Below are 44337 nucleotides of genomic sequence, written 5' to 3'. Positions count from 1 at the left end.
GAGAGCCGCGATGGGCCAGGGATGGCCCTTCGCGGCGGGCCCCTGAAACTGCGCTTCAACGAGGGAATTTTTCGCCTAAGCGAAAAACCGGATGATTGGGGCAAGACCTTTGCCTACTTTGGGGCGTTTGCCAAAGTAGGTCGCCCGAGGGGGCGAAACAAGGAGCCCCCGCGCACGCCGAAGCGGCGCAGGACACCCAATCACGAAGCAGGCATCGCTTGCCCACGCACAACCACCCTGCGACACAGCACCGCACCCCACCTCCCGTCAAACCCAACCCCCCACCGCAAAATTCCCCGCCAACCGGCCTGCGGCGGGAAATTCCAGGGCGCTCCGCCCGTCCCACGGCAGGAACTGATCATTTTATGAACGGCTCTGAACGAGCAGGCACCGCATGCGTATAATGCGCGCCTTCTTCACCACCACCGCGTCCCGGCGTCCCTCGGACAACCTCCGCACCGGGCTGGAGCTGTAATGAACGAAAGTTTCGAAGACTGGATGATGTACGGCCTGGTCACCGGCCTGATCCTGTTCATGGCCTTCATCGTCTGGGACCTCGCCAAGAAGTCCAAGGCCGGCCGCATGGGCACCATGGTGCTGTTCTTCGCACTGGGCCTGGGCGTGCTCGGCTTCCTGATCAAGTCCGTGGTCGTCGCCGGGCTCGAAGGCGGCTTCTGACGCCTCGCCCAAGCCTCAGAGCTCGGGGCTGACTTCCCGCCACTGCCCTGGCTGCAGCCCATCCAGCTGCCACGGCCCGATGCGTACGCGCACCAGGCGCAGCGTGGGCAGGCCGACGGCTGCCGTCATCCGCCGGACCTGGCGGTTGCGTCCTTCGCGGATCACCAGTTCCAGCCAGGCCGTGGGCACCGACTTGCGGAAGCGTACCGGCGGGTCGCGCTCCCACAACTGCGGCTCATCCAGACGCCGCGCCTCGGCCGGCAGGGTCGGGCCGTCATTGAGCTGCACGCCCTTGCGCAACTGCTCGAGCTGCTCGTCGCTCGGCTCACCTTCCACCTGCACCCAGTACGTCTTCGGCAACTTGTGCTTCGGATCGGCGATGCGCGCCTGCAGGCGGCCGTCGTTGGTCAGCAACAGCAAGCCTTCGCTGTCCCTGTCCAGGCGGCCGGCCGGGTAGACGCCCGGCACCTCGACGAAGTCCTTCAGCGTCGCGCGGCCGTCGCTGTCGTTGAACTGCGTCAGCACGTCGAACGGCTTGTTCAGCAGGATCAGCTTCGGCTGCGCCGGCGGCGCCTTGGCCACTCGGCGAGGGGCGGGACGGGCAGCGGGACGACGATTGGCGGGGCGCGGCGGACGGGGCATGGCGAAAAGACTGGTTACCGAGGATGGGGGTGAAGCGAATGCCCGGCATGCTAGGTTGTGCCGAGTCCTCACTGCAATAGCAGGCACGAGCATGCCCATGAGCCACCCCACCTGGCTGATCACCCTGCAGAACCTCAGCGGCCGCCTCGGCGCGCGATATCGCGGCCCGCAGAGCGCGCATTTCGACGGCACGCGCTTCCATAACCTCGACCGCCAGCCACACAACGGCCTGCGCGCCTTCCTCAAGTGGCAGCGCGAGCGTGGCCGCCAGCAGGAGTGGATTGCCCAGCCCGGCCGCGAATCCCGCGCGGAGACTCCAGCCCGCGTTGACGGCGACGAACTGCGCGTCACCTACATCAACCACGCCACCCTGCTGATCCAGCACCGCGGCCTGAACATCCTCACCGACCCGCTGTGGTGCGAGCGCACCAGCCCGTTCAGCTTCGTCGGTCCCCAGCGCATGCACCCGCCAGGTCTGGCGCTGGACGAGCTGCCGCCGATCAACCTGATCCTGGTCAGCCACAACCACTACGACCACCTGGATATCCACAGCCTGCGCGAACTGGCCGCGCGCTTCCCCGCTGCGAAAGTGGTGACCGGGCTGGGCAACGGCGAACTGATCCGCGCCTGCGGCTTCGACGACGTGGTCGAGCTGGACTGGTGGCAGAGCCTGCCGATGCCCGAGGGCATGCTGCTCACCGGTGTGCCGGCACAGCACTGGTCGGCGCGCTCACGGCGCGATACCAACCGCACGCTGTGGATGGGCTTCGTGCTGGAGTCGCCGGACGGCCCGCTGCTGTTCCCCGGCGATACCGGGCTGGGCGAAGAATTCGGCCTGATGCACCAGCGCTTCGGCCCCATGCGCTTCGCCGCCCTGCCGATTGGCGCCTACGAGCCGCGCTGGTTCATGCGCCACCACCACATGAACCCGGATGACGCCGTGCAGGCGCATCAGCATCTGGACTCGCAGTGCAGCATGGCGATCCACTTCGGCACCTTCCGCCTGAGCGACGAAGGGCAGTTCACCCCGGTCAGCGACCTGGCAGCGGCGCTGCAGCAGCGCGGCGTCGCCACGGAGCGCTTCCGCGCGCCGAAGCCGGGCGAGCAGTGGCTGGTGCCGCCGATGCCGGATGCTTCCCTGTAGGGGTCGATCGCGGACAGAGTCCGCTCCTACGGTCGGTTTGGCGTAGGAGCGGACTCTGTCCGCGCTTGGTCCGACTCAGGTATTACTCGATTGGCCGCCTGGGCTTCACGAGCAAGCGTGCGCCCTCAAGAAACGACCCTCAGTTTTCCCGCACCCGCTTGCTGCAGCAGTTGCGATAGCGCTTGCCGCTCTTGCAGGGGCACGGTTTGTCACCCCGTCCGCCCAGCTCCAGCCAGCTTTCCAGGCGCTGGCGCATGGATTCGCACACTTCCCGGCGCTCGTCGTCCATCAGCGGCTTGCCCAGCTCACGGCTGAGCCAGAGGTAATCCTCCAGCAGCTCGTCGCGCTCCAGCGCGTGCAGTTGCTCGGCCAGCGGCACGCCTTCGTAGCGGCGCGTCGGGTCGGGCAGGAAGGCGATAGCCTCGCCGCCCGGCAGCACGTTCCACAGACGCCCCTGTGCATCTCGCCAGCAGGCGCTGAAGCGGGCGCGCAGGGCCAGGCCCGGCCACTCTTCCAGGCACCAGCCATCCACCCGTTCACCGCCCAGCCCTTCCACCGCCTTGCCCACGGAGAACCAGGGTTCGCCGGCGATGCTGTCGGGCAGCGGCAACGGTACAGCCACTTCGGGTGTGCCGTTTTCCACCAGTCGACGGGCGAAGCGGCGCAGCGGGTTGGTCAGGTTCGTGGGAGCGCGGAACGGCATGGAATCACCAGCGAGAAAGGTCGGCGAAGGTCCGACCGGAGGGACGCACCACGGTTCCCCGTGGCGCGAAAGGCGAGCATTCTAGGCCCGCCCCGAACAGCGTCAACGTCCCGCGCAGGGCGGATAACCTGCAGCAGGTTATCCGCCGGGATTGCCAAGGCCTGGGGACGATCAATAGTCCCGTGTGGAGACCGGCGTCGCCGCACCGCTGAGCTCGCGCAGCAGGTCGTCGAGCAGTGAGGACGCACCGAAGCGCAGGTGCTCCGGCTTGATCCAGCCCGCGCCGAAGCGCTCTTCCGCCAGCTTCAGGTAGACCTGTGCATCGGCCAGCGTGCGCAGCCCGCCGGAGACTTTCAGGCCGACCTTGCCGCCCTCTTCCTCGATGGTCTGCAGCATCAACCGCACGGCTTCGGGCGTGGCGTTCACGGATGCCTTGCCGGTGCTGGTCTTGAGGAAATCGGCACCGCCGGCGATGGCTTCGCGGCAGGCTGTGCGAATCAGTTCCGGGTCGGCCAGCTCGCCGGTTTCCAGGATGACCTTGAGCCAATGGTAGGGTCCGCAAAGCGTCTTGCAGGTACGGATCAGCTCCACCGCACCAGTCTCCTGGCCGGCCTTGAGCTTGCGCCAGGGGTAGACCAGGTCGATCTCGTCGGCGCCCTCGGCGAGGGTCTTGCGCACCTCTTCCACCACCTCGGCCAACGGCGCATCGCCAGCGGGGAAATTGCACACGCTGGCCACGCGCACACCGCGCCCACCCAGGGTGTTGAGCGTGCGCCTGGCCACATGCACCAGCTTCGGCCAGACGCACACCGCCGCCACTTCGCCGTATGGCGTCAGGGCGCGGCGGCACAGATCGACAGTGCTTTGCAGGTCATCGCCAGGATTCAGCGAAGTCAGGTCCAGCAGAGCGAGCACGCGGCCCGCCGGGGTCTTGCGAGGATCGGTCATCGGCAACACTCTCCATCGGCGTTTTTCAGCAGCGTAGGGCGCATAACCTGGAACAGGTTATGCGCCACAACTTCCACGGCGGATAACGCTGGCGCGTTATGCACCCTACGCGGCTTTCGTGATCTGGCTGAGACGCCCACCATCTCCCTGGCAGCCGCCCCGTGCCCTGTCGCAGATCAGCGGAACGGCGGCTCGTCGAAACTGCGCAGCTTGCGCGAGTGCAGCGAGTTGAGCTGGGTGCGCAGCAGGTCGACGGCAGCCACACCGATGGACAGGTGCTGGCTTACGGCGCGTTGGTAGAAGGCCGTGGCGGCGCCGGGCAGCTTGATCTCGCTGTGCAGCGGTTTGTCCGACACGCACAGCAGCGTGCCGTACGGCACCCGCAGGCGGTAACCCTGGGCGGCGATGGTGCCGCTCTCCATGTCCACCGCGATCGCCCGAGCCAGGTTGATCAACGGGCGCTCCTGGGCCCAGTGCAGCTCCCAGTTGCGGTCGTCGTAGGTGAGCACGGTGCCAGTACGCAGGCGACGCTTGAGCTGGTCGCCACGCTCGCCGGTGACCAGCGCCGCGGCTTCCTGCAGCGCCAGCTGCACCTCGGCCAGCGCCGGGATCGGGATGTGCGGCGGCAACACGCGGTCGAGGATGCCGTCGCGGCGCATGTAGGCGTGGGCCAGCACGTAGTCGCCGATGGTCTGCGACTGACGCAGGCCGCCGCAGTGGCCGACCATCAACCAACAGTGCGGACGCAGCACGGCGAGGTGGTCGGTGATGTTCTTCGCGTTGGACGGACCAACGCCGATGTTCACCAGGGTCACACCGTCGCCATCTTCGGCTTGCAGGTGATAGGCCGGCATCTGGAAGCGGTGCCACTCGACGCTGGCGACGATGGCATTGGCCTCGCCCTCGTCGGTGCCGCGCTCGATGATCACGTTGCCCGGCAGGACCATGCGCACGAAGCGCGGGTCATCGCGCAGGCGCTCCAGGCCCAGGTGGATGAACTGGTCGACGTAGCGGTGGTAGTTGGTCAGCAGAATCCACGGCTGCACATGCCGCCAGTCGCTGCCGGTGTAGTGCACCATGCGGCGCAGGGAAAAGTCGGTGCGCGCGGCGTCGAACAGCGCCAGCGGCATCGGGTCGGCGTTCTCCCATTCGTACAGGCCATCGGCCACGCCATCGGAGGTGGCCGACAGATCGGTGCTGGGGAACACCCGCGCGAGCTCGGCGGCGGTCACGCCGGAACCGCCCAGCTCATCGCCGCCTTCAACCACGTAAGGGTACGGAATATTCTGCGCACTGACGCCGACTTCCACGCGCACGGTGAAGTCTTCCATCAACGGGCGCAGCTGCTCCAGCAGGTATTTGCGGAAGGCCTTGGGCTGGGTGATGGTCACAGCGTAGGTACCGGGCACCTGGACCTTGGCGTAGGCGCGGGTGGTCGAGGGTACTTCGCCCTGGCACAGGTAGGTCACCCGCAGCAGCGGGTAGCGGAATTGTTCGCGCTGCTGCGCGTCGGGGACTTCGCGGTCCTTCAGGTACTGCTTGAGCGCCTGCCTTAGAGCGCCGGTGGCGCGCTCGTGGAGCACAGCCAGTTGATCGACGGCCTCTTCGGCAGTCTGGCAGACGAAGAACTCGTCGCCGGTCGGTTGCGTCATGGTGGGCATCCTGTCTGAACGATCAGCTCCATCTTGCCTGCTTCCGTCACAGAAAGGGATGACAGATTCCGAACTGGCAGGACGAGCGGAAGGGAGCCGACCGCGCTCCTGGCCCACACGGCACATCCCGGCCATCCCGGCCCTGCGTACCGGCACGCAGCCGCTGGACTGACCGGATGACAGTGAGTGGATCTTCTGTGCTTGGAGCGAGTTGCGTGAACAACGGGAGCTGACTAGGCTAACTCAACCAACCAGGCTGGTTGAGTTGGTTCACGAAAGCGAAGGTATAAGCCCAATGAGCAGCACCCTTGAGATCGTCAATATCCATGACGCCAAGACCAACCTGTCCAAGCTGGTCGATCAGGCAAGCCGCGGCTCCGCATTCATCATCGCCAGAGCGGGTAAACCCCTGGTAAAGGTCGTCGCCCTCACCGATGAACCCGCCCAACGCATCGGTATGCTCGAAGGGCAAATTGTCGTCCCCGACGATATCGACTCGCCGTTTGCCAGCGACATCGAAACGATGTTCTACGGCGAGAACGACTGATGCAGCTGCTTCTCGATACGCACATTCTCTTGTGGGCGACCGCGAACTCCGCCTCGCTTCCAGCGGTTGCTCGCGACATGATCAATCATCCTGCGAATCAGCTGTTTTTCAGCGCCGCCAGTATCTGGGAAGTCTCCATCAAGAACGCTCAGGGCAAATCCAGCTTTCAGGTAGATCCCAGCCTTCTCACCGCGGCACTGTTGAATGCGGGATACCAGGAGCTGCCGATCAGCAGCCAGCACACCATCGGGACAGGGTCTCTACCGCAGATTCACCACGACCCGTTCGATCGCCTGCTGGTCGCGCAAGCCATTGCTGAGGGGATACTCCTGCTGACGCACGACGCCAATGTTGCGAAGTATCCCGGCCCTATCAAGCTCGTGTAGAGCTGACCAAGGGTTTCTCCCGGTGAACGGAAGAAACCTGGCCAGATCGATCACTCAAGAACAGCACTGCCTTCGATACAGGCTCGCATCGTCCAGGTGCGGGTCACCTCACACCCGATGCGGCGTCGCCCGCGCCACCAGCGCCTCGACATTCACCCCGCGCGGCAGGGTGCCGTAGACGCGGCCGCCGTCGTCCAGGCGGCTGGCGATGAAGGCGTCGGAGACCACCGAGTTGCCCGCTTCCAGCAGCAGCTTGGCCTGCAGGGCGATGGCGACGTTTTCGGTGAGCTGGCGGGCGCGGTACTGGATGTCCTGGGTGTCGGCGAAGGACGCCTTGAGGTTGCCGATGAACGAGGCCAGTCGCGCATCGCCGTGGCCGTCGCCCAGTTCGCTGAACAGCGCGTCGAGCACTCCCGGCTCCTTCGACAGGGCGCGCAGTACGTCCAGGCACTGCACGTTGCCCGAGCCCTCCCAGGTGGAGTTGACCGGCGCCTCGCGGTACAGGCGCGGGAGGATGGTGTCCTCGACGTAGCCGGCGCCGCCCAGGCATTCGGCGGCTTCGTTGATCATCGCGGGGGCGCGTTTGCAGATCCAGTACTTGCCCACGGCGGTGACCAGGCGGGCGAACTTGTCTTCCTGTTCGTCATGCAGGTTGTCCAGGGCGCGGCCCATGCGCATGGTCAGGGCCAGCGCGGCTTCGCTTTCCAGGGCGAGGTCGGCCAGCACGTTCTGCATCAGCGGCTGCTCGGCCAGCACGCGGCCGCCGACCTGGCGGTAGGCGCAGTGGTGCGCGGCCTGGGTCAGCGCCTGGCGCATCAGCGAGCTGGAACCGACCATGCAGTCGAAGCGGGTCATGGCGACCATCTCGATGATGGTCGGCACGCCGCGGCCTTCCTCGCCAACCATCCAGGCCAGCGCGCCGCGGTATTCCACTTCGCTGGAGGCGTTGGACCAGTTGCCCAGCTTGTTCTTCAGGCGCTGAATGTAGAACTCGTTGCGGCTGCCGTCAGGGCGGTGGCGCGGCAGCAGGAAGCAGGTCAGGCCCTTGTCGGTGTAGGCCAGAGTGAGGAAGGCGTCGCACATGGGTGCCGAGCAGAACCACTTGTGGCCGACCAGTTCGTAGGCCTGACCGGGGCCGGGAATGCCGACCGGATAGGCGCGTGTGGTGTTGGCGCGCACGTCGGTGCCGCCCTGCTTCTCGGTCATGGCCATGCCGATGGTGGCGCCGGTCTTCTGCTCGATGGGCAGGTTGCGCGGGTCGTATTGGGTGGAGAGGATTTTCGGCAGCCATTTCTCGGCGAGGTCCGGCTGCAGACGCAGGGCGGGTACGCTGGCGAAGGTCATGGTCAGCGGGCAGCCGGTGCCGGCTTCGGCCTGGCTGTGCAGGTAGCTCAGGCCGGCGCGGGCGACGTGGGCGCCGGCGCGCGGATCGGTCCAGGGCATGGACGGGATGCCGGCCTGGATCGAGGCGCGCATCAGCTCGTGGTAGGCGGGGTGGAATTCGATCAGGTCGACGCGGTGGCCATAGCGGTCATGGGACTTGAACACCGGCTTGTTCTCGTTGGCCAGGAAGCCCGCCGCCATCAGCGGCCCGCCGGCCAGTGCGCCATAGGCGTCGAGCTTCTGCTCGGCCCAGCCGCCGCCATAGCGGCGCACCCACTCCTGCAGCGGCACGTCGACACGGTAGAGGTTGGCGCCATCCAGCGGCGGCACCTGGTTGGTCACTTCGTGGGTTTCGGCGTACTCGTGCGGGATCATGGCTGGTCCTCCGTAACAGGCGTGGGCTTGGCTGGCTTGGGCAAGGCAGGCGTGGACGCGCCGACGGCGCGCAGGCAGAAGCTGGCGAGGGCGTCACTGACGTCCTCCAGGGAAACGCTGGATTGCCCGGCATCCCGCGCGGCGCGGGCGGGCGGCGAGAGCGGGCCGATCAGCGCCTCGGCAATGGCGCCGACCAGGCAGGCGGCGGTGAGCTGCACCGGCTGCGGCTGGAATTCACCGGCGGCGATGCCCTGCTCCAGCAGGGTGACGAACAGCGCGGCGTAGGCCTCGCGGTAGATCAGGCGCTGCTCGTCGACTTCCGGGTCGACCGGTTCGGCGATCAGCGCAAAGGCCAGGCGGCGGCTGCCCCAGGCGCGGGCGGCAAACTGGTGCAGGCCACGGTTCAGGCGTTCGGCGGCGCTGCCGGGCGCTTTCAGCAGTGCACCCAGGGCGTCGACCTCGCGCTGGCTGGCGCGGGCGAAAACCTCCGCGGCCAGTTCGCCCTTGCCGCTGAAATGCCGGTAGAGGCTACCGGTGGCAATACCGGCGTCTTCCGCCAGGCTCTGCATGGTCAGGGCGGCGAAACCGCCGTCGGCCACTCGCGCCAGCGCCAGCTTGAGAATGCGCTCGCGCAGCTCGCCGTCCTTTTGCTGCCGCGCGGGGGAGTGTCGGTAGGCCATGATCTGAATCCGGATTCACTACATCGACTAGCAGTGAATCACGGTTCAGACCTTGGCTTAAAGGGGCATTCCGGCCACGAACGGAGCGATTCTGGCCATGCAGCCACCCTCCACTCCCAAGTTCACCAGAGCGGCATCTGGTAGCTGACGATCACCCGCGTCTCGTCGATATCGTTGCCGAAGTCGCTGCGGAATGCCCCGTTGCGCACCTTGAAGCCGAGATTCTTCAGCGGACCGTTCTGCACCACGTAGCCGATGTCGGTGTCGCGTTCCCACTCCTTGCCGCGCCCCTGGCCGTTCAGCAGGTCGATATGGTCACCCTGCAGGTAGCGCGTCATGAAGGTCAGGCCGGGCAAGCCGAGGCCGGCGAAGTCGTAGTCGTAGCGCGCCTGCCAGGAGCGTTCGTCCTTGTTGGCGAAGTCGCCGATCTGCACGAAGTTGGTCAGGTACGGATCGGTGCCGGACAGGTAGGCGAAGCCGGTGTCGCCGGACATGCGCTGGTAGCCGACGCCGAAACCGCTGCCGCCGATGCGGTAGGTGAACAGCGCGTTGAGCGCCCGGTTGTCGACGTTGCTGCCGCCATCATCGGTGGAGCGCGCCCAGCGGATATCCGATTTGAGCGACTGGCCCTCGGTGATCGGCAGGGTGTGCACCAGGCTCAGGTAGTGCTGGCGGTAGAAGTTCTCCAGGCCGCCGTAGTGGTAGCTGGTGCTGAGGTTGTCGGTCCAGCGGTAAGTGCCGCCGGCGAGGTTGAAGCGGTCGCTGCTGGTGTGGCTGCCGAGGACGATGTTGCGCTTGTTGCCACGGGTCATCGACAGGTCTTCGTCGTTGGTCGAGTCGCGCTGCTTAACCTGGCGCAACTGGCCGAGTTGCGCAGTGAGGCCGTCGATCTCGTTGACCTCGGCGAGACCGCCGGTGAAGGTCTGCGGGGCCAGACGGGTGTCGTTGTACTGCACCACCGGCAGCTTGGGCAGCAGGGTGCCGACCTTCAGCGTGCTCTTCGAGGCGCGCAGCTTGGCGGTCACGCCGAGGGAGCTGTAGTCGTCGGCGGCGCGCTTGTCGCTGGCCGAGTACGGCAGCAGGCCGGAGCCGGTGCGGTCGGGGCTGGAGTCGAGCTTGAGGCCGAGCAGGCCCAGCGCATCGACACCCACACCCACCGTGCCCTCGGTGTAGCCCGACTCGAAGCGCAGCAGGAAACCCTGCGCCCACTCCTCGGACTTCGACTGCGCGGCGCCGCTCTGGCGGTAGTCGCGGTTGAAGTAGAAATTGCGCAGTTCCAGGTTGGCCTTGCTGTCCGCGATGAAGTCCGCGTGGGCGAACAGGGGCAGGCAGGCGAAGCTCGAAACGAGCGCCCGTACGGGAAGATTTTTCATTGTTGTTGTCTCTTCGTCAGGTGAGGTGAAGGCGGCGCCGCTGCTTTCCTGGATGGTTCTGCGCTGGGCGTTGCCCTCTCCCCCACCCTCTCCCTGAAGGGAGAGGGAGCTGTCCGTGCCGGCTGATGCAGTGGTTTCAGCCTTCACCGAACGGTCCCCTCTCCCTTCAGGGAGAGGGTTAGGGAGAGGGATCCCCCGGTACAGTCCACCAGAAGTTCGCGGTTGCTCCCACGCCGCCACAGTGGATTCACTGGGTGAGCAGCCCCTCCAGTCGCTGGCGGATCAGACCCTGCGCCTGCTCGACGATGCTGCGCAGCAGTTCTTCGCAGCTGGGTTCGTCATCGATCAGGCCCTGGACCATGCCCGCCGACCAGATGCCCAGGTCGGTGTCGCCCTGCTCGTAGACCGTGCGCCCACGCAGGCCGCTGACCAGTGTGGCGATGTCGGCGTAGGTGGCGTTGCCGCGCGCCTCGATGGCCAGCACTTCCTGGCTGATGGCGTTGCGCGCGACCCGTGCGCTGTTGCGCAGCGAACGCATGATCACATCGGTGGAGCGCTCGTCCGCGGCACGGATGGCCGCCTTGACCTGCGGGTGGATCGGGCACTCGCGGGTGCTGAGGAAGCGCGTGCCCATGTTGATCGCATCCGCCCCCAGCGCCAGCGCCGCCACCAGTCCGCGGCCATCGGCAAAACCACCCGAAGCGATGATCGGCACGCTCAGCCGATTGGCCGCCGCCGGCAGCAGGACCAGGCCGGGAATGTCGTCCTCCCCCGGATGCCCGGCGCACTCGAAGCCGTCGATGGACACCGCGTCCACCCCCAGTTGCTCGGCCTTCAGCGCATGGCGCACGGCGGTGCATTTGTGGATGACCTTGATGCCGTGCTGGCGGAACTCGGCGATGTGCTCGCCGGGATTGTTGCCGGCGGTCTCGACCACGCGGATACCGCCCTCGATGATCGCTGCGCGGTACTCGGCGTAGGGGATCGGCTTCTGCGTCGGCAGCAGCGTGAGGTTGACGCCGAAGGGCTTGTCGGTGAGTTCGCGGCAACGCGCGATCTCATCCGCCAGCGCGTGCGGAGTCGGCTGGGTCAGCGCCGAGAGCGTCGCCAGCCCACCGGCGTTGGCCACCGCCGCGGCCATCTCGGCGCGGCCCACCCACTGCATGCCGCCCTGCATGATCGGGTGCTGCACGCCGAAGGTTTCGGTGAATCGGGTCTTGAACATGCGCCTGCCCTCCGGCGGTTCAGAGCGGGTCCCAGGAGAACACGTCCGGGCTGCGCGCCAGGTCCATGAAGCTGCCGCGCAATGCCGGCATGCCGTGCTCGGCGATGCTCTGCGGCGTCCAGCCGTTGTCGCTGTGCACGCTGCGCAGCGGGCGGCTCTGGCTCATCAGGAACAGCTCGTGGTTGCGCGTGGCGAAGACCTGGCCGTTGACCGCACTGGCAGCGTCGGAGGCGAGGTACACGGCCAGCGGCGCGTTCTTGTCCGGGGTCATGCGCTGCAGGTTTTCCACCCGCGCTTTCTGCTCCGGGGTCTCGGCCGGGATGGAGTCGGTCATGCGGCTCCAGGCGAAGGGCGCGATGCAGTTGGAGCGCACGTTGTAGCGCTGCATGTCGAGGGCGATGGACTTGCTCAGCGCGACGATGCCGAGCTTGGCTGCCGAGTAGTTGGCCTGGCCGAAGTTGCCGATCAGCCCCGAGGTGCTGGTCATGTGCACGAAGGCGCCGCTGTTCTGCGCGCGGAAGTGTTCGGCGGCGGCGCGGCTGACGAAGAAGCTGCCGTTCAGATGCACGTTGATCACCGACAGCCAGTCTTCGGCGCTCATCTTGTGGAAGATGGTGTCGCGCAGGATGCCGGCGTTGTTCACCACGATGTCGACGCGGCCGAAGGCATCGATGGCGCTGGAAACGATGCGCCGGGCGCTGTCCCAGTCCGACACGCTGTCGGTATTGATCGCGCCGTCGCCGCCGCGCTGGCGGATCAGCCCAAGGGTTTCCTCGGCCGGCGAGGCCGAGCCGCCCTCGCCCTGCAGGGACACGCCGATATCGTTGATCAGTACCCGCGCGCCGCTGTCGGCCAGGGCCAGGGCGATCTCGCGGCCGATGCCGCCACCGGCGCCGGTGACGATCGCTACCTTGCCTTCGTTGAGTCGTTGGGTCATCGCTGATTCCTTACTGTTCGTTCAATCGGGGAGTTCGTTGCGCGCACGATCAGCTCGGCAAGCCGAGCACGGCCTTGGCCAGGATGTTGCGCTGGATTTCGTTGGTGCCGCCGTAGATGGTGGTGGGCCGCGACTGGATGAAGATGCCCGCCGGGTGCAGCTCGGCATCGTCGCTGAAGGGCTGCAGCAGCGCCGAATCGGGGCCGGCGATCTCCAGGCCCAGCTCGCTGATGCGCTGGTACAGCTCGGACTGGTGGATCTTCAGCAGGGAAACATCCGGGCCCAGCTCCTCGCCGCGCCGCAGGCGTTCGGCGAAGCGCTCGTAGAGCGCCTTGTGGCAGTCCAGGTCCATGCTCAGCGCGGCGAAGCGTTGGGCGAACACCGGGTCGTCCCACAGGCCCTGGTGACGGGCCAGGCGCACCAGGCGTTCGAGGGCGAAGGTGGCCTGCTTGGGGGAACCCAGGAAGATGCGCTCGAAGCCCAGCAGCGCCTTGGCCATGCCCCAGCCGTGGTTGACCGCGCCGACCAGGTTCTCCTGCGGCACGCGCACGTCGTTGAAGAACACCTCGCAGAATTCGCCCTGCAGTTCCAGGTTGAGGATCGGCCGCACCTCGACGCCGGGGCTGTCCATCGGCACCAGCAGGAAGCTGATGCCCTGCTGCGCCTTGGCGCTGCGCTCGGTGCGCGCCAGCACGAAGATCCAGTTGGCCTCGGTGCCCATGGTGGTCCAGGTCTTCTGGCCGTTGATCACCCACTCGCCGTCCTGCAGCACCGCCTCGGTGCGCAGACTGGCAAGGTCGGAGCCGGCGTTGGGTTCGCTGTAGCCCTGGCACCAGATGTCTTCACCGCTCAAGATGCGCGGCAGGAAGCGCTCGCGCTGGGCGTCAGTGCCGTAGCGGATCAGCAGCGGGCCGAGCATGGTGATGCCGCTGTCGGGCAGGCGCGCGCAGCCGTAGTTTTCCATTTCCTCGATCATGATCAGCTGCTTGCCGGCGGCCAGGCCCATGCCGCCGAACTGGACCGGCCAGCCGGGGCACAGCCAACCTTTTTTCGACAGTGCCTGGTACCACTCCCTGGTGTCGTCGCGGCCCAGGCGGTGGGCCGGGTTGCGGATGCGTTGCGGGTAGTTGGCGGCGACCCACTCACGAACCAGCCGGCGGAACTCGTCATCGCCCAGGGCGTTGTAATCGGTCATGTCACTGCTCTCTTGATTACTGGCCCCGGAAATTCGGGGAACGTTTTTCGAGGAACGCCGCCTTGCCTTCGGCATGGTCGGCACTGAGGAACAGCTGGCTCTGGAAATCGCCTTCGCGTTCGAGCAGCAGTTCCAGGCCGTCGGCCAGCAGCGCCTTGGTCAGCGCCAGCGGCAGAGGTGCCTGTTGCTCGACCTTCGCGGCCAGCGCGAGGGCGGCATCCAGCGCGGCACCCGGTGCGCAGAGCTGGTCCACCAGGCCGATGCGCTGCGCTTCCTCGGCTTCGATGACCTGGCCGAACATCAGCACCTGCCGCGCGCGGCCGATGCCGATGCGCGCCGGCAGGGTGTGCAGTTGGCCCAGGTCAGCGATCAATCCGACCTTGCCGAAGCCCGCGGCGAAGCGCGCCGTGCCGCCGCACACCAGGCTGTCGCAGGCCAGCGCCACGGAGAGCCCGGCGCCTACCGCCCAGCCTTCGATGGCGGCAATGATCGGCTTGCCCATGCGCAGCATCTGGCGGATCAGGTCGGCGTTTTTCTGCATGCGCACGCGGCCGGCGTTGAGGTCGGTGACGTGCATGTCACTGAGGTCGCCGCCGGCGCTGAAGACTTCCGCCGAGCCGGTGAGGACCACGCTGCGCACGGCGGGATCGGCGTCCGCTTCGCGCAGCGCTTCGAGCAGTTCGGCGCGCAGTGCGGGGGACAGCGCGTTGCGCCGAGCCGGATTGTTGAAGCGCAGGAGGCGCACCGAGCCGAGCGTTTCCTGCAGCAGCATCTCGCTCATCACGCCACCTCCCCGTGCAGCAGGCCGATGTAGCGCGCCCGGTGGAAGGCCAGCGAGCCCTGGCTGTTGAGCAGCACCATGGCGCGGCGCAGGAACAGGCCGATGTCGGCCTCGTCGGTGTAGCCGATGCCGCCGTGCAGCTGGATCGCCTGGCGGGTCACCAGCATGGCCGCTTCTGCGGCACGCACCTTGGCGGTGGAGACCAAACGCTGTACCTGCGCGGCGGGGGCGCCGACGTCCAGCGCGGTAGCCGCTTCGCCGACGATGGCGCGGGCCAGTTCGATCTGCAGTTTCAGGTCGACCATGCGGTGCTGCAGCGACTGGAAGCTGCCGATCTCACGGCCAAACTGGCGGCGTACGCCGAGGTAGTCGCGGGTCTGCTCGAAGGCCGCATCCATCAGGCCGACGAGATAGGCGGCGCAGGCCAGTGCCGACTCGTCGAGGGCAGCAGGCGCAGCTTCGACGAGTTGCACGGGGGTGCCATCGAAGCGCAGGCGTGCCAGATGGCCGCCGTCCTGGGTCGGCTCCTGGTGCACACTCAGGCCCTCGGCATTGCGCTGCACCAGCGCGAGGCCAGCGTCACAGGCGACCAGCCAGGCATCGGCGGCAGCGCCCAGGGCGACGTGGGCGATCTCGCCGCGCAGCTGGCCGTCGCGCAGCACCGGCAGCGCGGCGCCAGCCTCAAAGCCGATGCCAGCGGGCAGGATCAGCCGCTCTCCGGCCAGCAGCGCAGCGCGCTCTGCGGCGGGCAGCAAGGGAGCGACCAGGCTGGCTTCGATCAGCGGCTCGGGCAGCAGACCACGCCCGAGTTCTTCCAGCAGCGCGGTGTACTCGGCCATGCCCAGACCGCTGCCGCCGAGTTCTTCGGACAGGCGCAGGCCCGGCCAGCCCATGGCGCAGACTTCACCCCAGGCGTCGCGGTCGACGCTGGCCGCCTGGAAGCGCAGGCGGCGCACCCGACCCAGGTCGCCGCCACGCGGGACCAGGGAGGCGGCGCTGTCACGGATCAGCCGCAGGCGCTCTTCGCGCTCCTCGGCCATCGTGGTGTGCTCGGTCATTTCATCATTCCCGTGTCGGTTGAACGGTGCCGGCCGCAGCGGGCCGGTACTTGAAACTGCCGGTGGCGCTGGCGACCAGCTCACCGGACTCATCGAAGATTTCCGCCGCGCAGAAGCACAGCGTGCGGGTGCGCTTGAGCACCCGGCCGACGGCGTTGATCTCGCCGCGGGTGCTGCCCATGAAGTGGGTGGCCATGTCGATGGTGACCATCGAGCAACCCGGCATCTGCGCGCGAATCGCCCCGGCCATGGCGGCATCAAGCACGCTCATCAGCACGCCGCCGTGGAAGCTGCCGATGTAGTTCATCAGCTCCGGACGGTGGGGCAGGCGCACCCGCACCACGTCGCCGTCGATCCAGCGTTCCAGGCCGAGGAATTCCTGGAAGGTGAAGCGGTCGCTGGGGAACATGTCCACGGCCCTGGGGCTGGCGGTCGGGTTGCTCATTGCAGGCTCTCCTGCCTCACGGGCTGTGCCACTGCGCGCACGCCGCCGTTGTCGGCCGGGCGGGCCTGGGCAGCCGGCGCGCTGGGGGCAGTGGCCGTGCGCGCTTCGCGGTTCGGGTCATACAGGCGGTTGGGGATCATCAGCGCCGGGATCAGGCCGGTGATGACGTAGGTGATGCCCATCACCAGGAAGCCGGCGCCGATGGACACGTGGGAAGCCAGCAGGCCGATGGCCGCCGGCGCCACCGCCGCGCCGATGCGGCCGAGGTTGTAGGAGGTCCCCACGGCAGCGCCGCGCACCTGGGTGGAGAAGCTCTCGGTCATGTAGGTGGCCAGCACGCCCACCGGCACGCCGTAGATGAAGCCGAACAGGGCGAGGATCCAGACGATGTTGTCCGGCGTGTGCCAGAACACGATCACCGGCATGAAGATGGCAGTGCCGATGGCCCCGGCGGCGAAGGTGGCGCGACGGCCGAAGCGGTCCGAGGCGATGCCGGCGAGCACCTTGCCGAGGATCATCGCGGTGTAGGTGCCGACCATGTAGCCGGTCATGGACTTGAAGTTCATGCCCAGCTCGCTTTCCAGGTACGAGGGCATCCAGTTGTTGGTGCCGTAGTAGCCGAACAGCAGGAAGCACGAGGTCAGGCTCCAGAGAATGAACATGCGCCGCGTCGACGGATCGACCAGCAGCTGGCGCATGCCGCCGCTGGGCGCGCTCTGCGTCCGGCCGTTAGCCACTTGCTGCGCACGCTGGGCACGAGCGGCCAGCCAGGACGGCGACTCCGGCACCCAGGGCCGCAGCGCCAGGCAGATCAGCGCCGCGCCGATGGCGGTGAAGAACAGCGCGCGCCAGCCGTAGTCGGGGATGATCTGCCCGGCCAGGATGGTCGCCACCAGGTAGCCCACGGTCCAGCCGGCCTGCATGGTCGCCAGGATGGTGGTGCGGTACTTGGCGGTGACGAACTCGGACATCAGGATGTTGCACGCCACGAACAGCGAGCCCAGGCCCAGCGAGGAGACGAAGCGGATCAGCGCGAAGGCCCAGAAGTTGTGCGCCAGCCCCAGCAGCGCGGTGCCCACGGAGAACACCAGGATGGTCCAGGTGACCACGCGCACCCGGCCGAAGCGATCGCACGCCCAGCCGCCGTAGATGCCGCCGATGGCCATGCCGGCCAGGGTGATGCTGCCCAGCGAGCCGGCCTCGAAGTTGGACAGGCCGAACTCGGCCTTCAGGCTGTTCAGGCTGTAGGCGAGGAACATCAGGTCCGCGCCGTCGGCGAGCAGACCCAGGAAGCAGAAGAGGAAGGCGATCACCAGGGTCCGCCGGGAGAGGACGGTGCCCTGGGCCAAGCTGTCGGGTGCGTTCATTGTTGTTGTTCTCGCAGGTTGGTTGAGGTCGTCGTCGCGCTAGGCCCGCCCGGCGTGTTCTCCGCTGTCCGGGGTGAGGCACACGCGGCCGTTGTCCAGCACCACCACGTCGCGCTCGACGACGCGGGTGCGGAAGGAGCCGTCATTCCAGATTTCCGTACGCAAGGTTTCGCCGGGGAACACCGGGGCCGAGAAGCGCACCTGCAGGTGCGCGAAGCGCTCTGCGCGGTAGTCGGCGTAGCCGCGCAGCAACGCGTGGAAGGCCACGCCGAGGGTGCACAGGCCATGCAGGATCGGCCGCGGGAAACCACCGCGGGCGGCCGCTGCGGGGCTGGCGTGGATCGGGTTGTCGTCGCCGTTCAGGCGGTAGTGCAGCGCCTGTTCCGGGCGGGTCGGCAGGTCGACGGTGAGGTCCGGCGCGCGCTCGGGCAGGCGATGCGGCTGGCTCAGCGACTGGCTGTCGCCGCCGAAGCCGCCGTCACCACGCAGGAAGGTGGTGCCGCGGGCAATCGCCAGCACCTCGCCGCTGTCGGCGTCGCTGACGACCTTCTCGCTGTAGAGCAGCGCGCCCTTGCCGGCGCCCTTGTCGACCAGGCCGGTGACGCGGGTGCGACCGATCACTTCGCCTTCCACCGGCAGTGGTTTCAGCCATTCGATGCTCTGCTCGCCATGGACCAGGCGCAGGGCATCGACGCCGGTGTCCGGGTTGCCCAGCCAGAAGCCTGGGTGACCGAGCACCACGGCCATGCAGGGCAGCGCCTGGAGCTCGCGATTGGCATCGACGAAGGTCAATTGGTGCTCGTCCATCGGGTCGGCGCCAAGGCCCACCGACAGCGCGTAGAAGGCGCTGTCGTGGCGGCTGAAGCGCTGCCGGACTTCGGGGATCGGGTAGTTCAGCAGGTGCTCAGGATTCAGCGCCATGGGCCACCTCCTCTACTTCCAGCACAGCGTCGGCGGCCCAGGCGCCCTGCCCCTCGGGCATGGCGAAGACCGGGTTGAGGTCTACCGAACGCAGACGCGGGCCGGCCTCTGCGGCGAACTGCGAGAGCTGCGCAAGCACCCGCGACAGCGCCCGGATGTCGGTCACCGGACGACCACGCGCCCCTAGCAACAGCGGCGCGCCCTTGATGCTGCGGATCATCTGCTCGGCTTCCTCGACGCCGAACGGGCAGCGGCGGAACACCACGTCCTTGAGCACCTCGACGAAGATGCCGCCGAGACCGAACACCGCCACCGGGCCGAACTGCGGGTCACGCTGGATACCCATGAAGCACTCGACGCCGCCCTGCAGCTGACGCGCCACCAGCACACCGTCGAGGCGGGCATTGGGCGCATGCTCGGCAGCGCGATCGAGCAGCAACTGATAGCCCTCGCGCACGGCCTGGGCACTGTCGACATTGAGCAGCACACCGCCGATTTCCGACTTGTGCAGGATGTCCGCCGAGGCGATTTTCAGCACCACCGGGAAGCCGATCTGTTCGGCGAAGGCGGCGGCTTCGGCGGCGCTTTTCAGTACCCGCTCCGGTGCCGATTCGATTCCGGCGCGCGCCAGCAGTTGCTTGGCTTCGGCCTCGCCGGGCGTGCTGGCCGGCAGCTCGACGCCGCCGGGTACGGGAATCCTGCGCAGCGGGCGGGCGAACGCTTCGCCCAGCTGGCCCATGGCCTGGATGGCGCGCACGGCGCGGGTCGGATCCTCGAACAGGGCGAAGCCGGCCTTCTGGTACGGCGCCAGCTCCTCGCCCTCGCCCATCACCGAGACCACGAACAGGCGGTCCGGGTGATCGGCCTTGATCCGGCTGAACTGCTCGGCCAGGCGCGGGCCGATGGAGGCAGCGGTGCCGGCCTGGGTGAAGAAGGCGATCAGCGAGCGGTAGCCGCCGTCCACCACCATGGATTCGGTGAAGTCGTGCACCAGGCTGAGGTCGTTGAGTGCCTGGGCGGTGCAGTCCACCGGGTTGAGCGGCGAGGCGTAGTGCAGGCGCTGCTTGAGGCGCGCCTGGGCCGCTTCGGGCATCGCCGGCATGGGCAGGCCGACGTCTTCGGCGGCATCGCTGACGATGATGCCGGCGCCGCCGCTGACGGTGATCATCCCCAGGCTGTTGCTCACCGGGTAGATGCGCTGGGTGGCGAGGTAGGCGATGTCCACCAGCTCCTCGGTGGTGCGTGCGCGAACCACCGCGTAGTCGGCAAGAACGGCATCGAGCACCTTGTCGTCGCCGGCCAGGGAGGCGGTGTGCGACATCGCCGCGCGGCCACCCAGCTCGCTACGCCCGACCTTGTGCAGGATCACCGGCTTGCCGGCGCGATGGGCCGCTTCGAGGGCGGCGAGGAAGCTGTCGACGTTGCGGATGGATTCGGCGTAGGCCATCACCACGTCCACCTCCGGCGACTCCACCAGCCAGCCGATGGCGTCGCCCAGGGTGACGTCGGCCTCGTTGCCGGTGGCGACACAGATCGGCGTGCCCAGCCCGCGTTGCCGCGACAGGCCGAGCAGGTGCGCGCCGTAGGCGCCGGACTGGGTGGCGATGCCGACCCGCCCAGCCAGCGGAATGCCGCGCTCAAGACTCGTGGAGAAGAACGCGTAGTAGCCCAGGTTGCCGTTGAACACGCCCAGCGCGTTCGGCCCGAGCAGGCGCATGTTCGCCGCACGGGCGGCTTCGACGATGGCGTCCTGCATGGCCACGCCCTCCTCGCCGACTTCGCTGAAGCCGGAGGAGAACACGATGGCGCTGCGTGCGCCCTTGCGGCCCAGCGCCTGGATGGTTTCCAGCACGGCCGGCGCCGGCACCGCGACGATGGCCACGTCCGGCGCCTCGGGCAGCGCCTCGACGCTGGCGTAGGCCGGCAGGCCCTGGACCTCGGCGTGCTTGGGGTTCACCGGCAGGATACGACCGCTGAAACCGTTGCGCAGCATGTAGGCGATGGGCCGGCCGCCGATGCGGTGCGGGTCGCTGGAGGCGCCGACCACGGCGACCGAGCGCGGCTCGATCAGCGGGGTGAGGCTGGCAAATCCTGTGTGTTGCAAGTGACTCACTGACATGACGTTCCACCTGAACAAGTGACGAGTGCCGGACGCTGGCGGGCCGGCGCGAGGGCGAACGCGTCCACGGCAGGCTGCGGGGAGCAGCCACCGGGAGCGTCAGCCCTGGATTTCAGAGCTCGGTATTTCGGCGCACGGGACTCAGAGCACGGACTGGGTGCCGAGCAGCGCCGTGACCTGGCTGGACAAGGTCCCGCCGTTGCCGTGCAACAGCGCCACGTCGGCCTTCTTCAACTGGCGTTCACCAGCCTGGCGACGCAGCTGGGTGACCGCCTCGATGATCAGGAACATGCCGTACATGCCCGGATGCACACAGGACAGCCCGCCGCCGTTGGTGTTCACCGCCAGCTCGCCGCCGGGGGCGATGCGCCCGCCCTGGACGAAGCGGCCGCCCTCGCCCTTCGGGCAGAAGCCGAGGTCTTCGAGGAACAGGATCGTATTGATGGTGAAGGCGTCGTAGACCATCACCAGGTCGATGTCCGCGTGCGTCACCCCGGCCATCTGCATGGCGCGGGGTCCGCTCTCGGAAGCGGCGGTGACGGTGAGGTCGGGCATCGACACGATGGAGCGGTGCCACTGCGCACCGGCCGCGCCGAGGAAGTAGATCGGCGCCTTGGGCAAGTCGCGCGCGCGGTCGGCGCGCACCATCACGCAGGCGCCGCCGCCGTCGGTGACCAGGCAGCAGTCGGCCTTGCTCAGCGGGTCGCTGACCATCCGTGCGGCGAGCACGTCATCGATGCTCAGCGGACCACGGGCGAAGGCCTCGGGGTTCAGGTTGGCCCAGCCCCGCGCGGCCACGGCCACTTCGGCCAGGTGTTCGCGGGTGGTGCCGTATTGATGCATGTGGCGGCTGGCGGCCAACGCGTAGGCGGTGATCGGGTGGCGCGGCTGGTAGGGCGTCTCGTGCCACTGCGGCTCGCTCATCGACACCAGCTTGCCGCCGGCGGTGCGCTGGTTGGAGCCGTAGCAGATCAGCGCCGCGTCGCACAGGCCGGCTTCCAGGGCCAGGGTGGCCTGCAGCAGGTGCAGTTCGAAACTGGAGCCGCCGACGTTGGTGCCGTCGACGAACTTCGGCTTGATGCCCAGGTATTCGCAGACCGAGAGGGTCGGGAAGGCGTGGGAGCTGGTGGCCGAGAACACCGCGTCGATGTCCGAGAGCTTCAGCCCGGCGTCGGCGATGGCCTTCAGCGAGGCCTGGCCGAGCAGTTCCATGGCGCTGTAGCCGTGGGCTTCGCCGATACCGGCGCTGCCGATGCCGACGATGGCGGTCTTGCCGCGCAGGACCTGACTCATGACTGTACCTCCTTCATGACTGCACCTGCGCCAGGGGCTCGAAGACCACGGCCGGGCCGCTGTCCAGCTGGGCGATGCGCGCCTTGACGCGGGTACCGATGGGCAGGCTGAGGTGGCCTTCGATGCGCGACATCATGCGCACGCCTTCATCGAGGTCGACCAGGGCAACGTTGTAGTCACCGCTGCGGTTGCGATTGACGGTCAGGGCATACAGGGTGCCCGTCCCACAGGCGGGAACCCATTCCAGGTCCGTTTCGCCGCTGCCCGGCACCTGGGTGCGCGGGTAGAACACGTGCTGGCCGGTGGAGGCGCTGCGCTGCAACATGAAACGCCCCTGGGCGAGGAAGGCAAGGTACTGCGCCTCGGGCCCTGGCATGCTGCGGTCGGGGAAATCCACCATCGAGGTTTCTCCTTTGTTCTTGTTCTGACTTTGCTGCAAAGTGCGATACCGCCACTGCCTCATTTGCCGAACCGAGGCCGTTGCAGGCATCGCAGGGACAGAATACATTCACGATACTGAATGTCAATCAGAATACAGAATATGAAAAACGAAAAGACCGTCGACGAAGCCAGCAGCAAACGCACCGGCAGCGCCAAGGATGTCGGCGCAGTGGTGAATGCCATCCAGATCCTCCGCCACCTGGCCAATGCCGAAGGGCCCGAAGGCGCGACCGCCATCGCCCGCGCCACCGGCATCAGCCCCAGCACCACCTTCAATATCCTGCGCACACTGAGCAACGAACAGCTGACCTCGTTCGACAACGAGACCAAGACCTATCGCCTGGGCCTGGGCCTGTCGGAGCTGGCGGTGAGCTTCATCGGCCGCAGCTACGCCGACCTGATCCAGCCGGAGCTGGAGCGCCTGAGCACCAGCCACCACATCCTCATCACCCTGTGGCAGGTAACCGATGACGCGCACATCCGCGTGATCGCCGTGTCCGCGCCACCGATTGCCCATGTCAACGTCGCCATCGGCACGCGCCTGCCAGAACTGGTGGGCGCTGCCGGGCGCTGCATCGCCAGCCTGCGCAACCTGCCCGACGACGAACTGCGCCGCCGCCTGACCCGCGTGCGCTGGGAGAGCCCACCCAGCTTCGAGGAATACCAGAGCGACGCCCAGCGCGCCCTGGAGCAAGGCTGGGCAGTGGACGAGGAGCACCTGTACCGCGGCGTGAGCATGGTCGCCAGCGCCATCACCGACCACGACCGCCAGCCGCGCTTCGTCATCTCCGGCATCGGCATCAGCGCCCAGCACGAGCGCGAGAAGCTGGAGCAGATCGGCGCGAGCCTGCACGAAACCGCCCGCTTCATCAGCCGCTCGCTGTTCCCGCAACGGAACACCGAGCAACCCGTGTGATGGCATTTTCATTCCGCATAGGAAATGTCATTCACAAATAAATGGATCTTTCCTTTATAGAAAGCGAGCAATCCCTGGCAGAACCGGGGAATGCCTTCGGCGAGACGGCCGGCACAGCCGACCAGCAACGCGACTGATGGCAGGGATATTCGCAGGCCGGCACCCACAGCCACGACTATCGCCGGTATCATGGCAAGTCTTGATGGAGTCCTGGCGGTGACCATCCCGCGGCGAACAACGTTCCCGCCCCACGCCCGAATCCCTTTGCGATTCGGGCAGCCCGCCGCCAGAGCCCGCCAAACCCTCTGCCCGGATGTCCGCCGGCCTTGCCTGGCTCGCGGCCGCCGCAGGTAATCCCATTGAATTGAGGCAACCATGGAACAGAAAGACATCGATTGGGGCACGCTCGGATTCGATTACATCAAGACCGACTTCCGCTACATCTCCCACTGGCGCGATGGTCTGTGGGACGACGGCAAGCTGACCGAAGACAACACCCTGCACATCAGCGAAGGCTCCTCGGCCCTGCACTACGGCCAGCAGTGCTTCGAAGGCCTGAAGGCCTACCGCTGCAAGGACGGCTCGATCAACCTGTTCCGCCCCGACCAGAACGCCGCGCGCATGGCCCGCAGCTGCGCCCGCGTGCTGATGCCGCAGGTCTCCGAGCAGCAGTTCATCGATGCCTGCCGCCAGGTGGTCCGCGCCAACGAGCGCTTCATTCCGCCGTACGGCTCCGGCGGCGCGCTGTACCTGCGCCCGTTCGTGATCGGCGTGGGCGACAACATCGGCGTGCGCCCGGCTCCGGAATTCATCTTCTCGGTGTTCTGCATCCCGGTCGGCGCCTACTTCAAGGGCGGCATGAAGCCCCATGACTTCGTGATCTCCACCTACGACCGTGCCGCGCCCAACGGCACCGGCGCCGCCAAGGTCGGCGGCAACTACGCCGCCAGCCTGATGCCCGGCGCCCAGGCCAAGAAAGACGGCTTCGCCGACTGCATCTACCTCGACCCGGCCACCCACAGCCGCATCGAGGAAGTGGGCTCGGCCAACTTCTTCGCCATCACCCACGACAACGAGTTCGTCACCCCGCGCTCCAGCTCCGTGCTGCCGGGCATCACCCGCCTGTCGCTGATGCAACTGGCCGAACAGCGCCTGGGCCTGAAAGTGGTCGAGGGCGACGTGCAGATCGACGACCTGGCGCGCTTCAAGGAAGCCGGCGCCTGCGGTACCGCCGCGGTGATCACCCCGATCGGCGGCATCCAGTACCAGGACAACCTGCACGTGTTCTACAGCCGCGAAGACGTCGGCCCGGTGACCCGCCGCCTCTACGAAGAGCTGACCGGCATCCAGAAGGGTGACGTGGAAGGCCCGGAAGGCTGGGTCGTCAAGGTCTGAGCCTGACTGCTCGCTGAAACGCAGAACGCCGCGATACCGAAAGGGATCGCGGCGTTTTTCGTTGGCGGGGCGTGATTTCGGTACAGGAGTGGTTCGCGAGCAAGCTCGCTCCTACGAACAGCGCCGGAGCATACCTGTAGGAGCGAGCTTGCTCGCGAACCGCATGGCACGGATCAGCCGGAAACCATCGTGGACGGAGTCCGCTCCTACGGGTTCAGTTCGGCACAAGCCATGCGCGAGATCGCGGGCATGGCTCGCTCTTAAAGGGAGCACAGCGCTGACGGCAAGATGCGGACTATCCCACCCCGCAGGAGCGGACTCCGTCCGCGATCGACTCGCCCCCGCGCACGACTCCAGCTAAACGGCGTGGCTCGGCAAAGCCGGCTGGCAAAGCGTCCAGTCATGCAGCAGAGCCTGCAACTCCTCGAACTTCACCGGCTTGGCCATGTAGTCGCTCATCCCCGCGGCCAGGCAGCGCTCGCGGTCGCCGCTGTGGCTGTGGGCGGTGATGGCCAGTACCGGCAGGTCGCCGCAGCCGGGCAGGGTGCGGATCGCCCGGCAGGTGGCGAAGCCATCCATCACCGGCATCTGGCAATCCAGCAGCACCGTGTCGATGGCTTCCCGGCGCAGCAGCTCGATGGCCTCGGCGCCGTTATCGGCAGTGCGCACGCGGTAACCGAGCTTGAGCAGCATGCCGCGGATCACCAGCTGGTTGATGGCGTTGTCCTCCACCACCAGCACGGTGCACTGGTCCGGGCTGCGCAGCGCCTGCCCGCCAGCGCGCCGCGGCGGCGGAGCGATGCCCTGCGCCGGCTGGCCGACCTGCAGGGTCAGGGCGAAGCGGCTGCCCTGCCCCGGCACGGATTCATGCACCAGTTCGCCACCCAGCAGCGCCACCAGCTTGCGGCACAGCGCCAGGCCGATGCCCAAGCCGCCGTATTCGCGGGTCAGCGAGCCGTCGAGCTGGAAGAAGCGCTGGTACAGCGCACCGTCCGGTGGTGTGGAGAAGCCGATGCCGCTGTCCTGCACCTCGATACGCAGCGCCAGCCCGTCGGCATTCGGCGTGCCGCCGACCCGCAGGTTGACGCCGCCGTGATGGGTGAACTTGATGGCGTTGTCGATCAGGTAGTTCAGCGCCTGGGCCAGCTTGGCGGCGTCACCTTCGAGGGTATCGGGCAGGCCCTCGTCCAGCTGCAGGACGAAGCGCAGGCCACGCTCCTCGGCGCGCGGCGCGTGCTGGGCGCGCAGCCCGTCGCACAGTCCGCGCAGGCTGAACGGCTCGCGGCGCGGATAGAGCTTGCCGGCCTGCAGTTCGATCAGCGCGAGGATGTCGTTGACCATGCGCATCATGTCGCGCGCCGAGCCGCTGGCGGTCTTGTGGTACTGGGTCAGCTCGATGTCCATGGGCACCGTCTGCATCAGCTCCAGCGAGCCGATCACGCCGCTCATGGGCGTGCGCAGCTCGTGGGTGACGGTGGCGAGGAACTCGTCCTTCAGGCGGTTGCTGCTGGCCAGCTCGAGGTTGAGCTGCTCCAGCTTGCGGCTGGTTTCCTGGAGGATGCGCGTGCGCTCTTCCTTCATGGCGTTGATGCGGTCGGCCAGCGCCAGCGACAGCAGGCCCACTTCCAGCGCCGAGCCGATCTGGCTGGCGTACATGGTCAGGAAGATGTTCGGCAGCAGGCCCAGCACCATCAGCGTGTTGATGATGCCGCCGAGCAGGAAGGCGCTCCAGGCGAAGATGAAGTAGCGCGCCACGCGCATGCCGCGCAGCCAGGCGAGGATGCCGGCGGTGAAGATCACCACGGTGAAGGCCAGCGCCAGGTAGGTGGCCAGGCGCAGGGCGATGGCGTAGCTGACGGTCAGCGCCAGCACCATCACCAGCGCACCGACGCCCATCAGCACGCGCAGGATGCGGTCGATCCACAGGCTGTGCTCGCGGGTGTGCAGGAAGCTGCGGGCGAACTGGCAGCCGAACAAACCGGCCGAACCGATCAGGAACGGCGTGGAGGCATTCGCCCACCAGGGATTGTCCGGCCAGAAGTATTCGATGCCGGCACCGTTGACCGAGATCTGGTAGATGCCGAACGAGGCGATATAGAGGATGTAGTAGAGGTAGCTGGTGTCGCGCACGCTGAGGAAGATGAACAGGTTGTAGATCAGCATCACCAGCAGCACGCCGTAGATGATGCCGAGCACGTAGATGCGTCCGGGTTGTTCCTCCAGGTAGGCCTGGGGCGACCAGAGCGTCAGCGGCGCCTGGATCGAGCCCTGGCTTTCCAGGCGCAGGTAGACGCGCAGCGGCTTGCCCGGCTCCAGCTTGAGGTCGAACAGGTAGTTGTTCTGGCGGATCGGCCGGCTGGCGAACGGCAACGTATCGCCAGTGCGCTGGGCCAGCTTGAAGCCGCCCTGGCCGTCGGGCAGGTAGAGGTCGAGCTTGTCCAGCGGCGGGTAGGCCAGCTCCAGCAGCCAGTTGGCCGGGTCGTTCGAGGCCCTGGGCTGGTAGTCCAGGTCCAGGCGCAGCCAGAACACCGAGCGCGAGTAGCCGGCATTGAGCACGTCGCGCTCATGGCGGCGGAAGCTGGCGGCCAGCGCCGGCGAGCTGATCTCGGCGATATCGGCGGTGCCGCGCACGTCCTCGAAGACATCCATCGACTGCCCCAGGGGCAGTTGCCCGACGTGCTCGTCGAAGCTGATGGCGCTCGCCACCGGCGAGAGGATGAGAAGGATCAGGAAGATCAGCCAGTGCCGCATGGTGCCCCGCAGTGCCGCCGACGACCGCGCCGGAGATCCCCATCTCCCGCTTTGGCGCCCCGTGGTGGCGTTGTGTTGGAATCGGCGAACTCTAGCACAGGCCTTGTGCGCCGTGGCATTCGACCATCCGGGCAGGCCCCGGCCGGGTGGCGCCAATCGGACCGTTCGGTCAGCTCAGCGGCGCATTTTGGTGATAAGCTCCCGCGCCATGAAAACACCTGCCTCCCGTCCCGTAGTGCTCTGCCTGTCCGGCCACGATCCCAGTGGCGGTGCCGGCCTGCAGGCCGATATCGAAGCCCTGATCGCCCAAGGCTGCCACGCGGCGCCCGCCGTCACCGCGCTGACCGTTCAGGATACCGTCAACGTTTCCGACTTCCGCGTGCTCGACCGCGAGTGGGTGCTGGCCCAGGCCAACGCGGTGATCGCCGACCTGCCGGTGGCTGCGGTCAAGCTGGGCATGCTCGGCTCGGTGCAGATGGTCGATACGGTGGTGGAAATCATGCAGTCGCTGCCCGGTATCCCGCTGGTCTGCGACCCGGTGCTGCGCGCCGGTGGCGGCGGCTCGCTGGGCAAGGACGACGTCGGCTACGCCATGCGCGAGCGCCTGCTGCCGATCGCTGCGGTGGCCACGCCGAACCTGCCCGAGGCACGCATCCTCGCCGAGCTGCCCGAAGGCAGCGCCGACGAATGCGCCGAGAAGCTGCTGCCTTATATAGAGACACTGCTGATCACCGGCGGCCACGGCGACGAGTCGCAGGTGCACAATCGCCTGTACACCCGCGACGGCCAGCGCCATACCTTCACCTGCCAGCGCCTGCCCGGCAGCTACCACGGCTCGGGCTGCACCCTGGCGAGCACCCTCGCCGGCCGCCTGGCCCTGGGCGAGGAGCTGGTGAGCGCGGTGCGCAGCGCCCTGGACTACACCTGGCGCACCCTGCGCGACGCGGAAGCCCCTGGCCACGGCCAGTACGTACCGCGCCGCCTGCCGCTGGACTTCTGTTCCTGACATGCCTGCGCCCGTCGCGGCGGGCGCGAAGATCGAGGTTGTGATGAAACTGCGCGGACTCTACGCCATCACCGACAGCCAGCTGCTCGACGGCGGCCGCCTGTTGCCCTACGTCGAAGCCGCCCTCAAGGGCGGGGCGAAACTGCTGCAGTACCGCGACAAGTCCGACGACGCCTCGCGCCGCCTGCGCGAAGCCGAGGCGCTGCGCGAACTCTGCGCGCGCTACGGCGCCACGCTGCTGATCAACGATGACGCCGAACTGGCCGCGCGCCTGGGCGTCAGCGTGCACCTGGGGCAGACCGATGGCTCGCTGGCCGCCGCCCGCGCCCTGCTCGGCCGCCAGGCCGTCATCGGCGGCACCTGCCACGCCAGCCTCGAAATGGCCGAAAAAGCCATCGCCGAGGGCGCCAGCTACGTCGCCTTCGGCCGCTTCTTCACCTCCCAGACCAAACCCGGCGCCTCGTCCGCCAGCGTCGAACTGCTGGAACAGGCCCGCGAGCGCTTCCCCAACGTGCCGCGCGTGGCCATCGGCGGCGTGACCCTGGACAACGCGCCGGGGCTGATTGCCCGTGGCGCCGACATGATCGCCGTGATCCACGCGCTGTTCGCCGCCGACTCCGCGGCCGAGGTCGAGCAACGCGCCCGCGCCTTCAGTCAACTCTTCGAAACCCGCTGAGCGCCCGCGCGCCCGGCCCTTCACAGCTTCGCGAGGTACACCATGTCCCGTTCCGAAACGCTTTTCGCCAATGCCCAGAAACACATCCCCGGTGGCGTGAACTCGCCGGTGCGCGCGTTCAAGAGCGTCGGCGGCACCCCGCTGTTCTTCAAGCACGCCGAAGGCGCCTACGTGGTGGACGAGGATGACAAGCGCTACGTCGACTACGTCGGCTCCTGGGGCCCGATGATCCTCGGCCACAGCCACCCGGACGTGCTGGACGCCGTGCGCAAGCAGCTCGACCACGGCCTGTCCTACGGCGCGCCGACCGCGCTGGAAGTGGAAATGGCCGACCTGGTCTGCTCCCTGGTGCCGTCGATGGACATGGTGCGCATGGTCAGCTCCGGCACCGAAGCCACCATGAGCGCCATCCGCCTGGCCCGTGGCTACACCGGCCGCGACAGCATCATCAAGTTCGAAGGCTGCTACCACGGCCACTCCGACAGCCTGCTGGTGAAAGCCGGCTCCGGCGCCCTGACCTTCGGCGTACCGAACTCCCCGGGCGTGCCGGCGGCCTTCGCCAAGCACACCCTGACCCTGCCCTACAACGACATCGCCGCCGTCGAGAAGACCCTGGCCGAAGTCGGCAAGGACGTGGCCTGCATCATCGTCGAGCCGGTCGCCGGCAACATGAACTGCGTCCCGCCGGCGCCGGGCTTCCTCGAAGGCCTGCGCAGCCTGTGCGACAAGCATGGCGTGGTGCTGATCTTCGACGAAGTGATGACCGGCTTCCGCGTCGCCCTGGGCGGCGCCCAGGCGCACTACGGCATCACCCCGGACCTGTCGACCTTCGGCAAGATCATCGGCGGCGGCATGCCGGTGGGCGCCTTCGGCGGCAAGCGCGAAATCATGGAGCAGATTTCCCCGCTGGGCCCGGTCTACCAGGCCGGCACCCTGTCGGGCAACCCGCTGGCCATGGCCGCCGGCCTGACCACGCTGCGCCTGATCAGCCGCGCCGGCTTCCACGACGAGCTGACCACCTACACCACCCGCATGCTGCAGGGCCTGCAGGAGCGCGCCGACGCCGCCGGCATCCCCTTCGTGACCACCCAGGCGGGTGCCGCGATGTTCGGCCTGTACTTCACCGACAGCCCTGCCATCGTCACCTTCGACGACGTGATGACCAGCGATGCGGAGCGTTTCAAGCGCTTCTTCCACCTGATGCTGGACGCTGGCGTTTACCTGGCACCGAGCGCCTTCGAGGCCGGTTTCACCTCCATCGCCCACGGCGAAACCGAGCTGAAGCTGACCCTGGACGCCGCCGAGCGCGCGTTCGCCGCGCTCAAGTAAGCCCCTCGCGAAGGCGCCCGAGCGGGCGCCTTCCGCTCTGCGCTGGCACTTTCCGCGCTTTATTCGTACTTTACGTGGAGCTACCGCTGTCATCGCCTTCTGACGAAAGAATAGAAAAGAAGGTAAAGACTTTGTAAGGAAGCGCCTGCTTATTTCATAATGTGAAGGCTGGCGCATTTCGCTGGCCGGGTTTTACCCGCCCCGATCCTGGAGGCCGTTTCTCCCCATGTACCGTTCCGGTCGCACCCTGCTGGGTTGCCTGTTGCTCGCACTGCCCCTGTTCACTCAGGCGGGCGGCAACTCGCTGCTGATTCCAGCCACCGGACGCTGCACCTTGAACACCGTGCCCGAACAGCTGCAACAGGCCCTGGCCAGCTGCCAGCAGGCCGCCAACAGCGGCGACGCCCAGGCACAGTTCGAACTGGGGGAATTCTTCTACACCGGCGAACGCGCCCCGCGCGACTTCCAGGCCGCCCTGCACTGGTACGAGAAAGCCTCGCTGCAAGGCCACGCCGACGCGCAGCTGCGCCTGGGCACCATGTTCTTCCGCGGCGAAGGCGTGAAGGCCAACAACGTGCAGGCCTACATCGTGCTGAAGATGGCCGCGGTCAACGGCGCCGAAGACGCCATGGACAGCGCCGACCTGGTCGCCGAGCAGATGAACAAGGACGAACTGGACATCGCCACCAAGGTGCTCGGACAGATCTTCCGCAACTACCTGATCGAACTGCAGACCGCCGGCAACACGCCGTTCTCGCCGCTGCCGTAGCGGCCGGAGGCCACAGCCTCAAGCCTCAAGCCTCAAGCCTCAAGCCTCAAGCCTCAAGCCTCAAGCGATCATGCTCTAGCTTGCCGCTTGAAGCTTGTCGCTTTCAGCTGCTCTTGTCCGGCATCGGCATGGGGAACGGCATCACATTGCCACTGGGCTTGGCCTCGCTGATCTTCGCGGTGCCCAGGCGCTCCACTTCGTCGATGCGGATGATCGAGTGCAGCGGCACGAAGCTGCGGATGACGCCATCGAACTGCGCCTTGAGCTTCTCCTCGCTGGGGTCGACCACCACCTGGGTGCGCTCGCCGAAGACGAACTCCTCGATCTCCAGGAAACCCCACAGATCGCTCTGGTAGATCTGCTTGGCGTACATCTCGTACACCTGGCCCTGGTTGAGGAAGACCACCTTGTAGATCGGGTTCTCGCGCTTGCTCATGAACGAAGGATGACAGCTTTGCAAAAAGGGCACGCAGCATAGCACATGCGGGCGGCCAGCCATGCGCCGGCAGGTCGATACCACTACAATCAGCGGGCATTTGCCAAGGACGCGCCATGCCCATCTATTCTTCTGCTCGTTGCTCCGCCGCCCTGCTGATCGCCCTCTGCCCGCTCATCGCCTCCGCTGCGCCGGATTGCTCAGCGGCCGCACTGGCTCGCCCCCTGGTGAATGACCTGTTCGCCCGAAAGGACTACAGCGAAGCGATTGTGCGCCTGGAAGCCGTCAGGGACAGGCAATCCCAATGCTCAAGCAAACCTGACCGCAACTGGTACTGGCTGCGCAGCGACCTTGCACTGGCCTACCTGAAAGCCGGCAGGGAGCAGGATTGCCGCAAGCAATTGCAGCCGCTGATCAACAACCCGCGCAGCTCATCCGACGTGAACGCTGTCTTCCCGGAGGATGCCAGGCTTGCCCGCGCGCTGGAGATCAACCAGCGCCTTTGCGAAGAAGCCCATGAAAAGCGCCTGGCGAACTTCACGCAGACGACCTGCCAGACTTCGATCCCGGGTGCGCTGGCCGGTGCGCTGACAGCACAGGGCACCTGTATGGCGCTGCTGCCGGCCACGACTGACACGTCAGGCGCCTGCCCAAGCCTGGAGGAGTGGCAAGGCAGCAAGCGACTGCGTCGGTTGCACCTGGTCGCCAGCGACAACCGCTCGCCCCTGGGCGACGCGTCGCTTTGCTGCAAGATCCACTCGATCCGCGTCGCCCAGGCCGACGGAAAGCCGCTACTGCGCTTGCAGGGTGAGGGGCGCGACTGCTTCGGCGGCAGCGCCTATGACCTACTGGATGCGACCTACGAGCTCAACGGCAGCGAGCTCAAACCGCTGGAAGACTTCTCCCTCGTCTATTGACGCGGTAGCAGACAGGTCTGTCGGGCCTTATAATACGCGGTCATTTTTTAACCAGCTCAAGACAGGTTCCATGGCCAAGAAGCTTTTCATCCAGACCCACGGTTGCCAGATGAACGAGTACGACAGCTCGCGCATGGCCGATCTGCTGGGTGAGCACCAGGCCCTGGAAATCACCGAGAAGGCCGAAGAGGCCGACGTCATCCTGCTCAACACCTGCTCGATCCGCGAGAAGGCCCAGGAGAAGGTGTTCTCCGAACTGGGCGCCTGGCGCACCCTCAAGCAGCAGAACCCGAACCTGATCATCGGCGTCGGTGGCTGCGTGGCCAGCCAGGAAGGCGCGGCGATCCGCGATCGCGCGCCCTATGTCGACGTGGTGTTCGGCCCGCAGACCCTGCACCGCCTGCCGGAGATGATCGACGCCGCCCGCACCACCCGCAAACCGCAGGTGGACGTGTCCTTCCCGGAGATCGAGAAGTTCGACCGCCTGCCCGAGCCGCGCGTCGACGGCCCCACGGCCTTCGTCTCGGTGATGGAAGGCTGCAGCAAGTACTGCACCTTCTGCGTGGTGCCCTATACCCGCGGCGAGGAAGTCAGCCGCCCGTTCGACGACGTGCTGGCAGAGGTGATCCACCTCGCCGAGAACGGCGTGCAGGAAGTCACCCTGCTGGGCCAGAACGTCAACGGCTACCGTGGTCAGACCCATGACGGCCGAATCGCCGACTTCGCCGAGCTGATCCGCGTGGTGGCCGAGGTCGATGGCATCGAGCGCATCCGCTACACCACCTCGCACCCGCTGGAGTTCTCCGACTCGCTGATCGCCGCCCACGCCGAAGTGCCGCAGCTGGTGAAGTTCGTCCACCTGCCGGTGCAGGCCGGTTCCGACCGCATCCTCGCCGCCATGAAGCGCAACCACACCGCGCTGGAATTCAAGTCGCGCATCCGCAAGCTGAAGGCCGCGGTGCCGGACATCTGCATCAGCTCGGACTTCATCATCGGCTTCCCCGGCGAGACCGAGAAGGACTTCGAGCAGACCCTGAAGCTGGTGGAGGACGTCGGCTTCGACTACTCCTTCTCCTTCATCTACAGCTCGCGCCCGGGCACTCCGGCCGCCGACCTGGTGGACGACACCCCGGACGAAGTGAAGAAGCAGCGCCTGCTGATCCTCAACAGCCGCCTCAACCAGCAGGGCTTCGAGATCAGCCGACGGATGGTTGGCAGCATCCAGCGCATCCTCGTCACCGACTACGCCAAGCGCGACCCCGGCCAGCTGCAGGGCCGCACCGAGAACAACCGGGTGGTCAACTTCCGCTGCGACAACCCGCGCCTGATCGGCCAGTTCGTCGACGTGGAAATCTACGAGGCGCTGCCCAATTCCCTGCGCGCCACCCTCGTGGAAACCCGTCACTGACCGTTGAAACACATCACTGACCAACGACCGTTGAATACCCCGGCGGCGACTGAACTTTCGTACTCGGTCGGCTGGGGTTATCCTTCGACCATCTCCCTTTGAAGCACGGCGACTTAGACAACACCTTGAACGCCCCCCTGGATATCCATCGTTTCCTGCTCGAGCCCTTCGAGGCCCGCAGCTTCGCCAACCTGTGCGGCCAGTTCGACGAACACCTGCACCAGATCGAGAAGCGCCTCGGCATCGAGATCCGCAATCGCGGCAACCAGTTCGAACTGGTGGGTGCCCCCGAGCGCACCCAGGCGGCCGAGAACCTCCTGCAGCGCCTCTACCGCGAAGTGCAGAACGGCACCGAGATGACCCCTGACCTGGTCCACCTGTTCCTGCAGGAGTCCGGCCTGGAAGAACTCGCCGTCGAGCCTGTCATCCCGCAGATCACGCTCAAGACCCGCCAGGCGCACATCCGCCCGCGCGGCGCCAACCAGCAGCGCTACGTGAAGGCGATCCTCGACCACGACATCAACTTCGGCATCGGCCCGGCCGGCACCGGCAAGACCTACCTCGCCGTGGCCTGCGCGGTGGACGCCCTGGAGCGCGAGCAGATCCGCCGCATCCTGTTGGTGCGTCCGGCGGTGGAAGCCGGCGAGAAGCTCGGCTTCCTGCCCGGCGACCTGTCGCAGAAGATCGACCCCTACCTGCGCCCGCTGTACGACGCGCTGTACGAGATGCTCGGCTTCGAGACCGTGGCCAAGCTGATCGAGCGCCAGGTGATCGAAGTCGCGCCGCTGGCCTACATGCGCGGCCGCACGCTGAGCAACAGCTTCATCATCCTCGACGAAAGCCAGAACACCACGATGGAACAGATGAAGATGTTCCTCACCCGGATCGGCTTCGGCTCCACCGCGGTGATCACCGGCGACGTCACCCAGGTCGACCTGCCCAAGGGCACCCGCTCGGGCCTCAAGCACGTGATGGAAGTGCTGCGCGATGTCCCCGGCATCAGCTTCACCCACTTCAAGTCCAAGGACGTCGTGCGCCACCCGCTGGTGCAGCGCATCGTCGATGCCTACGACGCCTACGAGAATCGCCTGACCGGCGTAGACGGCCAGGACAAGAAAAATGCTTGAACTGGACCTGCAGGTCGCTTGCCAAGCAACCGGCCTGCCAAGCGAAGCGCAGTTTCGCCAGTGGTGCGAACTGGCGCTGCGCCAGCGACAGAATGATTCTGAACTGACCATCCGCCTGGTGGACGAAGTCGAAGGGCGCGAACTGAACAAGACCTGGCGACACAAGGACTACGCCACCAACGTACTGTCCTTCCCCGCCGACGTTCCCGACGAGCTGCTGGACATCCCGCTGCTCGGCGACCTGGTGATCTGCGCTGCCGTGGTGACCCGCGAGGCTGCCGATCAGGGCAAGTCCGCCGAGGCCCACTGGGCCCACCTGGTCATCCATGGCTGCCTCCATCTGCTCGGCTACGATCACATCGACGACGTCGAGGCCGAGGAAATGGAAAGCCTGGAACGCGAATTGCTGGCTGAACTGGGTCACCCGGACCCGTATGCGGCCGACGAAGAATAAAGCCACCGAGCAAGGAAAAAATGAGCGAAGACCGATCGAGCAATGGGCACAAGTCGTGGTTGGACAAGATCACCCAGGCTTTTGCCCATGAGCCGAGAAACCGCCAGGAGCTGCTTGAGCTGCTGCGCGAAGCCCACGACAACAAGCTGCTGGACAGCGAAGCGTTGTCGATCGTCGAAGGCGCGATCCAGGTGGCGGACCTCCAGGTCCGTGACATCATGATTCCGCGATCGCAGATGATTTCCATCAAGTCGACGCAGAAGCCTGCCGACTTCCTCCCCGCCATCATCGAAGCGGCGCACTCGCGCTACCCGGTGATCGGCGAGAGCCTGGACGACATCATGGGCGTCCTGCTGGCCAAGGACCTGCTGCCGCTGATCCTCCAGGACCCGAGCCAGGCCTTCAACATCAAGGACCTGCTGCGCCCGGCCACCTTCGTGCCGGAGTCCAAGCGCCTGAACGTACTGCTGCGCGAGTTCCGCGCCAACCGCAACCACATGGCCATCGTCATCGACGAGTACGGCGGCGTGGCTGGGCTTGTGACCATCGAGGACGTGCTGGAGCAGATCGTCGGCGACATCGAGGACGAGCACGACGTCGAGGAGGACAGCTACATCAAGCCGCTGCCCAGCGGCGACTTCATCGTCAAGGCGCTGACCCCGGTGGAAGCCTTCAACGACTTCTTCGGCGCGGAGTTCTCCGACGAGGAATTCGATACCGTCGGCGGTGTGGTGATGAGTGCCTTCGGCCACCTGCCCAAGCGCAACGAGACCACCGAGCTGGGTGGCTACCGCTTCCGCGTGCTGAATGCGGACAGCCGCCGCCTGCACCTGCTGCGCCTCACGCCCTTACAGGACTAACGGCCAGCACCTGTAGGAGCGAGCTTGCTCGCGAACCAAAGCCGCTACGGCGGCCATTCGCGAGCAAGCTCGCTCCTACAAACATTCTCAGCCTTTCCTGCAACACCCTGCCGCAGTCGGCCCATGGCTTTTGGCTTGCATCCCCATAGCCTACCGTTCGTCTCTCCATTACTCTTGCGCATCGCTTAACCGCCACAAGGATTCCCGATGCGCTGGATCACCCGCCCCGGCCTGCCAGGCCATTTGCTCGCCCTGGCCGCTGGCGCGCTCACCCCGCTGGCCCTGGCCCCGTTCGGCTACTGGCCGCTGGCGGTGTTGTCGCTGGCCCTGTTCTACCTCGGCCTGCGCGGCACGACCCCGCGCTCGGCGCTGTGGCGCGGCTGGTGGTACGGCTTCGGCGCCTTCATCGCCGGCACCAGCTGGATCTACTTCAGCATCCACGACTTCGGCGGCGCCTCCGGGCCCCTGGCCGCCTTCCTGGTGATCGGCTTCAGCGCCGGCGTGGCGTTCTTCTTCGGCCTGCCGGCTTGGGTCTGGGCGCGCTTCCTGCGTCGCAACAACGCCCCGGTCAGCGACGCCCTGGCGTTCGCCGCCCTGTGGGTGGTGCTGGAGCTGTTCCGCAGCTGGTTCCTCACCGGCTTCCCCTGGCTCTACGCCGGCTACAGCCAGCTGGAAGGCCCGCTGGCCGGCCTCGCCCCACTGGGCGGCGTCTGGCTGGTGTCGTTCGGCATCGCTCTTTCCGCCGCGCTGATCATCAACCTCCCGGCGCTGACCCGCCGTCCGGGCCGCCTGGTGGCGGGGCTGCTCCTGCTGATCGCACCCTGGGCCGTCGGCCTGTTCTACCAGGGCCACGCCTGGACCAGCCCGGCCGGTGCGCCGCTGAAGGTCGCAGCCATCCAGGGCAACATCGCCCAGGAAATGAAGTGGGACCCCAAGGCCATCACCCACCAGCTGGAGCTATACCGCGATCTGACCGCCGAACAGAACGGCTTCGACCTGATCGTCTGGCCCGAGACCGCCGTGCCGGTACTCAAGGACCAGGCCGCCGGCTACCTGGAAATGATCAACGGCGTCGCCAGCGCCAAGAAGGCCGCGCTGATCACCGGCGTGCCGGTGCGCGAAAGGACTGCCGACGGCGTGCGCTACTACAACGGCATCACCGTGGTCGGTGAAGGTAGCGGCAACTACCTGAAGCAGAAGCTGGTGCCCTTCGGCGAGTACGTGCCGCTGCAGGAAGTACTGCGCGGCCTGATCGCCTTCTTCGACCTGCCCATGTCCGACTTCGCCCGCGGCCCGGCCGACCAGCCGCTGCTCAAGGCCAAGGGCTACAGCGTGGCGCCGTTCATCTGCTACGAAGTGGTCTACCCGGAGTTCGCCGCCGAACTGGCGGCGCAGAGCCAACTGCTGCTCACCATCAGCAACGACACCTGGTTCGGCAAGTCCATCGGCCCCCTGCAGCACCTGCAGATGGCGCAGATGCGCGCCCTCGAAGCCGGACGCTGGATGGTGCGCGGCACCAACAATGGCGTCACCGCGCTGATCGACCCGTTCGGCAAGCTTTCGGTGCAGATTCCGCAGTTCCAGCAGGGCGTTCTGCATGGCGAAGTGGTGCCGATGCAGGGCCTGACGCCCTACCTGAAGTGGCGCATCTGGCCGCTGGCGATTCTCAGCGCCGTGCTGATGGTCTGGGCCCTGGTACGCCGCCGCACGCACCCGGAAGAGCGCCGGCTATTCGGCTGATCCCCACGAAAAGGGCCTCATCGCGAGGCCCTTTTTCATTCGGGATGCCGGCGTCCCCGTAGGAGCGGGCTCCGTCCGCGATAGGCCCGCATCGCGCCGGAAGCCATCACTGGCGATAGAACAACCGATACCCCACCAACCCGATCGCCTCGTTAAGCAACTGCCCGCTCTGCCAGATCGCCCGCCCCTCGGGCAGCCAGCCGCCCAGGGGCACGGCGTCATCCGTGCCGATATAACCCGCGGGCGCCGGCACCACCTCAAAGCCGGCCTTCTCGAAGCTCCAGACCGAGCGCGGCATGTGGATGGCGCTGGTGACCAGCACCACCCGCCGGATGCCAGCCTCGTGCAGCATCTGCGCGCTGAACTGCGCATTCTCCCAAGTGGTGCGGCTGCGTCCTTCCTCCCAGCGCACCGGCACGCCGTAATCGTCCTGCAGGCTCTGCGCCATGATCCGCGCTTCCGAAGGTGGCGTGCCGTAGTGAAGCCCGCCGGAAGTCAGCACCGGCAATCCACTGGCCTTGGCCAGCCGGGCAGCGTAGCGGATGCGCTCGCGGGCCATCAGGCCGGGCTGGTCCTCGTCCCAGGCACGGTCGCCGCGCACCCGACCGGCGCCCAGCACCACGATGGCATCAGCGCGCTGCGCCAGCGCGGCCCACTCGGTCTGCCGCAGCGGCTCCTGCTGCCGCTCCAGTTGGCGCGCCCCCCACTCCACGGTGACCGGCAGGCTCATCAACAGCAGCCCGAGGAAACCGGACAGGAAGCAGAGGGAAGAAAAGCGCGGGTAGCGCCGGCGCAGTACGAAACCCAGGAACAGCAGCAGGAGCAGCAGCCCCGGCGGCATGAAGAACTGTTTGAGGATGAAGCGGATGGGCATTGGCGACTCCTTGTCGAGGCGCCAAGCCTAACGGATCGAGGGGTTGTCAGCGTGCTTTGGCGTTGCGGAACAGCTGCGAGCCGCAGGAATTGCAGGGCAGCACGCCCTGGTGACGACTCCAGGCCACCGGCGCTCCGCACAATGCGCATTGCAGCTGCTGCGGACGCGACACCAGGCGCGGCCGACTGGGTGGCACCGGATGACGCGCAGGGCGCGGCGCGCGATTGGGCGAGCGCTCCAGCAACGCCAGTTCCTCGGCGGCGGCGTGCCAGCCGCGCAGCCAGTTCACATCCTGATCCAGATAGGCGCGGATCAGCGCCATCTCCGCACTGCTCAAACCGCGCAACTCCAGCTCTACCGGGCATTCGTCACGCAAGCGCTCTGCGGTATCGGCCTCATCCAGGGCCAGTGCGAGCCGTTGCAACAACCGTTCATACAGACCGGAACCCGAAGCACTTGCGCGATGCAGCTCAGCCATCAGTCACCTCAAGACAGGCGGAAACCTCCCGCCTTCAGGCAAAGCTTAGCGGCCCGCTTCCGCCCGGACCGAGCGTGCGACAAACGGCGCGGGCTACCGGCTGGGGGTGGGGTCATGTATGCTACAAGGCTTTCTGTAGCCGCCCGGCCCGTGTCTTCTCAGGGGTTGGCGAAGCGGAGGGCCCCTCGACCTCCCCGGCCGCACAATTATCCTCCGTACAGGTTCAAATCGCGCCATGCACGAGCAATACCAGCCTCTCGAGATCGAATCCCAGGCCCAGAACTTCTGGAACGAACACAACTCCTTCCGCGTCGACGAAGTCGCCGGCAAGGAGAAGTTCTACTGCCTGTCGATGTTCCCGTATCCGAGCGGCAAGCTACACATGGGGCACGTGCGCAATTACACCATCGGTGACGTGATCAGCCGCTACCACCGCATGCAGGGCAAGAACGTCCTGCAGCCGATGGGCTGGGACGCCTTCGGCATGCCGGCGGAAAACGCCGCGATGAAGAACAACGTCGCACCCGCAGCCTGGACCTACGACAACATCGCCTACATGAAGTCCCAGCTCAACAGCCTGGGCCTGGCCATCGACTGGTCCCGCGAAGTCACCACCTGCAAGCCGGACTACTACCGCTGGGAACAGTGGCTGTTCACCCGCCTGTTCGAGAAAGGCGTGATCTACCGCAAGAACGGTACCGTGAACTGGGACCCGGCCGACCAGACCGTACTGGCCAACGAGCAGGTCATCGACGGCCGTGGCTGGCGTTCGGGCGCGCTGATCGAGAAGCGCGAAATCCCGATGTACTACTTCAAGATCACCGCCTACGCCGAAGAGCTGCTGTCCAGCCTCGACGACCTGCCAGGCTGGCCCGAGCAGGTCAAGACCATGCAGCGCAACTGGATCGGCAAGTCCCGCGGCATGGAGATCGCCTTCCCCTATGACCAGGCTTCCATCGGCGCAGCCGGCCAGCTGAAGGTCTTCACCACCCGTCCGGACACCCTGATGGGCGCCACCTACGTCGCCGTGGCCGCCGAGCATCCGCTGGCCACCCTGGCCGCCGAGCGCGATGGTTCCCTGCAGGCGTTCATCGACGAGTGCAAGCGCGGCGGCGTCGCCGAAGCCGACATCGCCACCCAGGAGAAGAAAGGCGTCGCCACTTCCCTGTTCGTCGAACACCCGCTGACCGGCGACAAGCTGCCAGTGTGGATCGCCAACTACGTCCTGATGACCTACGGCGAAGGCGCCGTGATGGCTGTGCCGGGTCACGACGAGCGCGATTTCGAGTTCTCCAACAAGTACGGCCTGCCCATCGTCCAGGTCATTGCCAAGGTAGAAGGCGACAACGACTTCGAAGCCGGCACCTGGAAAGAGTGGTACGGCCTGAAGGACGACTCCGTCATCACCGTCAACTCCGGCAAGTACGATGGTCTGGGCTACCAGGCTGCGTTCGACGCCATCGGCGCCGACCTCGCCGCCAAGGAACTCGGCCAGCAGCGCACGCAGTTCCGCCTGCGCGACTGGGGCATCAGCCGCCAGCGCTACTGGGGCTGCCCGATCCCGATCATCCACTGCGACACCTGCGGCGACGTGCCGGTCCCGGCCGACCAGCTGCCAGTGGTCCTGCCCGAAGACGTGGTGCCGGACGGCGCCGGTTCGCCCCTGGCCAAGCTGCCGTCGTTCTACGAGTGCAGCTGCCCGACATGCGGCCAGCCGGCCAAGCGCGAAACCGACACCATGGACACCTTCGTCGAATCGTCCTGGTACTTCGCCCGCTACGCCTGCCCGCAGTTCGAAGACGGCATGCTGGACAAGAAGGCCGCCAACTACTGGCTGCCGGTCGACCAGTACATCGGCGGCATCGAGCACGCCATCCTCCACCTGCTCTACGCGCGCTTCTTCCACAAGCTGATGCGCGACGAAGGCCTGATCGACTCCGACGAGCCGTTCAAGAACCTGCTGACCCAGGGCATGGTGGTCGCCGAGACCTACTACCGTGTCGCCGCCAACGGTGGCAAGGAATGGTTCAACCCCGCCGACGTCGAAGTCGAGCGTGATGCCAAGGCCAAGGTCATCGGCGCGCGCCTGAAGACCGACGGCCTGCCGGTGGAAATCGGCGGTACCGAGAAGATGTCCAAGTCCAAGAACAACGGCGTGGACCCGCAGGCCATGATCGACGCCTACGGCGCCGACACCTGCCGCCTGTTCATGATGTTCGCCTCGCCGCCGGACATGAGCTGCGAATGGTCCGACTCCGGTATCGAAGGCGCCAACCGCTTCCTGCGCCGCGTCTGGCGTCTGGCCCAGGCCCACGTCAACGCAGGCCCCGCCGGCGCCGTGGACAAGTCCGCGCTGGACGATGCACAGAAGGCCGTTCACCGCGCCATCCACCTGGCCATCCGCCAGGCCAGCCAGGATGTCGGCCAGCACCACAAGTTCAACACCGCCATCGCCGCCGTGATGACCCTGATGAACGTGCTGGAGAAGGCCCCGGCCGAATCCGCCGCCGACCGCAGCCTGCTGCAGGAAGGCCTCGAAACCGTCACCCTGCTGCTCGCCCCGATCACCCCGCACATCTGCCACGTGGTCTGGGAAGAGCTGGGCAAGGACGGCGCCGTCATCGACGCCAGCTGGCCGCAGGTCGACGAAGCCGCCCTGGTGCAGGACAGCCTGCAACTGGTGGTACAGGTCAACGGCAAGCTGCGCGGCCACATCGAAATGCCCGCCAGCGCCAGCCGCGAGGACGTCGAAGCGGCCGCCCGCGCCAACGAGAACGTGCTGCGCTTCACCGACGGCCTGACCATCCGCAAGGTGATCGTGGTCCCGGGCAAGCTGGTCAACATCGTCGCCAACTGAAAACAACGCTGGAAAAGACCTATTCGCCCGTGGCACCTTCGCCACGGGCACAGTGGATCAACAGGAGTGAGGGAAGCTTGATGAAACGTATTCTGACCAGCCTCGCGCTGATCGGCCTGGCCAGCGTACTGACCGCCTGCGGTTTCCAACTGCGCGGCATGGGCGATACGCACTTTGCGCTGAAGGAAATCGACGTGAGCGCGCGCAATGCCTACGGCGAAACCGTCACTCAGCTCAAGCAGGTACTTGAAGGCAGTGGCGTGAAAGTCGTCTCCCGCGCGCCCTACCACCTGATCCTCGCTCGCGAGGACGTGACCCAGCGCAGCGTCAGCTACACCAGCTCCGCCCGCAGCGCGGAAAACGAATTGACCAACACCCTGAGCTACGAGATCCGCGGCACCGACAACCTGCTGCTGCTCGCCAACCAGGTCCAGGTGCGCAAGGTCTATGTACAGGACGAGAACAACCTGATCGGCTCCGACCAGGAAGCCCAGCAGATCCGCAACGAAATGCGCCGCGATCTGGTTCAGCAGATGGCCACTCGCCTGCAACTGATCACCCCGGCCCAACTCGACGAGCTGGAAGCCAAGGCACAAGCCAAGGCCAAGGCAGAAGCCGATGCGATGAAGGCCGCGGACGAGGCAGCCAAGTCTCAGCCGCAGCAATCGCCGATCGAATTCCCGAAAGCGCAATAAGAGACAGGGGCCGGCAACACCGGCCCCTTCTTCATCATGAAGCTCAATCCCGGACAACTCGCCAAGCACCTGCAAGGCAATCTCGCGCCCGTCTACGTGGTCAGCGGCGACGAGCCACTGCTCTGCCAGGAAGCCTGCGACGCCATTCGCACCGCCTGTCGCCAGCGCGATTTCGGTGAGCGCCAGGTGTTCAATGCCGAAGCCAATTTCGACTGGGGCCAGTTGCTCGAAGCCGGCGCCAGCCTCTCGCTGTTCGCCGAAAAGCGCCTGATCGAGCTGCGCCTGCCCTCGGGCAAGCCCGGCGACAAGGGCGCGGCGATCCTCCAGGAATACCTGCAGCGCCCGCCGGAAGACACCGTCCTGCTGGTCAACCTGCCCAAGCTCGACGGCAGCACGCAGAAGACCAAATGGGCCAAGGCCCTGATCGACGGCGACGTCGCCCAGTTCATCCAGATCTGGCCGATCGACGCGCACCAGCTGCCGCAGTGGATTCGCCAGCGCCTGTCCCAGGCCGGACTGGCCGCCAGCCAGGAAGCGGTGGACCTGATTGCCGCCCGCGTCGAAGGCAACCTGCTGGCCGCCGCCCAGGAAATCGAAAAGCTCAAGCTGCTCGCCGAAGGCCAGCAGGTCGACGCCGACACCGTGCAGGCCGCCGTGGCTGACAGCGCGCGCTTCGACGTCTTCGGCCTGATCGATGCCGCCCTCAATGGCGAAGCCGCCCACTGCCTGCGCATGCTCGAAGGCCTGCGCGGCGAAGGCGTGGAGCCGCCGGTGATCCTCTGGGCCCTGGCCCGGGAAATCCGCGTCCTGGCCAACCTCGCCCAGCAGTTCAGCCAGGGCGTGCCGCTGGACAAGGCATTCAGCCAGGCCCGCCCGCCGATCTGGGACAAGCGCCGCCCACTGATGAGCAAGGCTTTGCAGCGCCATACCGCGCCGCGCTGGAACCAGATGCTGCAGGACGCCCAACTGATCGACGCGCAGATCAAGGGCCAGGCCGCCGGCAACGTCTGGGCCAGCCTCGCCCGCCTCGCCCTGCTGGTCGCCGGCCAGCGCATCAACCTGCCCGCCGCCTGACGCTTACCGGCAGGCTCTGTAGGGCGCATAACCTGGAACAGGTTCTCCGCCAGCAACTGCGCGGCGGATAACGCTGGCGCGCTATCCGCCCTACGAAACTACAAATTGATCGCGGGACCAGCCGATTGCGTAGGAGCGGACTCTGTCCGCGATGGCCTCCGGCGCGATGCGAACCTATCGCGGACGAAGTCCGCTTGTATGGCGTTAGGGTAGGAACCTGTCGGGGGTGGAGGGACAAAGTCCGCTTCTGCAAGCCAGACGGTAGGAGACTTCCCCCGCCCA

Annotated in this window: 40 protein-coding genes and 1 pseudogene; 19 read left to right on the top strand and 22 right to left on the bottom strand. The window is 66.7% G+C overall.

Going from position 1 to position 44337, the window contains the following annotated elements; genetic code table 11:
* Positions 1-474: 474 nt before the first annotated feature.
* Positions 475-678, top strand: coding sequence for a DUF2788 domain-containing protein (locus HNP46_RS33035; RefSeq protein ID WP_015475469.1), 204 nt, complete (start codon positions 475-477; stop codon positions 676-678).
* Between the two features lie 15 nt (positions 679-693).
* Here HNP46_RS33035 and HNP46_RS33030 read toward each other — a convergent pair whose 3' ends face one another.
* Positions 694-1260, bottom strand: coding sequence for a pseudouridine synthase (locus HNP46_RS33030; protein ID WP_184597654.1), 567 nt, complete (start codon positions 1258-1260; stop codon positions 694-696).
* A gap of 151 nt (positions 1261-1411) precedes the next feature.
* On the opposite strand from HNP46_RS33030, the gene HNP46_RS33025 reads away from it, so the two are divergent.
* Positions 1412-2464, top strand: a complete 1053-nt coding sequence (locus HNP46_RS33025) for an MBL fold metallo-hydrolase (RefSeq protein WP_184597650.1) — start codon at positions 1412-1414, stop codon at positions 2462-2464.
* 139 nt (positions 2465-2603) lie between these two features.
* On the opposite strand, the gene HNP46_RS33020 is transcribed toward HNP46_RS33025, so the two are convergent.
* The 3 genes from HNP46_RS33020 to amn form a co-directional block, all read right to left on the bottom strand.
* On the bottom strand, positions 2604-3167 hold the full coding sequence (locus HNP46_RS33020; RefSeq protein WP_184597648.1) for a hypothetical protein: 564 nt from the start codon (positions 3165-3167) through the stop codon (positions 2604-2606).
* Positions 3168-3338: 171 nt separating this feature from the next.
* Positions 3339-4115 carry a deoxyribose-phosphate aldolase gene (gene deoC, locus HNP46_RS33015; protein ID WP_184597646.1) on the bottom strand — a complete coding sequence of 259 codons (777 nt, stop codon included), beginning with the start codon at positions 4113-4115 and terminating at the stop codon, positions 3339-3341.
* Positions 4116-4291: 176 nt separating this feature from the next.
* Positions 4292-5776, bottom strand: coding sequence for an AMP nucleosidase (amn, locus tag HNP46_RS33010; protein WP_409372485.1), 1485 nt, complete (start codon positions 5774-5776; stop codon positions 4292-4294).
* Between the two features lie 286 nt (positions 5777-6062).
* Between amn and HNP46_RS33005 the strand changes: the two genes are divergently transcribed.
* Together HNP46_RS33005 and HNP46_RS33000 are read left to right on the top strand one after the other, a co-directional pair.
* Positions 6063-6314, top strand: coding sequence for a type II toxin-antitoxin system Phd/YefM family antitoxin (locus HNP46_RS33005; protein ID WP_184597642.1), 252 nt, complete (start codon positions 6063-6065; stop codon positions 6312-6314).
* The gene (locus tag HNP46_RS33000) at positions 6314-6700 is read left to right on the top strand and encodes a type II toxin-antitoxin system VapC family toxin (protein WP_184597640.1); all 387 of its coding nucleotides are present in this window, start codon (positions 6314-6316) and stop codon (positions 6698-6700) included. The genes HNP46_RS33005 and HNP46_RS33000 overlap by 1 nt, the downstream gene beginning before the upstream one ends.
* A gap of 108 nt (positions 6701-6808) precedes the next feature.
* Here HNP46_RS33000 and HNP46_RS32995 read toward each other — a convergent pair whose 3' ends face one another.
* The 14 genes from HNP46_RS32995 to HNP46_RS32930 form a co-directional block, all read right to left on the bottom strand.
* Positions 6809-8458 (bottom strand): acyl-CoA dehydrogenase family protein, encoded by a 1650-nt coding sequence (locus HNP46_RS32995; protein WP_184597637.1) that lies wholly within the window; start codon positions 8456-8458, stop codon positions 6809-6811.
* Complete coding sequence (locus tag HNP46_RS32990; RefSeq protein WP_184597635.1) at positions 8455-9138, bottom strand: TetR/AcrR family transcriptional regulator; 684 nt, start codon at positions 9136-9138, stop codon at positions 8455-8457. Before HNP46_RS32990 ends, HNP46_RS32995 begins: the two co-directional genes overlap by 4 nt.
* Positions 9139-9260: 122 nt before the next feature.
* The gene (locus tag HNP46_RS32985) at positions 9261-10511 is read right to left on the bottom strand and encodes an OprD family porin (protein ID WP_184597633.1); all 1251 of its coding nucleotides are present in this window, start codon (positions 10509-10511) and stop codon (positions 9261-9263) included.
* 247 nt (positions 10512-10758) lie between these two features.
* A complete protein-coding gene (locus HNP46_RS32980; protein ID WP_184597631.1) occupies positions 10759-11736 on the bottom strand; it encodes an NADH:ubiquinone reductase in 978 nt (325 codons plus the stop codon).
* A gap of 19 nt (positions 11737-11755) precedes the next feature.
* Complete coding sequence (locus tag HNP46_RS32975; RefSeq protein WP_184597629.1) at positions 11756-12673, bottom strand: SDR family NAD(P)-dependent oxidoreductase; 918 nt, start codon at positions 12671-12673, stop codon at positions 11756-11758.
* Positions 12674-12722: 49 nt separating this feature from the next.
* A complete protein-coding gene (locus HNP46_RS32970) occupies positions 12723-13868 on the bottom strand; it encodes an acyl-CoA dehydrogenase family protein (protein WP_184597627.1) in 1146 nt (381 codons plus the stop codon).
* Positions 13869-13884: 16 nt separating this feature from the next.
* The gene (locus HNP46_RS32965; RefSeq protein ID WP_184597652.1) at positions 13885-14640 is read right to left on the bottom strand and encodes an enoyl-CoA hydratase/isomerase family protein; all 756 of its coding nucleotides are present in this window, start codon (positions 14638-14640) and stop codon (positions 13885-13887) included.
* An 8-nt stretch (positions 14641-14648) separates the two neighbouring features.
* Complete coding sequence (locus HNP46_RS32960; RefSeq protein WP_184597625.1) at positions 14649-15707, bottom strand: acyl-CoA dehydrogenase family protein; 1059 nt, start codon at positions 15705-15707, stop codon at positions 14649-14651.
* Positions 15708-15711: 4 nt separating this feature from the next.
* On the bottom strand, positions 15712-16152 hold the full coding sequence (locus tag HNP46_RS32955; RefSeq protein WP_184597623.1) for a PaaI family thioesterase: 441 nt from the start codon (positions 16150-16152) through the stop codon (positions 15712-15714).
* Positions 16149-17519 carry an MFS transporter gene (locus tag HNP46_RS32950; RefSeq protein ID WP_184597621.1) on the bottom strand — a complete coding sequence of 457 codons (1371 nt, stop codon included), beginning with the start codon at positions 17517-17519 and terminating at the stop codon, positions 16149-16151. The genes HNP46_RS32955 and HNP46_RS32950 overlap by 4 nt, the downstream gene beginning before the upstream one ends.
* A gap of 39 nt (positions 17520-17558) precedes the next feature.
* On the bottom strand, positions 17559-18440 hold the full coding sequence (locus HNP46_RS32945; RefSeq protein WP_184597619.1) for a MaoC/PaaZ C-terminal domain-containing protein: 882 nt from the start codon (positions 18438-18440) through the stop codon (positions 17559-17561).
* Positions 18424-20559 carry an acetate--CoA ligase family protein gene (locus tag HNP46_RS32940; RefSeq protein ID WP_184597616.1) on the bottom strand — a complete coding sequence of 712 codons (2136 nt, stop codon included), beginning with the start codon at positions 20557-20559 and terminating at the stop codon, positions 18424-18426. The genes HNP46_RS32945 and HNP46_RS32940 overlap by 17 nt, the downstream gene beginning before the upstream one ends.
* A gap of 141 nt (positions 20560-20700) precedes the next feature.
* Positions 20701-21852 carry a thiolase gene (locus HNP46_RS32935; RefSeq protein ID WP_184597614.1) on the bottom strand — a complete coding sequence of 384 codons (1152 nt, stop codon included), beginning with the start codon at positions 21850-21852 and terminating at the stop codon, positions 20701-20703.
* 13 nt (positions 21853-21865) lie between these two features.
* The gene (locus tag HNP46_RS32930) at positions 21866-22252 is read right to left on the bottom strand and encodes a Zn-ribbon domain-containing OB-fold protein (RefSeq protein WP_184597612.1); all 387 of its coding nucleotides are present in this window, start codon (positions 22250-22252) and stop codon (positions 21866-21868) included.
* Positions 22253-22393: 141 nt separating this feature from the next.
* Here HNP46_RS32930 and HNP46_RS32925 point away from each other — a divergent pair, with 141 nt between their 5' ends.
* Positions 22394-23209, top strand: coding sequence for an IclR family transcriptional regulator (locus tag HNP46_RS32925; protein ID WP_184597604.1), 816 nt, complete (start codon positions 22394-22396; stop codon positions 23207-23209).
* 375 nt (positions 23210-23584) lie between these two features.
* Positions 23585-24604 (top strand): branched-chain amino acid aminotransferase, encoded by a 1020-nt coding sequence (locus HNP46_RS32920; RefSeq protein ID WP_184597601.1) that lies wholly within the window; start codon positions 23585-23587, stop codon positions 24602-24604.
* A 357-nt stretch (positions 24605-24961) separates the two neighbouring features.
* Here HNP46_RS32920 and HNP46_RS32915 read toward each other — a convergent pair whose 3' ends face one another.
* Positions 24962-27355: a hybrid sensor histidine kinase/response regulator gene (locus tag HNP46_RS32915; protein ID WP_184597599.1), complete on the bottom strand. Its 2394-nt coding sequence runs from the start codon at positions 27353-27355 to the stop codon at positions 24962-24964.
* 208 nt (positions 27356-27563) lie between these two features.
* On the opposite strand from HNP46_RS32915, the gene HNP46_RS32910 reads away from it, so the two are divergent.
* From HNP46_RS32910 to HNP46_RS32895, 4 genes are all read left to right on the top strand, one after another.
* The gene (locus HNP46_RS32910; RefSeq protein WP_184597597.1) at positions 27564-28361 is read left to right on the top strand and encodes a hydroxymethylpyrimidine/phosphomethylpyrimidine kinase; all 798 of its coding nucleotides are present in this window, start codon (positions 27564-27566) and stop codon (positions 28359-28361) included.
* Between the two features lie 43 nt (positions 28362-28404).
* Positions 28405-29037, top strand: a complete 633-nt coding sequence (gene thiE / locus HNP46_RS32905; protein WP_184597595.1) for a thiamine phosphate synthase — start codon at positions 28405-28407, stop codon at positions 29035-29037.
* Between the two features lie 42 nt (positions 29038-29079).
* On the top strand, positions 29080-30366 hold the full coding sequence (gene hemL / locus HNP46_RS32900; protein WP_184597593.1) for a glutamate-1-semialdehyde 2,1-aminomutase: 1287 nt from the start codon (positions 29080-29082) through the stop codon (positions 30364-30366).
* 226 nt (positions 30367-30592) lie between these two features.
* Positions 30593-31135, top strand: coding sequence for a tetratricopeptide repeat protein (locus HNP46_RS32895; RefSeq protein WP_184597591.1), 543 nt, complete (start codon positions 30593-30595; stop codon positions 31133-31135).
* Positions 31136-31238: 103 nt separating this feature from the next.
* Here the strand turns inward: HNP46_RS32895 and HNP46_RS32890 are convergent, their stop codons facing one another.
* Positions 31239-31571: a DUF1820 family protein gene (locus tag HNP46_RS32890; RefSeq protein ID WP_184597589.1), complete on the bottom strand. Its 333-nt coding sequence runs from the start codon at positions 31569-31571 to the stop codon at positions 31239-31241.
* 116 nt (positions 31572-31687) lie between these two features.
* Between HNP46_RS32890 and HNP46_RS32885 the strand changes: the two genes are divergently transcribed.
* The 6 genes and pseudogenes from HNP46_RS32885 (at position 31688) to lnt (ending at position 38077) form a co-directional block, all read left to right on the top strand.
* The gene (locus HNP46_RS32885) at positions 31688-32488 is read left to right on the top strand and encodes a hypothetical protein (protein WP_184597587.1); all 801 of its coding nucleotides are present in this window, start codon (positions 31688-31690) and stop codon (positions 32486-32488) included.
* A gap of 70 nt (positions 32489-32558) precedes the next feature.
* Positions 32559-33896: a tRNA (N6-isopentenyl adenosine(37)-C2)-methylthiotransferase MiaB gene (gene miaB, locus HNP46_RS32880; RefSeq protein WP_184597585.1), complete on the top strand. Its 1338-nt coding sequence runs from the start codon at positions 32559-32561 to the stop codon at positions 33894-33896.
* A gap of 125 nt (positions 33897-34021) precedes the next feature.
* Positions 34022-35023 carry a PhoH family protein gene (locus tag HNP46_RS32875; protein WP_184597583.1) on the top strand — a complete coding sequence of 334 codons (1002 nt, stop codon included), beginning with the start codon at positions 34022-34024 and terminating at the stop codon, positions 35021-35023.
* A pseudogene (gene ybeY / locus HNP46_RS32870) lies at positions 35016-35497 on the top strand (rRNA maturation RNase YbeY); the annotation flags it as partial. The gene HNP46_RS32875 and the pseudogene ybeY, both read left to right, overlap by 8 nt.
* Positions 35498-36337 (top strand): HlyC/CorC family transporter, encoded by an 840-nt coding sequence (locus HNP46_RS32865; protein ID WP_184597579.1) that lies wholly within the window; start codon positions 35498-35500, stop codon positions 36335-36337. It begins immediately after the preceding pseudogene.
* Positions 36338-36544: 207 nt separating this feature from the next.
* Positions 36545-38077, top strand: a complete 1533-nt coding sequence (lnt, locus tag HNP46_RS32860) for an apolipoprotein N-acyltransferase (protein WP_184597577.1) — start codon at positions 36545-36547, stop codon at positions 38075-38077.
* A 106-nt stretch (positions 38078-38183) separates the two neighbouring features.
* On the opposite strand, the gene HNP46_RS32855 is transcribed toward lnt, so the two are convergent.
* Together HNP46_RS32855 and HNP46_RS32850 are read right to left on the bottom strand one after the other, a co-directional pair.
* A complete protein-coding gene (locus tag HNP46_RS32855; RefSeq protein ID WP_184597575.1) occupies positions 38184-38951 on the bottom strand; it encodes a YdcF family protein in 768 nt (255 codons plus the stop codon).
* Positions 38952-38997: 46 nt separating this feature from the next.
* On the bottom strand, positions 38998-39429 hold the full coding sequence (locus HNP46_RS32850; protein ID WP_184597573.1) for a hypothetical protein: 432 nt from the start codon (positions 39427-39429) through the stop codon (positions 38998-39000).
* Between the two features lie 235 nt (positions 39430-39664).
* Here HNP46_RS32850 and leuS point away from each other — a divergent pair, with 235 nt between their 5' ends.
* The 3 genes from leuS (at position 39665) to holA (ending at position 44055) form a co-directional block, all read left to right on the top strand.
* On the top strand, positions 39665-42286 hold the full coding sequence (leuS, locus tag HNP46_RS32845; RefSeq protein WP_184597571.1) for a leucine--tRNA ligase: 2622 nt from the start codon (positions 39665-39667) through the stop codon (positions 42284-42286).
* An 80-nt stretch (positions 42287-42366) separates the two neighbouring features.
* Positions 42367-42981 (top strand): LPS assembly lipoprotein LptE, encoded by a 615-nt coding sequence (gene lptE, locus HNP46_RS32840; protein ID WP_184597569.1) that lies wholly within the window; start codon positions 42367-42369, stop codon positions 42979-42981.
* A gap of 36 nt (positions 42982-43017) precedes the next feature.
* Positions 43018-44055 (top strand): DNA polymerase III subunit delta, encoded by a 1038-nt coding sequence (gene holA / locus HNP46_RS32835; RefSeq protein WP_184597567.1) that lies wholly within the window; start codon positions 43018-43020, stop codon positions 44053-44055.
* The last annotated feature ends 282 nt before the right edge of the window (positions 44056-44337 follow it).

It is taken from the genome of Pseudomonas nitroreducens, assembly GCF_014204515.1.
GTDB classification, from domain to species: Bacteria; Pseudomonadota; Gammaproteobacteria; order Pseudomonadales; family Pseudomonadaceae; genus Pseudomonas; species Pseudomonas nitritireducens_A.
The sequence above is the reverse complement of the archived record's forward strand: the minus strand, read 5'-3'. Positions and strand labels throughout refer to the sequence as shown.

Excerpts from the sequence above, each read along its gene's own strand:
- thiE (WP_184597595.1), top strand. The coding sequence starts at position 28,405 with ATGAAACTGCGCGGACTCTACGCCATCACCGACAGCCAGCTGCTCGAC.
- HNP46_RS32935 (WP_184597614.1), bottom strand. The coding sequence starts at position 21,852 with ATGAGTCAGGTCCTGCGCGGCAAGACCGCCATCGTCGGCATCGGCAGC.
- HNP46_RS32970 (WP_184597627.1), bottom strand. The coding sequence starts at position 13,868 with ATGACCGATTACAACGCCCTGGGCGATGACGAGTTCCGCCGGCTGGTT.
- HNP46_RS32965 (WP_184597652.1), bottom strand. The coding sequence starts at position 14,640 with ATGCTGCTGCAGGAAACGCTCGGCTCGGTGCGCCTCCTGCGCTTCAAC.
- HNP46_RS32885 (WP_184597587.1), top strand. The coding sequence starts at position 31,688 with ATGCCCATCTATTCTTCTGCTCGTTGCTCCGCCGCCCTGCTGATCGCC.
- HNP46_RS32910 (WP_184597597.1), top strand. The coding sequence starts at position 27,564 with ATGAAAACACCTGCCTCCCGTCCCGTAGTGCTCTGCCTGTCCGGCCAC.
- leuS (WP_184597571.1), top strand. The coding sequence starts at position 39,665 with ATGCACGAGCAATACCAGCCTCTCGAGATCGAATCCCAGGCCCAGAAC.
- HNP46_RS32930 (WP_184597612.1), bottom strand. The coding sequence starts at position 22,252 with ATGGTGGATTTCCCCGACCGCAGCATGCCAGGGCCCGAGGCGCAGTAC.
- HNP46_RS33020 (WP_184597648.1), bottom strand. The coding sequence starts at position 3,167 with ATGCCGTTCCGCGCTCCCACGAACCTGACCAACCCGCTGCGCCGCTTC.
- HNP46_RS32995 (WP_184597637.1), bottom strand. The coding sequence starts at position 8,458 with ATGATCCCGCACGAGTACGCCGAAACCCACGAAGTGACCAACCAGGTG.
- HNP46_RS32980 (WP_184597631.1), bottom strand. The coding sequence starts at position 11,736 with ATGTTCAAGACCCGATTCACCGAAACCTTCGGCGTGCAGCACCCGATC.
- HNP46_RS32950 (WP_184597621.1), bottom strand. The coding sequence starts at position 17,519 with ATGAACGCACCCGACAGCTTGGCCCAGGGCACCGTCCTCTCCCGGCGG.
- HNP46_RS32850 (WP_184597573.1), bottom strand. The coding sequence starts at position 39,429 with ATGGCTGAGCTGCATCGCGCAAGTGCTTCGGGTTCCGGTCTGTATGAA.
- HNP46_RS32920 (WP_184597601.1), top strand. The coding sequence starts at position 23,585 with ATGGAACAGAAAGACATCGATTGGGGCACGCTCGGATTCGATTACATC.
- HNP46_RS32975 (WP_184597629.1), bottom strand. The coding sequence starts at position 12,673 with ATGACCCAACGACTCAACGAAGGCAAGGTAGCGATCGTCACCGGCGCC.
- HNP46_RS33025 (WP_184597650.1), top strand. The coding sequence starts at position 1,412 with ATGCCCATGAGCCACCCCACCTGGCTGATCACCCTGCAGAACCTCAGC.
- HNP46_RS32945 (WP_184597619.1), bottom strand. The coding sequence starts at position 18,440 with ATGGCGCTGAATCCTGAGCACCTGCTGAACTACCCGATCCCCGAAGTC.
- HNP46_RS32890 (WP_184597589.1), bottom strand. The coding sequence starts at position 31,571 with ATGAGCAAGCGCGAGAACCCGATCTACAAGGTGGTCTTCCTCAACCAG.
- miaB (WP_184597585.1), top strand. The coding sequence starts at position 32,559 with ATGGCCAAGAAGCTTTTCATCCAGACCCACGGTTGCCAGATGAACGAG.
- HNP46_RS33000 (WP_184597640.1), top strand. The coding sequence starts at position 6,314 with ATGCAGCTGCTTCTCGATACGCACATTCTCTTGTGGGCGACCGCGAAC.
- HNP46_RS32925 (WP_184597604.1), top strand. The coding sequence starts at position 22,394 with ATGAAAAACGAAAAGACCGTCGACGAAGCCAGCAGCAAACGCACCGGC.
- HNP46_RS32895 (WP_184597591.1), top strand. The coding sequence starts at position 30,593 with ATGTACCGTTCCGGTCGCACCCTGCTGGGTTGCCTGTTGCTCGCACTG.
- HNP46_RS33035 (WP_015475469.1), top strand. The coding sequence starts at position 475 with ATGAACGAAAGTTTCGAAGACTGGATGATGTACGGCCTGGTCACCGGC.
- HNP46_RS32915 (WP_184597599.1), bottom strand. The coding sequence starts at position 27,355 with ATGCGGCACTGGCTGATCTTCCTGATCCTTCTCATCCTCTCGCCGGTG.
- HNP46_RS32960 (WP_184597625.1), bottom strand. The coding sequence starts at position 15,707 with ATGACCGAGCACACCACGATGGCCGAGGAGCGCGAAGAGCGCCTGCGG.
- deoC (WP_184597646.1), bottom strand. The coding sequence starts at position 4,115 with ATGACCGATCCTCGCAAGACCCCGGCGGGCCGCGTGCTCGCTCTGCTG.
- holA (WP_184597567.1), top strand. The coding sequence starts at position 43,018 with ATGAAGCTCAATCCCGGACAACTCGCCAAGCACCTGCAAGGCAATCTC.
- lnt (WP_184597577.1), top strand. The coding sequence starts at position 36,545 with ATGCGCTGGATCACCCGCCCCGGCCTGCCAGGCCATTTGCTCGCCCTG.
- lptE (WP_184597569.1), top strand. The coding sequence starts at position 42,367 with ATGAAACGTATTCTGACCAGCCTCGCGCTGATCGGCCTGGCCAGCGTA.
- HNP46_RS33005 (WP_184597642.1), top strand. The coding sequence starts at position 6,063 with ATGAGCAGCACCCTTGAGATCGTCAATATCCATGACGCCAAGACCAAC.
- HNP46_RS32955 (WP_184597623.1), bottom strand. The coding sequence starts at position 16,152 with ATGAGCAACCCGACCGCCAGCCCCAGGGCCGTGGACATGTTCCCCAGC.
- hemL (WP_184597593.1), top strand. The coding sequence starts at position 29,080 with ATGTCCCGTTCCGAAACGCTTTTCGCCAATGCCCAGAAACACATCCCC.
- HNP46_RS32985 (WP_184597633.1), bottom strand. The coding sequence starts at position 10,511 with ATGAAAAATCTTCCCGTACGGGCGCTCGTTTCGAGCTTCGCCTGCCTG.
- amn (WP_409372485.1), bottom strand. The coding sequence starts at position 5,776 with ATGCCCACCATGACGCAACCGACCGGCGACGAGTTCTTCGTCTGCCAG.
- HNP46_RS32990 (WP_184597635.1), bottom strand. The coding sequence starts at position 9,138 with ATGGCCTACCGACACTCCCCCGCGCGGCAGCAAAAGGACGGCGAGCTG.
- HNP46_RS32940 (WP_184597616.1), bottom strand. The coding sequence starts at position 20,559 with ATGTCAGTGAGTCACTTGCAACACACAGGATTTGCCAGCCTCACCCCG.
- HNP46_RS32865 (WP_184597579.1), top strand. The coding sequence starts at position 35,498 with ATGAGCGAAGACCGATCGAGCAATGGGCACAAGTCGTGGTTGGACAAG.
- HNP46_RS32855 (WP_184597575.1), bottom strand. The coding sequence starts at position 38,951 with ATGCCCATCCGCTTCATCCTCAAACAGTTCTTCATGCCGCCGGGGCTG.